61 protein-coding genes and 1 pseudogene (2 of these 62 running past the window's edge) are annotated in these 57671 nt (G+C 51.0%); 43 read left to right on the top strand and 19 right to left on the bottom strand.

Translation table 11 applies throughout. From position 1 onward, the window contains the following. Both ymdB and clsC read left to right on the top strand, forming a co-directional pair. A protein-coding gene (ymdB, locus tag BEA93_RS04355) for an O-acetyl-ADP-ribose deacetylase (protein ID WP_105224280.1) crosses the window boundary here: on the top strand, positions 1–219 show its 3' end. It extends 315 nt beyond the left edge of the window; 219 of the gene's 534 nt are visible here — the last part of the coding sequence; its start codon lies off the left edge, out of view; it ends in the stop codon at positions 217–219. Beyond that, complete coding sequence (gene clsC / locus BEA93_RS04350) at positions 161–1642, top strand: cardiolipin synthase ClsC (RefSeq protein WP_016261899.1); 1482 nt, start codon at positions 161–163, stop codon at positions 1640–1642. Before ymdB ends, clsC begins: the two co-directional genes overlap by 59 nt. Positions 1643–1649: 7 nt before the next feature. On the opposite strand, the gene mdoC is transcribed toward clsC, so the two are convergent. After that, entirely contained in the window at positions 1650–2807 is a 1158-nt protein-coding gene (gene mdoC, locus BEA93_RS04345) for a glucans biosynthesis protein MdoC (RefSeq protein ID WP_105224281.1), read from the bottom strand. A 393-nt stretch (positions 2808–3200) separates the two neighbouring features. Between mdoC and mdoG the strand changes: the two genes are divergently transcribed. From mdoG to BEA93_RS04320, 3 genes are all read left to right on the top strand, one after another. Continuing rightward, the gene (mdoG, locus tag BEA93_RS04330) at positions 3201–4736 is read left to right on the top strand and encodes a glucans biosynthesis protein MdoG (RefSeq protein ID WP_010377222.1); all 1536 of its coding nucleotides are present in this window, start codon (positions 3201–3203) and stop codon (positions 4734–4736) included. Beyond that, positions 4729–7272 (top strand): glucans biosynthesis glucosyltransferase MdoH, encoded by a 2544-nt coding sequence (mdoH, locus tag BEA93_RS04325; protein WP_010377224.1) that lies wholly within the window; start codon positions 4729–4731, stop codon positions 7270–7272. Before mdoG ends, mdoH begins: the two co-directional genes overlap by 8 nt. A 137-nt stretch (positions 7273–7409) precedes the next feature. Next, complete coding sequence (locus tag BEA93_RS04320) at positions 7410–7637, top strand: YceK/YidQ family lipoprotein (RefSeq protein WP_001211026.1); 228 nt, start codon at positions 7410–7412, stop codon at positions 7635–7637. Here BEA93_RS04320 and BEA93_RS04315 read toward each other — a convergent pair whose 3' ends face one another. The 3 genes from BEA93_RS04315 to lpxL all read right to left on the bottom strand — a co-directional run bounded on the left by BEA93_RS04315 (position 7638) and on the right by lpxL (position 10419). Then, complete coding sequence (locus BEA93_RS04315; RefSeq protein WP_001516169.1) at positions 7638–8012, bottom strand: MysB family protein; 375 nt, start codon at positions 8010–8012, stop codon at positions 7638–7640. An 82-nt stretch (positions 8013–8094) separates the two neighbouring features. Continuing rightward, positions 8095–9321, bottom strand: coding sequence for a multidrug efflux MFS transporter MdtG (mdtG, locus tag BEA93_RS04310; RefSeq protein WP_016248582.1), 1227 nt, complete (start codon positions 9319–9321; stop codon positions 8095–8097). Between the two features lie 177 nt (positions 9322–9498). Then, positions 9499–10419, bottom strand: a complete 921-nt coding sequence (gene lpxL / locus BEA93_RS04305) for a kdo(2)-lipid IV(A) lauroyltransferase (RefSeq protein ID WP_001516170.1) — start codon at positions 10417–10419, stop codon at positions 9499–9501. 223 nt (positions 10420–10642) lie between these two features. Between lpxL and trhO the strand changes: the two genes are divergently transcribed. Then, positions 10643–11695, top strand: coding sequence for an oxygen-dependent tRNA uridine(34) hydroxylase TrhO (gene trhO / locus BEA93_RS04300; protein ID WP_105224282.1), 1053 nt, complete (start codon positions 10643–10645; stop codon positions 11693–11695). A gap of 41 nt (positions 11696–11736) precedes the next feature. Here trhO and BEA93_RS04295 read toward each other — a convergent pair whose 3' ends face one another. From BEA93_RS04295 to mdtH, 9 genes are all read right to left on the bottom strand, one after another. Then, a complete protein-coding gene (locus BEA93_RS04295) occupies positions 11737–12312 on the bottom strand; it encodes a YceI family protein (RefSeq protein WP_000749251.1) in 576 nt (191 codons plus the stop codon). A gap of 3 nt (positions 12313–12315) precedes the next feature. Further along, positions 12316–12882, bottom strand: a complete 567-nt coding sequence (locus BEA93_RS04290; protein ID WP_010377234.1) for a cytochrome b — start codon at positions 12880–12882, stop codon at positions 12316–12318. Between the two features lie 261 nt (positions 12883–13143). Then, positions 13144–13257: a YceO family protein gene (locus BEA93_RS04285; RefSeq protein ID WP_001253738.1), complete on the bottom strand. Its 114-nt coding sequence runs from the start codon at positions 13255–13257 to the stop codon at positions 13144–13146. 48 nt (positions 13258–13305) lie between these two features. Then, entirely contained in the window at positions 13306–14424 is a 1119-nt protein-coding gene (gene solA, locus BEA93_RS04280; protein WP_016261903.1) for an N-methyl-L-tryptophan oxidase, read from the bottom strand. Between the two features lie 114 nt (positions 14425–14538). Next, entirely contained in the window at positions 14539–14793 is a 255-nt protein-coding gene (gene bssS, locus BEA93_RS04275; protein WP_000414435.1) for a biofilm formation regulator BssS, read from the bottom strand. A gap of 275 nt (positions 14794–15068) precedes the next feature. Further along, a complete protein-coding gene (gene dinI / locus BEA93_RS04270) occupies positions 15069–15314 on the bottom strand; it encodes a DNA damage-inducible protein I (RefSeq protein WP_001217758.1) in 246 nt (81 codons plus the stop codon). A gap of 74 nt (positions 15315–15388) precedes the next feature. Then, positions 15389–16435: a dihydroorotase gene (gene pyrC, locus BEA93_RS04265; RefSeq protein ID WP_105224283.1), complete on the bottom strand. Its 1047-nt coding sequence runs from the start codon at positions 16433–16435 to the stop codon at positions 15389–15391. 106 nt (positions 16436–16541) lie between these two features. Next, entirely contained in the window at positions 16542–17102 is a 561-nt protein-coding gene (locus tag BEA93_RS04260) for a lipoprotein (RefSeq protein WP_001516173.1), read from the bottom strand. A 170-nt stretch (positions 17103–17272) separates the two neighbouring features. After that, positions 17273–18481, bottom strand: coding sequence for a multidrug efflux MFS transporter MdtH (gene mdtH, locus BEA93_RS04255; protein WP_000092221.1), 1209 nt, complete (start codon positions 18479–18481; stop codon positions 17273–17275). A gap of 235 nt (positions 18482–18716) precedes the next feature. On the opposite strand from mdtH, the gene rimJ reads away from it, so the two are divergent. The 4 genes from rimJ to murJ all read left to right on the top strand — a co-directional run bounded on the left by rimJ (position 18717) and on the right by murJ (position 22529). Then, a complete protein-coding gene (rimJ, locus tag BEA93_RS04250) occupies positions 18717–19301 on the top strand; it encodes a ribosomal protein S5-alanine N-acetyltransferase (RefSeq protein ID WP_000468210.1) in 585 nt (194 codons plus the stop codon). Positions 19302–19311: 10 nt separating this feature from the next. Further along, positions 19312–19959 carry a YceH family protein gene (locus BEA93_RS04245; protein WP_000877132.1) on the top strand — a complete coding sequence of 216 codons (648 nt, stop codon included), beginning with the start codon at positions 19312–19314 and terminating at the stop codon, positions 19957–19959. 1 nt (position 19960) lies between these two features. Then, positions 19961–20884, top strand: a complete 924-nt coding sequence (locus tag BEA93_RS04240; RefSeq protein ID WP_105224284.1) for a Gfo/Idh/MocA family protein — start codon at positions 19961–19963, stop codon at positions 20882–20884. Between the two features lie 109 nt (positions 20885–20993). Then, complete coding sequence (murJ, locus tag BEA93_RS04235) at positions 20994–22529, top strand: murein biosynthesis integral membrane protein MurJ (protein ID WP_001050690.1); 1536 nt, start codon at positions 20994–20996, stop codon at positions 22527–22529. A gap of 39 nt (positions 22530–22568) precedes the next feature. Here murJ and flgN read toward each other — a convergent pair whose 3' ends face one another. From flgN to flgA, 3 genes are all read right to left on the bottom strand, one after another. Beyond that, positions 22569–22985, bottom strand: a complete 417-nt coding sequence (gene flgN / locus BEA93_RS04230; protein WP_001516175.1) for a flagella biosynthesis chaperone FlgN — start codon at positions 22983–22985, stop codon at positions 22569–22571. 4 nt (positions 22986–22989) lie between these two features. Beyond that, positions 22990–23283, bottom strand: coding sequence for a flagellar biosynthesis anti-sigma factor FlgM (gene flgM, locus BEA93_RS04225; RefSeq protein ID WP_105224285.1), 294 nt, complete (start codon positions 23281–23283; stop codon positions 22990–22992). Positions 23284–23358: 75 nt separating this feature from the next. Continuing rightward, on the bottom strand, positions 23359–24018 hold the full coding sequence (flgA, locus tag BEA93_RS04220) for a flagellar basal body P-ring formation chaperone FlgA (protein ID WP_105224286.1): 660 nt from the start codon (positions 24016–24018) through the stop codon (positions 23359–23361). A 153-nt stretch (positions 24019–24171) separates the two neighbouring features. Here flgA and flgB point away from each other — a divergent pair, with 153 nt between their 5' ends. The 11 genes from flgB to flgL all read left to right on the top strand — a co-directional run bounded on the left by flgB (position 24172) and on the right by flgL (position 34138). After that, positions 24172–24588: a flagellar basal body rod protein FlgB gene (gene flgB / locus BEA93_RS04215; RefSeq protein ID WP_000884689.1), complete on the top strand. Its 417-nt coding sequence runs from the start codon at positions 24172–24174 to the stop codon at positions 24586–24588. A gap of 3 nt (positions 24589–24591) precedes the next feature. Next, entirely contained in the window at positions 24592–24996 is a 405-nt protein-coding gene (gene flgC / locus BEA93_RS04210; RefSeq protein WP_001196470.1) for a flagellar basal body rod protein FlgC, read from the top strand. Between the two features lie 11 nt (positions 24997–25007). After that, positions 25008–25703 (top strand): flagellar hook assembly protein FlgD, encoded by a 696-nt coding sequence (flgD, locus tag BEA93_RS04205; RefSeq protein ID WP_016248588.1) that lies wholly within the window; start codon positions 25008–25010, stop codon positions 25701–25703. Positions 25704–25727: 24 nt separating this feature from the next. Then, positions 25728–26933 (top strand): flagellar hook protein FlgE, encoded by a 1206-nt coding sequence (gene flgE / locus BEA93_RS04200; RefSeq protein WP_000885838.1) that lies wholly within the window; start codon positions 25728–25730, stop codon positions 26931–26933. A gap of 19 nt (positions 26934–26952) precedes the next feature. Beyond that, positions 26953–27708, top strand: coding sequence for a flagellar basal-body rod protein FlgF (gene flgF, locus BEA93_RS04195; RefSeq protein WP_000349270.1), 756 nt, complete (start codon positions 26953–26955; stop codon positions 27706–27708). A 171-nt stretch (positions 27709–27879) separates the two neighbouring features. Further along, complete coding sequence (gene flgG / locus BEA93_RS04190; protein ID WP_000625823.1) at positions 27880–28662, top strand: flagellar basal-body rod protein FlgG; 783 nt, start codon at positions 27880–27882, stop codon at positions 28660–28662. A 52-nt stretch (positions 28663–28714) separates the two neighbouring features. Further along, positions 28715–29413, top strand: coding sequence for a flagellar basal body L-ring protein FlgH (locus tag BEA93_RS04185; protein WP_105224287.1), 699 nt, complete (start codon positions 28715–28717; stop codon positions 29411–29413). A gap of 11 nt (positions 29414–29424) precedes the next feature. Further along, complete coding sequence (flgI, locus tag BEA93_RS04180; RefSeq protein ID WP_001516179.1) at positions 29425–30522, top strand: flagellar basal body P-ring protein FlgI; 1098 nt, start codon at positions 29425–29427, stop codon at positions 30520–30522. Then, positions 30522–31463 (top strand): flagellar assembly peptidoglycan hydrolase FlgJ, encoded by a 942-nt coding sequence (gene flgJ, locus BEA93_RS04175; RefSeq protein ID WP_001516180.1) that lies wholly within the window; start codon positions 30522–30524, stop codon positions 31461–31463. Before flgI ends, flgJ begins: the two co-directional genes overlap by 1 nt. 65 nt (positions 31464–31528) lie before the next feature. Continuing rightward, entirely contained in the window at positions 31529–33172 is a 1644-nt protein-coding gene (gene flgK, locus BEA93_RS04170) for a flagellar hook-associated protein FlgK (protein WP_105224288.1), read from the top strand. 12 nt (positions 33173–33184) lie between these two features. After that, the gene (gene flgL / locus BEA93_RS04165; RefSeq protein ID WP_001212793.1) at positions 33185–34138 is read left to right on the top strand and encodes a flagellar hook-associated protein FlgL; all 954 of its coding nucleotides are present in this window, start codon (positions 33185–33187) and stop codon (positions 34136–34138) included. A 195-nt stretch (positions 34139–34333) separates the two neighbouring features. On the opposite strand, the gene rne is transcribed toward flgL, so the two are convergent. Then, positions 34334–37513 (bottom strand): ribonuclease E, encoded by a 3180-nt coding sequence (gene rne / locus BEA93_RS04160; RefSeq protein WP_001516183.1) that lies wholly within the window; start codon positions 37511–37513, stop codon positions 34334–34336. Between the two features lie 572 nt (positions 37514–38085). Here rne and rluC point away from each other — a divergent pair. After that, positions 38086–39045 (top strand): 23S rRNA pseudouridine(955/2504/2580) synthase RluC, encoded by a 960-nt coding sequence (rluC, locus tag BEA93_RS04150; RefSeq protein WP_024191859.1) that lies wholly within the window; start codon positions 38086–38088, stop codon positions 39043–39045. A gap of 111 nt (positions 39046–39156) precedes the next feature. Here the strand turns inward: rluC and yceF are convergent, their stop codons facing one another. Further along, entirely contained in the window at positions 39157–39741 is a 585-nt protein-coding gene (gene yceF / locus BEA93_RS04145; protein WP_001516185.1) for a 7-methyl-GTP pyrophosphatase, read from the bottom strand. A 198-nt stretch (positions 39742–39939) separates the two neighbouring features. Here yceF and yceD point away from each other — a divergent pair, with 198 nt between their 5' ends. The 14 genes from yceD (at position 39940) to ptsG (ending at position 52449) form a co-directional block, all read left to right on the top strand. Continuing rightward, positions 39940–40461 carry a 23S rRNA accumulation protein YceD gene (gene yceD / locus BEA93_RS04140; RefSeq protein ID WP_001174477.1) on the top strand — a complete coding sequence of 174 codons (522 nt, stop codon included), beginning with the start codon at positions 39940–39942 and terminating at the stop codon, positions 40459–40461. A gap of 51 nt (positions 40462–40512) precedes the next feature. After that, positions 40513–40686 carry a 50S ribosomal protein L32 gene (gene rpmF, locus BEA93_RS04135; RefSeq protein WP_000290727.1) on the top strand — a complete coding sequence of 58 codons (174 nt, stop codon included), beginning with the start codon at positions 40513–40515 and terminating at the stop codon, positions 40684–40686. Positions 40687–40766: 80 nt separating this feature from the next. Then, positions 40767–41837 (top strand): phosphate acyltransferase PlsX, encoded by a 1071-nt coding sequence (gene plsX / locus BEA93_RS04130; protein WP_000197582.1) that lies wholly within the window; start codon positions 40767–40769, stop codon positions 41835–41837. A gap of 67 nt (positions 41838–41904) precedes the next feature. Then, the gene (gene fabH, locus BEA93_RS04125; protein ID WP_000288127.1) at positions 41905–42858 is read left to right on the top strand and encodes a beta-ketoacyl-ACP synthase III; all 954 of its coding nucleotides are present in this window, start codon (positions 41905–41907) and stop codon (positions 42856–42858) included. 15 nt (positions 42859–42873) lie between these two features. After that, positions 42874–43803 (top strand): ACP S-malonyltransferase, encoded by a 930-nt coding sequence (fabD, locus tag BEA93_RS04120; RefSeq protein ID WP_001516187.1) that lies wholly within the window; start codon positions 42874–42876, stop codon positions 43801–43803. Positions 43804–43815: 12 nt separating this feature from the next. After that, positions 43816–44550, top strand: a complete 735-nt coding sequence (gene fabG / locus BEA93_RS04115) for a 3-oxoacyl-ACP reductase FabG (RefSeq protein ID WP_001008542.1) — start codon at positions 43816–43818, stop codon at positions 44548–44550. Positions 44551–44760: 210 nt separating this feature from the next. Next, positions 44761–44997 carry an acyl carrier protein gene (gene acpP, locus BEA93_RS04110; protein ID WP_000103754.1) on the top strand — a complete coding sequence of 79 codons (237 nt, stop codon included), beginning with the start codon at positions 44761–44763 and terminating at the stop codon, positions 44995–44997. An 88-nt stretch (positions 44998–45085) separates the two neighbouring features. Continuing rightward, positions 45086–46327, top strand: a complete 1242-nt coding sequence (gene fabF / locus BEA93_RS04105) for a beta-ketoacyl-ACP synthase II (RefSeq protein WP_105224289.1) — start codon at positions 45086–45088, stop codon at positions 46325–46327. 119 nt (positions 46328–46446) lie between these two features. After that, on the top strand, positions 46447–47256 hold the full coding sequence (gene pabC / locus BEA93_RS04100) for an aminodeoxychorismate lyase (protein WP_016261914.1): 810 nt from the start codon (positions 46447–46449) through the stop codon (positions 47254–47256). Between the two features lie 2 nt (positions 47257–47258). Then, on the top strand, positions 47259–48281 hold the full coding sequence (gene yceG / locus BEA93_RS04095; RefSeq protein WP_000756887.1) for a cell division protein YceG: 1023 nt from the start codon (positions 47259–47261) through the stop codon (positions 48279–48281). Then, positions 48271–48912 (top strand): dTMP kinase, encoded by a 642-nt coding sequence (gene tmk / locus BEA93_RS04090; RefSeq protein ID WP_105224290.1) that lies wholly within the window; start codon positions 48271–48273, stop codon positions 48910–48912. The genes yceG and tmk overlap by 11 nt, the downstream gene beginning before the upstream one ends. Beyond that, on the top strand, positions 48909–49913 hold the full coding sequence (gene holB / locus BEA93_RS04085) for a DNA polymerase III subunit delta' (protein ID WP_001267909.1): 1005 nt from the start codon (positions 48909–48911) through the stop codon (positions 49911–49913). The genes tmk and holB overlap by 4 nt, the downstream gene beginning before the upstream one ends. A gap of 10 nt (positions 49914–49923) precedes the next feature. Continuing rightward, positions 49924–50721: a metal-dependent hydrolase gene (locus tag BEA93_RS04080; RefSeq protein WP_000480281.1), complete on the top strand. Its 798-nt coding sequence runs from the start codon at positions 49924–49926 to the stop codon at positions 50719–50721. A 294-nt stretch (positions 50722–51015) separates the two neighbouring features. Beyond that, complete coding sequence (ptsG, locus tag BEA93_RS04075; RefSeq protein WP_034167088.1) at positions 51016–52449, top strand: PTS glucose transporter subunit IIBC; 1434 nt, start codon at positions 51016–51018, stop codon at positions 52447–52449. A gap of 59 nt (positions 52450–52508) precedes the next feature. Here ptsG and BEA93_RS04070 read toward each other — a convergent pair. Next, positions 52509–52664 (bottom strand): annotated as a pseudogene (locus BEA93_RS04070) (TonB-dependent siderophore receptor); the annotation flags it as partial. Between the two features lie 286 nt (positions 52665–52950). Here BEA93_RS04070 and hinT point away from each other — a divergent pair. The 7 genes from hinT to ndh form a co-directional block, all read left to right on the top strand. Continuing rightward, positions 52951–53310 (top strand): purine nucleoside phosphoramidase, encoded by a 360-nt coding sequence (hinT, locus tag BEA93_RS04065; RefSeq protein ID WP_010377279.1) that lies wholly within the window; start codon positions 52951–52953, stop codon positions 53308–53310. Between the two features lie 2 nt (positions 53311–53312). After that, positions 53313–53690 (top strand): YcfL family protein, encoded by a 378-nt coding sequence (locus BEA93_RS04060; RefSeq protein ID WP_001225274.1) that lies wholly within the window; start codon positions 53313–53315, stop codon positions 53688–53690. Between the two features lie 13 nt (positions 53691–53703). After that, positions 53704–54345 (top strand): penicillin-binding protein activator LpoB, encoded by a 642-nt coding sequence (lpoB, locus tag BEA93_RS04055; RefSeq protein WP_001516192.1) that lies wholly within the window; start codon positions 53704–53706, stop codon positions 54343–54345. Then, entirely contained in the window at positions 54326–55150 is an 825-nt protein-coding gene (gene thiK / locus BEA93_RS04050) for a thiamine kinase (protein WP_016261916.1), read from the top strand. Before lpoB ends, thiK begins: the two co-directional genes overlap by 20 nt. Before the next feature lie 10 nt (positions 55151–55160). After that, positions 55161–56186, top strand: a complete 1026-nt coding sequence (gene nagZ / locus BEA93_RS04045) for a beta-N-acetylhexosaminidase (RefSeq protein ID WP_000529327.1) — start codon at positions 55161–55163, stop codon at positions 56184–56186. Between the two features lie 22 nt (positions 56187–56208). Further along, positions 56209–56751, top strand: coding sequence for an alpha/beta hydrolase YcfP (gene ycfP, locus BEA93_RS04040; protein WP_000587920.1), 543 nt, complete (start codon positions 56209–56211; stop codon positions 56749–56751). A 386-nt stretch (positions 56752–57137) separates the two neighbouring features. Then, on the top strand, positions 57138–57671 hold the start of the coding sequence (gene ndh / locus BEA93_RS04035; protein ID WP_001516194.1) for an NADH-quinone dehydrogenase. 771 nt of this gene lie beyond the right edge of the window; the window shows 534 of its 1305 coding nt (coding positions 1–534); it begins with the start codon at positions 57138–57140; its stop codon lies off the right edge, out of view.

Here is a 57671-nt window from a genome sequence, read left to right as displayed (position 1 = left end):
CGACTGGTGGCTGCGAACGGTTATTCGTCAGTGGCTTTTCCTGCCATTAGCACTGGTGTATATGGTTACCCGCGTGCTGCTGCGGCTGAAATAGCTGTAAAAACCGTTTCGGAATTTATTACCCGTCACGCTTTACCTGAGCAAGTATACTTTGTCTGTTATGATGCAGAAAACACCCACCTCTACGAAAGACTCCTTACCCAACAAGGAGATGAATGATTTGCCCCGGCTGGCGAGCGCGGTGCTGCCGTTGTGCTCGCAACATCCTGGAAAATGCGGCATTTTCCCTCTTGATAAAAGCCTGGATGCGTTTGCCGCAAGATATTATCTGGCGGAAATGGCGGAACATACGCTGGATGTTCAGTACTACATTTGGCAGGACGATATGTCGGGGCGGTTGCTGTTTTCCGCCCTGTTAGCCGCAGCGAAGCGTGGCGTTCGCGTCCGGTTGTTGCTCGATGACAACAATACCCCCGGGCTTGATGACATTTTACGCTTGCTCGATAGTCACCCGCGTATTGAAGTCCGGCTTTTCAATCCTTTCTCGTTTCGTTTGTTGCGCCCGCTTGGCTATATCACCGATTTTTCCCGCCTCAATCGCCGTATGCATAATAAAAGTTTTACCGTTGATGGTGTGGTAACGCTGGTGGGCGGGCGAAACATTGGCGACGCTTATTTTGGTGCGGGGGAAGAGCCGCTTTTTTCTGATTTAGATGTCATGGCAATCGGGCCAGTAGTTGAGGACGTTGCCGATGATTTCGCCCGCTACTGGTATTGCAAATCGGTTTCACCGTTGCAGCAGGTGCTGGATGTTCCCGATGGCGAAATGGCTGACCGCATTGAGCTACCTGCGTCCTGGTACAACGACACCGGGACACATCGCTATTTGCGCCAAATGGAGTTAAGTCCTTTTATAAATCAACTGGTTGACGGGACATTGCCGCTAATCTGGGCAAGAACGCGTTTATTAAGTGATGATCCCGCGAAAGGGGAGGGCAAGGCAAAACGCCATTCACTGCTGCCGCAACGTCTGTTCGATATCATGGGCTCACCCAGCGAACGTATTGATATTATCTCTTCCTATTTTGTGCCAACGCGCGCGGGAGTGGCGCAGCTTTTACGAATGGTGAGAAAAGGGGTCAAGATAGCTATCTTAACCAATTCACTTGCCGCTAACGATGTCGCTGTCGTTCATGCCGGGTATGCCCGCTGGCGCAAAAAATTGCTCCGCTATGGCGTTGAATTATATGAACTGAAGCCGACGCGGGAACAGAGCGGAACGCTGCACGATCGCGGTATAACCGGGAATTCTGGCGCAAGTCTGCATGCCAAAACGTTTAGTGTCGATGGCAAAATTGTGTTTATTGGCTCATTCAATTTCGATCCGCGTTCAACGCTGCTCAATACTGAAATGGGCCTGGTGATAGAGAGTGAAACGCTGGCGCAATTAATCGATAAACGCTTTATGCAGAGTCAGTATGATGCGGCCTGGCAGCTCCGTTTGGATCGTTGGGGAAGGATCAACTGGGTCGATCGTCATGGGAAGGAAGATATTATCCTCAAAAAAGAACCCGCAACCAGTTTCTGGAAGCGGGTTATGGTCAGACTGGCGTCAATATTGCCCGTAGAATGGTTATTATAAACGTGGCTTAACGGGCTGGCGCTTTATCATTCTCACGCTTCACGTTCGGTTTGCCAGAGAATAAAAACTTCAGCAACGGAATGCGTAAATGAATTTCGTACAGAATTATCGCAATCCCTATCACAAATATCAGACCGCAGAGAAAACCAAGCCAATTTGAGGAGATATGCGGGGTGATGTATGCGCCGAAAAAGAGCGTTAACGGGTGGTGAACCAGGTAGATAAACAGCGACGCGTTGACAAAATAAGTTACCCGTGCCGACTGAAAATTAAGCAGGCGGTGGCCGAAGGAGAAGACCACATTAACCATCCACAGTCCGAGCACCATCGTGATCACCGACTCAGTTTCATACATCCATGCATCGCCACTGCCGTAACGTTGATTGAGCAAATAAGCCATAAATGCCAGTGCTGCCGCGAGGGTACAGCCGCGAGATGGGGTGGTAAACAAAGCTTTAAGGTTAGGAAAAATGAAAGCCAGTGCACCGAGAATAAAGAACGGCATATAAAACAGCGTCTGCATGAAAATAAAATTGAACATGCCATCGCTTAAAATGGGCGGATAAATGATAAATAGTGTTCTTCTTATTGCTGCATAGCCAACACCCAGACAGAAAAATAATATCGATAGCTTAACCATCGAGAAAGATTTATTCGCCTTATCTGAATTTTCTAAATTATTTCTGATGCGCTTAAATATCCACACGCACAGTGTCGTCATAACGACCAGCACCAGTAAAAACCACAGATGCGAGACTAATTCCCAGGCCAGAGTATTATATTTGTCATACAATGATAGCCCAGGCCAGCTTTCCGCTTTGCCTTTGACATATTGCAGCATAATGAATTGCGGCAAGGTGAGCAGGGGAATTGCCGTTAACATCGGGATACCTACGCGCTCAACGCGCACTTTCCACCATTTTTTCAATGGGTAGCGCAAAAACAGCATGTAGGAAAAATACCCGGAAATAACGAAAAATACCTGCATACGGAAGGCGTGGATAAAATCGTTAAAAAGCGTCAGCCACCATGATGGTTCTGCGCTATTCACATGCCAGGTGTGGCTTGAATAAATTAAAGAAATATGAAAAGGGATCCCTAACAACATCAACCATGCGCGGATGGAGTCGAGGAAATATTCACGCTGCGCGGGTACTGGATTCATATATGGTTAACTAATCTCGGATTTTTCGTCTTATCCCGACCGGGTAATGCCTTTAGGCTTTTGCCGTAGCGACACCGACCTGGCCACATGTGGCGCAGATTTCAAGTGTGTTTTTATGCGGCATAACCGCTACCACGAACCAAAATGGAAGCGCCTGTAAGACGGTTGATAAATAAATTTGCTGGCAAACCCTACACGAACTCGCTCCTTCTGTCTTTAGGAGAAGCACGGAAAGTGAAAACGGTTGCAATCAGGTGCTTAATCCATGAGCCGGTACGCCGAATAATACCGGGATTCTGTTGTCGGAATGGCTGGTTATCCATTAAAATGGATCGGATCGATATAAGCACACAAAGGGGGAAGTGCTTACTTATTATGAAACATAAACTACAAATGATGAAAATGCGTTGGTTGAGCGCTGCAGTAATGTTAACTCTGTATACATCGCCAGGCTGGGCCTTCAGCATTGACGATGTCGCAAAGCAAGCTCAATCCTTAGCCGGGAAAGGCTATGAGGCACCTAAAAGTAACTTGCCCTCCGTTTTCCGCGACATGAAATACGCGGACTATCAGCAGATCCAGTTTAATCATGACAAAGCCTACTGGAACAATCTGAAGACCCCATTCAAGCTCGAGTTCTACCATCAAGGTATGTACTTCGACACGCCGGTCAAAATCAACGAAGTCACCGCAACGGCAGTAAAAAGAATCAAATACAGTCCGGATTATTTCACTTTCGGTGATGTTCAGCATGACAAAGACACGGTAAAAGACCTTGGCTTCGCCGGTTTTAAAGTGCTTTACCCGATCAACAGCAAAGATAAAAACGATGAAATCGTCAGCATGCTCGGGGCCAGCTATTTTCGCGTGATTGGCGCAGGTCAGGTTTACGGTCTTTCTGCCCGTGGCCTGGCAATTGATACCGCTTTGCCATCCGGTGAAGAATTTCCGCGATTTAAAGAATTCTGGATCGAGCGTCCAAAACCGACTGACAAACGTTTAACGATTTATGCGCTGCTTGATTCGCCGCGTGCGACAGGCGCTTACAAGTTCGTTGTTATGCCGGGACGTGACACGGTTGTTGATGTGCAATCGAAAATTTACCTGCGCGATAAAGTCGGCAAACTGGGCGTTGCACCGTTAACCAGTATGTTCCTGTTCGGGCCGAATCAGCCATCTCCGGCGAATAACTATCGTCCGGAATTGCACGATTCTAACGGCCTTTCTATCCATGCTGGTAACGGTGAGTGGATCTGGCGTCCGCTGAACAACCCGAAACATCTGGCGATCAGCAGTTTCTCGATGGAGAACCCTCAAGGTTTCGGTCTACTGCAACGCGGCCGCGATTTCTCCCGTTTTGAAGATCTCGACGATCGTTATGATTTGCGTCCTAGCGCCTGGGTAACGCCGAAAGGGGAGTGGGGTAAAGGCAGCGTTGAGCTGGTAGAAATTCCAACCAACGATGAAACCAACGATAACATCGTCGCTTACTGGACACCGGATCAGTTGCCGGAGCCGGGCAAAGAGATGAACTTTAAATACACCATCACCTTCAGTCGTGACGAAGACAAACTTCACGCGCCTGATAACGCCTGGGTGCAGCAGACGCGTCGTTCAACGGGCGATGTAAAGCAGTCGAACCTGATTCGCCAGCCTGATGGCACTATTGCCTTTGTGGTCGATTTCACCGGCGCAGAAATGAAAAAACTGCCAGAGGATACGCCGGTCACCGCGCAAACCAGCATTGGCGATAATGGTGAGATTGTCGAAAGCACGGTGCGTTATAACCCGGTTACTAAAGGCTGGCGTCTGGTGATGCGTGTGAAAGTGAAAGATGCCAAGAAAACCACTGAAATGCGTGCTGCGCTGGTGAATGCCGATCAGACGTTGAGTGAAACCTGGAGCTACCAGTTACCTGCCAATGAATAAGACAACCGAGTACATTGACGCAATGCCCATCTCTGCAAGCGAGAAAGCGGCATTGCCGAAGACCGATATCCGCGCTGTTCATCAGGCGCTGGATGCTGAACACCGGATCTATGCGCGGGAGGATGACTCCCCACAAGGCTCGGTAAAGGCACGTCTGGAACAAGCCTGGCCTGATTCGCTTGCTGATGGACAGTTAATTAAAGACGACGAAGGACGCGACCAGCTTCAGGCAATGCCGAAAGCAAAACGCTCCTCTATGTTTCCCGATCCGTGGCGAACTAATCCGGTAGGGCGATTCTGGGATCGTCTGCGTGGGCGCGATGTGACGCCGCGCTATCTGGCCCGGTTGACCAAAGAAGAGCAGGAAAGTGAGCAAAAGTGGCGTACCGTCGGGACAATCCGTCGTTACATCCTGCTTATCCTGACGTTGGCGCAAACTGTTGTCGCCACCTGGTACATGAAGACGATTCTGCCGTATCAGGGATGGGCGTTGATTAATCCGGTTGATATGGTTGGTCAGGATCTGTGGGTTTCCTTCATGCAGCTCCTGCCTTATATGCTGCAAACCGGCATTCTGATCCTCTTCGCTGTTCTTTTCTGTTGGGTGTCTGCCGGGTTCTGGACGGCGCTGATGGGCTTCCTGCAGTTACTTATTGGTCGCGATAAATACAGTATATCTGCGTCAACCGTTGGTGATGAGCCGTTAAATCCGGAGCATCGCACGGCATTGATCATGCCTATTTGTAATGAGGATGTGAACCGCGTCTTTGCAGGCTTGCGCGCAACGTGGGAATCGGTAAAAGCCACCGGCAATGCTCAACACTTTGATGTCTATATTCTGAGTGACAGCTACAACCCAGACATCTGTGTGGCAGAACAAAAAGCGTGGATGGAGCTGATCGCTGAAGTCGGTGGCGAAGGTCAGATTTTCTATCGCCGTCGCCGTCGTCGCGTGAAGCGTAAGAGCGGTAATATCGATGACTTCTGCCGTCGCTGGGGCAGTCAGTACAGCTACATGGTGGTGCTGGATGCCGACTCAGTGATGACCGGTGATTGCTTGTGTGGTCTGGTGCGCCTGATGGAAGCCAATCCGAATGCCGGGATTATCCAGTCTTCACCGAAAGCGTCCGGTATGGATACGTTGTATGCGCGCTGCCAGCAGTTTGCTACCCGTGTCTATGGGCCATTGTTCACTGCCGGTTTGCACTTCTGGCAACTCGGTGAGTCGCACTACTGGGGGCATAACGCGATAATCCGCGTGAAACCGTTTATCGAGCATTGTGCGCTGGCACCGCTGCCTGGTGAAGGATCATTTGCTGGTTCAATTCTTTCGCATGACTTTGTGGAAGCCGCACTGATGCGCCGTGCAGGCTGGGGGGTATGGATTGCTTACGATCTTCCTGGCTCTTATGAAGAGTTGCCGCCTAATCTGCTTGATGAGCTAAAACGTGACCGCCGCTGGTGCCACGGTAACTTGATGAACTTCCGTCTGTTCCTGGTGAAAGGGATGCACCCGGTACACCGCGCGGTGTTCCTGACAGGTGTGATGTCTTATCTTTCCGCACCGCTGTGGTTTATGTTCCTCGCGCTTTCTACCGCATTGCAGGTAGTGCACGCGCTGACCGAGCCGCAATACTTTCTGCAACCACGGCAGTTGTTCCCGGTGTGGCCACAGTGGCGTCCTGAACTGGCTATTGCGCTGTTTGCCTCGACCATGGTGCTGCTGTTCCTGCCGAAGTTGTTGAGTATTTTGCTCATCTGGTGCAAAGGGACGAAAGAGTATGGCGGCTTCTGGCGCGTGACGTTATCGTTGTTGTTAGAAGTGCTGTTCTCCGTGTTGTTGGCACCGGTACGCATGCTGTTTCATACGGTATTCGTGGTCAGCGCCTTCCTCGGTTGGGAAGTGGTGTGGAATTCACCGCAGCGTGATGATGACTCCACTTCCTGGGGCGAAGCGTTTAAACGCCACGGCTCTCAGTTATTGCTGGGGTTAGTGTGGGCGGTCGGTATGGCGTGGCTGGATCTGCGTTTTCTGTTCTGGCTGGCACCGATTGTCTTCTCGTTGATCCTGTCACCGTTTGTTTCGGTGATCTCCAGCCGTACAACCGTTGGTTTGCGCACGAAACGCTGGAAACTGTTCCTGATCCCGGAAGAGTATTCACCGCCGCAGGTACTGGTCGATACCGATCGTTTCCTTGAGATGAACCGTCAACGTTCTCTCGACGATGGCTTTATGCACGCGGTGTTTAATCCGTCGTTTAATGCCCTGGCAATGGCAATGGCCACCGCGCGTCACCGCGCCAGTAAGGTGCTGGAAATCGCCCGCGATCGCCACGTTGAACAGGCGCTGAACGAGACGCCAGAGAAGCTGAATCGCGATCGCCGCCTGGTGCTGTTGAGCGATCCGGTGACCATGGCACGCCTGCATTTCCGTGTGTGGAATTCCCCGGAGAAATATTCTTCATGGGTGAGTTACTACGAAGGGATAAAGCTGAATCCACTGGCATTACGTAAACCGGATGTGGCTTCGCAATAAAGCGTAGTTACCTGCAATATATTGAATTTGCAAGGTTTCGTAGATCGGATAAGGCGTTCACGCCACATCCGGCAAAAACAACGAGCCAATAAAAATACCGGCGTAATGCCGGTATTTTTTTACAGAAGAGGGTACGAATGCGTTTCATTTTGGTAGGCATCATGGTTGCTTTGCTGAGTGGTTGTGGCAGCATCATCAGCCGCACCATACCGGGGCAGGGGCATGGCAATCAATATTATCCAGGTGTGCAATGGGATGTGCGTGACTCCGCATGGCGCTATGTCACGATCCTTGATCTTCCATTCTCTTTAGTCTTTGATACCTTACTGCTGCCGATCGACATTCACCACGGAGCATATGAGTAATTAACGTTCATCCCACTCATCGGCTGCTGTGCGCCCTTCTTCGGTATCCAGCGGAGGCTCAAGCTGGAATTCGCCTTCGTCCCATTCATGCAGAGTATTTTCTTCCTGCCATTCCTGGCGGATTTCAATCTCATCATAATCGCCATCAAATATGCTCTGTGCGGCTTCTCCACTGAACATTGGCAGGCATTCACCTTCTTCGCCTTCATCGGCGTAAAACTCAACCTGCCACATAATGTCGCCATCTTGCAGAATGTATTTTTGGACATTGAACTGTTGCACATTCGCTTCTTCGGCGTCGATGCCGGGATTGTCAGCAAGAAATTCTTCGCGTGCGGCATCAATGGCTTCTTCAAGCGTTGCGTACATAGTCATCACGATTCTCCCTTTGATTTGATGAGGTATTCAGGGAAAGAATAGCTGATTCTCCGCTTTTGCAAGTATGAAAGGCGAAAAATCAGTTCGATACCTGGGGGAATCGACGGCGACGCAGGCTGTTCCAGGAATAGACAGCGTTAAACAGAACGACTCCGGCAGTAACCAGAAATACTGCCCGGAAGCCATAGTTTGCTGAGATAGCGGCCCCCATCAATGGCCCCGTAACGTTGCCAATATCACGAAACGACTGGTTATAACTGAAAATGCGACCGGCGATTTGGTTGGTCGAATTGTAAACCAGCAGCGTCTGTACGGCGGGGAGCAAAGCACCATCTGCAGCACCGAGTAAAAACCGTAAAATCCCCAGTTGCAATGGCGTCTGGACATAAGACATTGGGATCAACAGCAGTACAGAAAAGATCAGCGCAGTTATCAGAATCTTTTCTGGTCCGATTCGATCGCCAAGTTTGCCGAGTCGTGGTGCGCTAAGCAGAGCTGCCACGCCGGGGACTGAGGCGATCATCCCGCTGATAAACGCGATATTACTGACGTTGCCGGCCAGTTCGCGGACATACAGCGTCAGGATTGGGGCGATTGAACCGGTGGCAATCTGGATAATTAACGTCGTGACAAACAGGCTGAGTACCAGTTTTGGGTTTTTAAGTGACGTTACGACTTCCCGCATGTGCAGCATCTCTTTTTTGCTGACCGGTTGGAATTTTTCTTTGATACAAAGTAGGGTGACAAAAAAACAGAGTAGCAGCACGCTAGCGGTGATAAAGAACACCGGACGTAAGCCGTAGCTATCCGCGAGCAGACCGCCAGCCATTGGGCCGAGCAACGCGCCACTAACCCCACCGGTAGAGAGTGTCCCCAGCGCCCAGCCGCTTTTGTTGCGTGGGACCTGGGTGGCGATTAAGGCGTTGGCGTTGGGAACAAATCCACCGAGCAGCCCCAGTAGCGCCCGCAGGATCAGGAACTGCCAGATATTTTGCGCCAACCCCATCAACACCATCACGATGCCCATCCCGAGAGCCGAGCGCAATAGCATAATTTTTCGGCCTTTGCGATCGGCAAGCCCGCCCCAAAACGGGGAGGCGATAGCAGAAAATAAAAAGGTAATACTGAAGACAATTCCGGACCACATATTCAGCTCACTGTGACCGGTGACGCCAAGTTGCTCAACGTAGAGGGGTAAGAACGGCATCACCAGACTGAAGGCGGCGCCGGTGAGAAAACAACCTAGCCAGGCAACGATCAGGTTTCGTTTCCAGTTTATGGAGGTGTCATTATCAGAGGGTGACATAGCAATCCGCTGTTGGTGCGCCAGGCGCGGTGAACATAAGAAGAAAAAATAAGCACACTAATTATGCGCCTGACTTATAGGTGGTGCAACGCAGAGAGCTTTTATCGCTAAATCAGGGGATTTGATGCTGACAGGCCGGATGTGATGCAGGCATCTTATCCGGCCTGTGAATATGTATTAATAGCGAGAAGGTACGCCTTGCGGGCGCGTTTTAAAGCGACGATGCAGCCACATGTACTGTTCCGGCGCCATCATGATGCATTTTTCTACCACTTTATTCATCCACGCAGCGGTGGTTTCAGCGTTATCCAGCGGAGGTGAACACTCTGGCGGCAGCATGATCAATTGATACCCTTTGCCATCTGGCTTACGACGCGGAACAAACGGCACCAGACACGCACCAGACATTCTGGCCAGCATCCAGGTGCCGCTGGTGGTCGCCGCCTGTTCAACGGCAAACAGCGGCACAAAAACGCTTGAGCGTGGACCGTAATCGTGATCTGGTGCATACCAGACCACTTCGCCTTTCTTCAGTGCTTTAATCATTCCTTTTAAATCTTTGCGATCGAGCATCGATTTATTCGAACGCAGACGCCCCCAGGTTTGCAGCCAGTCGATCAATGGATTATCGTTCGGGCGATAGACACCGATACCCGGTTCCTGCATACCAAATTGCCTTGCGCCCAGTTCCAGAGTCAGAAAATGGATGCCAACTAACAGGATGCCGCGCTTTTGTGCCTGCACGTCACGGATATGTTCCATGCCGATCACTTCTGTCCAACGGGCAACCCGACGGTCCGGCCAGAACCATGCCATGCCAGTCTCCATCAGCCCCATGCCAACGGATTCGAAATTCTTCACCACCATTTCACGGCGTTCCTGTTCACTCATCTCCGGGAAGCACAGTTCCAGGTTGCGGTGCACAATTTTGGCGCGTCGTTTCATAAAACGTAACGCCAGTCGTCCCGCCGCGATGCCGAGGCGGTAGATAATTGGGTAGGGTAACTGAACGACCAACCAAAGTACGCCAATACCCAACCAGGTTAACCAATAACGCGGATGAAGCAGTGCGGTGGAGAACTTGGGTAGATTCGTCATATCAATCCTGTCTTTCAACCTATACGGGCAATTGTATGTATTGTCGCATTTTTTCGTCCGCAACCAAAATTTGTGACCGGGGATTGGGTGAAATTGCCGCGCATGTAAACCATTATTAATTTTTAATGTGCAAATGTAGCGTAAAATGTGTGGATGTTAATTATCGATAATTGCTATATGATGCCGCGGATTTTTACTTACCCACCCGCAGGAACCGTACACCATGCCAGTGTTACACAACCGCATTTCTAATGACGCGCTGAAAGCCAAAATGCTGGCCGAGAGCGAACCACGCACCACCATGTCGTTCTATAAATATTTCCAAATTGCCGATCCCAGGGCGACCCGCGATGCTTTATATCAGCTATTTACTGCGTTGAATGTCTTTGGGCGGGTCTATCTGGCACGTGAAGGGATCAACGCACAAATCAGCGTACCGGCGAGCAACGTAGAGACATTTCGCGCACAGCTTTATGCTTTTGACCCTGCTTTAAACGGATTACGTCTGAATATTGCGCTGGATGATGACGGGAAATCCTTCTGGGTGCTGCGCATGAAAGTCCGCGAACGAATTGTTGCCGATGGTATTGACGATCCTCAATTTGACGCCAGTAACGTCGGGGAATATCTACAAGCGGCGGAAGTGAACGCCATGCTTGACGATCCAGATACGCTGTTTATCGACATGCGCAACCACTATGAATACGAAGTGGGGCATTTTGAAAACGCGCTCGAAATTCCGGCTGATACCTTCCGTGAGCAACTGCCGAAAGCGGTTGAGATGATGCAGGCGCATAAAGATAAAAAAATCGTGATGTACTGCACCGGTGGTATTCGTTGCGAAAAGGCCAGTGCCTGGATGAAACATAGCGGATTCAATAAAGTCTGGCATATCGAAGGCGGCATTATTGAATACGCCCGCAAAGCGCGGGAAGAAGGTCTGCCGGTCCGCTTTATTGGTAAAAATTTCGTTTTTGATGAGCGGATGGGAGAGCGCATCTCTGATGAAATTATCGCGCATTGTCATCAATGTGGCACACCGTGCGACAGCCATACCAACTGCAAAAATGATGGTTGCCACCTGCTGTTCATTCAGTGTCCGGCGTGCGCCGAGAAATTCAAAGGCTGTTGTAGTGAGATTTGCTGTGAAGAAAGCGCGTTACCGCCAGAAGAACAGCGACGTCTCCGTGCCGGGCGGGAAAATGGCAATAAGATCTTTAATAAATCACGTGGACGCCTGAACATGACACTGGTTATTCCTGATCCAACAGAATAAACATTCGTGCCGGATGCGTGTCATCCGGCAACATCTCAGCACTACTTCTGTTGTATGCCTTCAACTGAAATAATCAGATCAACTTCCTGCGAAGCCGCGCCTAAATCTGTCTTGATATTGAAGTCTTTTAGCTTAATTTTCCCTTCAGCCTCAAAACCCGCACGTTTACCGCCCCATGGATCGTCGCCCTGGCCAATCAATTTCGCTTCCAGCGTTACTGGTTTGGTCACGCCATTCAGCGTCAGATCACCAGTAATATCCAGCTCGTCACCGTTTTTCTTCACGCTGGTGGAGGAGAAGGTTGCCTGCGGATATTTTGCTGTATTAAGGAAATCCGCGCTGCGGAGATGTTTATCGCGCTCGGCGTGATTGGTATCAACACTGGTGGTGTTAATAGTCACATTCACTTTATCGGCTGCAGGATCCTTTTCATCAAACGTAAATGTACCGTCGAAATCTTTAAATGTGCCGTACAACCAACTGTAACCCAGATGCTGGATGCGGAAATTGACAAAGGCGTGCTGGCCTTCTTTGTCAATTTTATAATCGGCGGCGATAGCTGAACCGGCAGAGAACATCAGTGAAGCGAAGGTTAAACCAAGCAGGCTTTTTTTCATTTTTTAAACTCCATAGTCAGATGACGATTTTCCCAGCATGCGCTTCAGGGTGTCGTCTTTATCGATGAAATGATGCTTCAGAGCCATAAATCCGTGCATAACGGACAGAACGACCACGCTCCACGCCAGCCAAAAATGCAGGGCACCGGCTAAGTCAGCCTGCGCGCCAGTATCGGCAAGGGTTGCGGGAACGTCAAACCAGCCAAAAACGCTGATCGGTTTGCCATCGGCGGTAGAGATCAGATAGCCACTGATGCCAATGGCGAAGAGCAAGAGGTACAGCGCAAGATGTCCAGTCTTTGCACCAAGACGAGTCATAAGCGAATAATTTTGCAACGGACCTGGCGGTGGGGATATGACACGCCACAGAATACGAACAACCAGCCCCATCATTAACAGAATACCGATGCTTTTATGCAGTTCTGGTGCTTTGTGATACCAGCCATCGTAATAACTGAGCGTTACCATCCACAGACCCAAAGCAAACATGCCATAGACAATGATTGCACTTAGCCAATGAAAGGCTGTTGATATAACGCCATAGCGTTCAGGGGTATTTGTAAGTGGCATAAGGGCATCCGAAACATATTTGCGAGAGAATGAAAATGGCGTGTCGGAGAATGAATTGCAACTTAAAAATAACAATTCGAATGATATTTATTTTTATTTCAATAATTTTGATTTAATAATGAAGAGATCTTCATAAGTTTAGTTGTTTCAGGATGAGTGAAATCTGGTGAATGCGGTTATTGCAGGAATAAGCTTATTCAAATTTTCACACCAAATGAAAGAGATATTAAATATTTGTCAATTTATGTCAGTGATTACGGGTTAGAAATAAAATACATAGATGAGATCCATAATCGCCAGCAGTGACCAAAGAACAAGATAAAGCATGAAGTGTTCGCGAATATTATTGATGAGATAGTTCACCAAACGACGCATTAAAAAACTCCTGTAAAAACGGCCTCATTTTGGAGGCCGTAATGATGATTATTGGAAGCGGGAAAGTCTGAATGGCGTCAAATCAAAATTGCTTTTTTTGTCTTGTGCAAAGTCAGCGGCTATTTCCCCTAAAACCGACGCAAATTTAAAGCCGTGCCCACTCAGGCCGGTAATCAGCAGCGTATTATCGTGACCGGGCAGGGTATCGATAATAAAATCTTCGTCAGGCGAATTATCATAGGTGCAGGAAGCGCCGTACAGGCAGCAGCCAATACCTGGCAACACCTGGCGCAAGAATGGGAAGGCTTCAGAACCGTCGCTGGTAATTTCCGCAAATGGAACTCGTTCATCCGCGGAATGAATCACCTGACCACCGTTATGTTTACCAATCTTCAGAGCGTCATTTTCGGCAGGAAAACCGTAATATTGATCGCCATTGGGCAGTTCGCCAGTAAACGCCGGAAATTTATTTTTAATGCTATAACGACCATCTGCCTGATACCAGGCAAATACTTTGCGTACTGGCTGAATCGGGAGTTCTGGTAGCAGGTCTTTTACCCAGGTTCCCGCGCAGACGATCGCTTTCTTTGCCTGATACTCGCCATCAGCCGTTGTAATGGTTACGCCGTTGTCATCATGGTGAATAGCGGTGACCGGGCAATTAAACAGTTGCGCGCAGCCAGCTTCATTCGCCAGTTTGATCCAGGTTTTAATCGCCAGTTCACTGCGCAAAAAGCCGGAATCAGCTTCAAATAAGCCGATGTAGTTGTCCGGGACGCGTATTTCCGGCCAGCGGGCCATAATCGCTTGCGCATCCAGTTTTTCGACGTTGAGTTGCCACTGTTCCGCACTGTGGGCAACGTTGGTGAGGAATTTGGAGTCAGATGGACCAAGGTTGATGACGCCAGAGCGCACAAAAATAGGGTCTTCTTCGTTGTAATGGGAGAGTTCATCCCACAACGTTTGCGCGCGAAGCACTAACGGAACATATTTTTCGCCTTCACCATAAGCATGGCGAATTAATCGCGTATCACCGTGGTGACTGCCGTGTTGATGTGGTGGCATATGGGCGTCGGTCATCAGCACTTTCAAACCGGCCTGGGTGGCATAATACCCGGCTGCAGCACCTACGGAACCGCTGCCAATAATGATGAGATCGTATTTCATTTTTTTCTCTCTGCTCTCATGGTACAAGCAGAGTAATTAAGTGAATGCAGATATACAACCCAGAAATGGTAAAGGCACCGGTCAGGTGCCTTTTGGGTGGATGGTCATGTCATGTTAATGACGCCGATACTCATTTACATGGAAATCACCAGATTCAATTTTGGCGATTCCTGCTTCTAATATCGAAATAAATTGTCTGGCAACATCAGTAGTTAACCAGAGTGTCTGACCAACTTCAGTCCCTTCCTGCTCGGACTTATTTGGGGTCTGGTAGTGCAAACGCAACATCAGCGCATCATAGCTATCAACGGTGCTGATGTCCCACCCTACGAGCGGATGAGTCTGAATGACTTCATTGTTTTTTTCCATCATGGCCCCCTAATTCGTGTTACTAGACAACGTTATTCGAGGTTCAATGCGTTTTTATCTGAAGCAACTTCAGTATACCAATAAGTAAGGGTGTTCACCGAATTTTTAAAGGGGGAAAGAGATATTTTTTTGGTTTTAAGATTTATATGAACAATAAAACAGCATGTCATTCATATTTTTTTAGCATATTGTGCAATTATTTTGAGGAAGTGTAGAAGATTTGTACGCAAAATAAAAAAGCCGGGGCGACCCGGCAAAACAAACATTACTGCATATTATTCGCTAACGAACCAGTCATCTGCGCTTTCCCATGTTTCTTGCAGAATTTCGCTAATACGTTGTTTATCTTCTTTTGTCGCGCCAATAACCGATAAATTATTGGCTGAAGCATAACGAACAGACACATGGCTTTCGTTATCAGGAAACGCATACTGAATACGGCGGGAAAGTTCACCTGCCAGAGCGTCAATAGCCCCGGCAGGTAATGGAGAAGTTTTCGCGATGGTGACTTCAATTCTCATAATAGCCCCCTGTTAAATATACTGGTTATTTATACAGGTAAAATAACCTAATGACAACAGGGTGCTACGTTTTTTTATTGTTTAACTGTCCAGCGAACCGTTTCTCCGGCCAGGAATGGCACCAGCGTGTCGTCGGTCAGAGCGATGCTTTCAGCAACTTGTTGCTCTTCGCGTACCAGTTCAATAAACGATTCGTTGACCGGTAAATCATAGAACTGCGGGCCGTTTAAAGAACAGAACGCTTCAAAGTGCTGCAACGCATCCATTTCTTCAAATACAGTGGCGTAACTGCCCAGCGCCGTTGGTGCATTAAAACAGCCAGCACAACCGCAGCTACTCTCTTTGCGATGACGTGCATGTGGTGCGGAGTCAGTCCCGAGAAAAACGCGATTAAAGCCACTGGCGACCAGCTCACGCAGTGCCTGTTGATGCACATTACGTTTGAGAATGGGCAGGCAGTACAGGTGCGGACGTACACCGCCAACCAGCATATGGTTACGATTAAACATCAGATGCTGGGGGGTAATAGTAGCGGCCAGCAATTCATTACCGTCACGAACATATTCGGCAGCATCTTTAGTGGTGATGTGCTCAAAAACCACTTTCAGCGCAGTCAGGCGCTGGCGCAGTGGCTCCATAACCGTTTCAATAAAGCGGGCTTCACGGTCAAAAATGTCGATATCGGCGTGTGTAACTTCTCCGTGCACCAGCAGCGGCATGCCAATTTTTTCCATTCGCTCAAGTACCGGCATGATAGTGTCAACCGACGTCACACCGTGGCTGGAGTTGGTGGTAGCGTTTGCCGGGTAAAGTTTTGCCGCGGTGAACACGCCTTCGTTAAATCCACGCTCCAATTCATTGGGGGCCAGCGAATCTGTTAAATAACAGGTCATCAGCGGGGTGAAATCGTGTCCGGCAGGTACGGCGTCAAGAATACGCTGGCGATACGCTACGGCAGCTTCGACGGTCGTTATGGGCGGAGCCAGATTGGGCATAACGATGGCCCGGCCATAAGTTTTGCTGGTATACGGCACGACAGTTTTTAACATGTCGCCATCGCGGAGGTGAAGGTGCCAGTCGTCTGGGCGGCGGATCTTTAATACCTGGGATGGTGCAGTCATTAATCTCTATGCTCCGGCTGAAGGGATGTTTTTGCCGGACACAAAGGATAAGCGGAAACGTTTTCCTTTGCACGAAAAATAAAGGGCGCGAATGCGCCCTTCGTGTTTAATCAGTAAACGGAATGACAATTTCGCCAGGTTTCACCTCAATACCTTTCGCCAGTTTTTTCGCCATTGCTTCACCCTGACTACCATCTTCGCGCAGAATGTAAGCCGGTTGCTGGTTGAAGTAATTGCGTAGTGCCTGGTTCAAATAGGGAAGCAATGTTTGCATTACCGTTTGCATTTTTTCTGGCTGCACCGTTGCGTCGACCACTTCCATCTCTTTCAGGAAGATCGCGCCTTTTTCTTTATCAAACACCGGCAGCGCCTTCAGCTTCAGTTTCATGGTTGCTTTCTGGCTGCCGAAAAGAGAGTTCATATCCAGATTGGCATCACCGGTTAAGGTGATCTTATTTGGCTCTTCGCGGCCAATTTGACTGGCCAGATTTGTCAGAACGATATGGGCATCAGCCACACCGGGCAAACCGATATCTTTTGAGAAATTATTATGTTTCGCAAGCGACTGGTTAATTTCTTGTTCGCTAATCGTGTACTGGGTGAGTTGATTACAGCCAACGAGCAGGCCGCTGATGATCAATGCAGCGGCAAATAAAAACTTGTTCATGGTAGTCCTCGACATGAAATCTGCGTCAATATCCTGACACAACGCAGCATGTGTCACCAGCGTTAAACCCGCCAGCAGAAAAAACTGAAAACAGCGGCGACAGGTAATAACAGGTTGCTGCGGCGAGTAGATTGACTGGGCGAACAATGGTAACAGAAAGCATGGCATTTTCAGGCGTCGCGTTCCAGCAACCGACGCGTAGCGCGTTTCTGGCTAAATTGCCACCCCATCGCAACGAAGGTGATAATGCCAATAATGCCCAACATTATCCACGGTAGTTCTGGTTGCTGCGCCGATTTACCCAGGTCAAACAGCCAGCCGCCACCGACATAACCGATAGCACCGCCAATCGCCAGGCCCAGACGACTAAACCCCATATAGCTGCCGCGCGCTCGTGCATCTGCCAGCGAGGCGCTTAGGGTTTCACGCGCAGGTTCGGCAATGATTGAACCGATATAAAATAGACAAATCAGGGTGAAGAGTTGTTGCAGATTGCTGACCATTCCAACCGGTATCATGCTTAACGACATGACCAATAGCCCAGCCATCAATCGGTGTTCCAGACGAAAACGTCTTTCGCTCCAGCGGGCGATAGGGTAAAGCAACGTTAAGGAGAGACACGCTTCAATGGCATACATCCATTTAACGGCAGAGGGCGCTCCGGCGATATCGTTGACCATAATCGGCAGCATCAGCATTACCTGAACGGCCAGCATGTAGTAGCCTGCCAGCGTCAGAACATAGGTGACAAAACGTTTATCGCGCATCACGCGGGCCATGCCTTCGCGGACTGGCGTACGCACGGTAGAAAGTTTCCATGCCGGTAACAACCAGGCATTAAATGCCGCACACAGCACAAACAAAATTGCACCCGTCGCGCAGACCAGGCGGAAATCGTATTGCAACAGCCAGCTACCTAATAATGCGCCAATGACCGCACCAGCACTGTCCTGCATCATCAACAGGGAGAAAAAACGTCCACGCTGTTGCGGGCGGATCAATTTGACCACCAGTGCCGAACGCGGCGGATCGAACAGAGTACCGCCAAGACCTGAGAGAAGGCAGGAAAACCACAGCATCCATGGCTCGTGGGCGATCCCCATAGTGGCAAATCCCGCGGCGCGCATCAGCATTCCGGTGACGATCATCGGTTTTGCGCCAAAGCGGTCGGCAATTGCGCCGCCAAAAATGCCTAAACCTTGCTGAATGAACTGACGCAGACCGAGAGCAATACCGACCATCACGGCTGCCCAGCCCATTTGATCAACGAAGCGGATAGAGATCAGGGGGAAGACAACAAAGAACCCCAGCACGACCAGCATATTATCGATGAGCAGGAAATATTTACCCAGGTTCCTGGCCTGTGAAACGCGCGACATTTCCCCTCCCGGGAAATAAAAGATGAGCACTTTCTATTCTGCATGGTCGCTAATACTTTTCCCATATTTCCCGGGACAATATTTTTTTATCGAAAGTCCTCTTTGATAGAGAGTTTTTATCAAATATGTGAATAATGCAGGAAATGGCATTTTGGACTTTTCACAGGTTCTGGTTGCGCAGGTATAGTAATACTTACAGCGTATTAAAGACGTTACGGGAAGGAGTAGGTATAGAATGTTTGGCTATCGTAGTAACGTGCCAAAAGTGCGCTTAACCACAGACCGACTGGTCGTGCGTCTGGTGCATGAACGTGATGCCTGGCGGCTGGCGGACTATTACGCAGAAAATCGCCATTTCCTCAAGCCCTGGGAACCAGTGCGCGACGAAAGCCACTGCTACCCTTCAGGCTGGCAGGCCAGGTTAAGCATGATTAATGAATTTCATAAACAAGGTTCTGCATTCTATTTTGGGTTGTTCGACCCGGATGAGAAAGAGATTATTGGCGTTGCCAATTTTTCTAATGTGGTGCGAGGATCTTTCCATGCCTGCTATCTCGGTTATTCAATCGGACAAAAATGGCAGGGCAAGGGGCTAATGTTTGAAGCCCTGACCGCCGCTATTCGTTATATGCAGCGTACTCAACACATTCATCGCATTATGGCCAACTATATGCCGCACAATAAACGTAGCGGTGATTTGCTGGCGCGACTGGGTTTTGAAAAAGAAGGTTATGCGAAAGATTATCTGTTGATTGATGGACAATGGCGCGATCACGTGCTGACGGCATTAACCACCCCGGACTGGACGCCCGGCCGCTAAGGAGAATGTTATGAAGTATCAACTTACCGCACTGGAAGCCCGCGTGATTGGCTGTTTACTGGAAAAACAGGTGACGACGCCGGAGCAATACCCGCTCTCCGTGAATAGCGTAGTCACGGCCTGTAATCAGAAAACGAACCGTGAACCGGTAATGAACTTAAGCGAATCTGAAGTGCAGGAGCAGTTGGATAATCTGGTAAAACGTCATTATTTACGCACGGTGAGCGGTTTTGGTAATCGGGTCACCAAATATGAGCAACGCTTTTGTAATTCAGAATTTGGCGATCTGAAACTGAGCGCCGCAGAAGTGGCGTTAATCACCACGTTGTTATTGCGTGGTGCCCAGACGCCGGGTGAACTGCGCAGCCGCGCGGCGCGAATGTATGAATTTAGCGATATGGCGGAAGTGGAGTCGACGCTGGAACAACTGGCGAATCGCGAAGATGGCCCTTTTGTGGTGCGTCTGGCTCGCGAACCGGGTAAACGCGAAAGTCGCTATATGCATCTTTTCAGTGGTGAGATAGATGAGCAACCTGTGGTAACGGAACCGTCGAAGGCGGTTGAAGGTGATTTACAGGCCCGTGTCGAAGCACTGGAAATCGAAGTGGCAGAACTGAAACAGCGTCTTGATTCGTTGCTGGCCCATCTGGGAGATTAAAGTGAAAAAATTACGTATCGGCGTAGTGGGGTTAGGAGGGATCGCGCAAAAAGCGTGGTTACCGGTGCTGGCGGCAGCGTCTGACTGGACGTTACAGGGGGCATGGTCGCCAACGCGCGAGAAAGCTCTACCCATTTGTGAAAGCTGGCGCATTCCTTATGCCGATTCGTTATCTAACCTTGCTGCCAGTTGCGATGCAGTTTTTGTCCACTCCAGCACCGCCAGTCATTTTGAAGTGGTCAGTGCGTTATTAAACGCTGGCGTTCATGTCTGTGTCGATAAACCCCTGGCAGAAAATCTGCGCGATGCCGAGCGGCTGGTGGAACTGGCGGCGCGGAAAAAACTGACGTTGATGGTTGGTTTTAACCGTCGCTTTGCACCGCTCTACAGTGAGCTAAAAACGCAACTTGCCACCGCAGCGTCGCTGAGAATGGATAAACATCGTACTCATAGCGTCGGGCCACACGATCTTTATTTCACGTTGCTGGATGATTATCTGCATGTGGTTGACACTGCACTGTGGCTGTCTGGCGGCAAAGTCTCCCTTGACGGTGGTTCGCTGTTGACTAACGAGTCTGGCGAAATGTTGTTTGCCGAGCACCATTTTTCGGTGGGGCCTTTGCAAATCACCACCTGCATGCATCGCCGTGCTGGTAGCCAGCGTGAAGCGGTGCAGGCCGTGACCGACGGCGCGCTCATCGACATTACGGATATGCGTGAATGGCGCGAGGAGCGCGGGCAGGGCGTGGTGCACAAACCGATTCCCGGCTGGCAAAGTACCCTCGAGCAGCGTGGATTTGTTGGCTGCGCGCATCATTTCATCGAATGCGTGCAAAATCAGACAGTTCCACAAACTGCTGGTGAGCAGGCAGTACTGGCGCAGCGCATCGTTGACAAACTCTGGCGAGACGCGATGAGTGAATAAACCCTGTAACATCTGGCGGTAGCAATTCACCATAATCCAGGTAGACTATTCGCCTCTTTCAGCGCCTGCGTTGCAGGCGTTTTGTTCGTGGGTCTGGATTAGAACACCAATGAATTTATTAAAATCGCTGGCCGCCGTCAGCTCGATGACCATGTTTTCGCGTGTGCTTGGCTTTGCACGTGACGCTATTGTCGCCAGAATTTTTGGCGCAGGGATGGCAACCGACGCTTTTTTCGTCGCTTTCAAACTTCCTAACTTGTTGCGCCGTATCTTTGCCGAAGGGGCATTCTCCCAGGCATTCGTGCCGATTCTGGCGGAATATAAAAGCAAGCAAGGTGAAGATGCAACTCGGGTCTTTGTCTCTTATGTCTCGGGCCTGCTGACGCTGGCACTGGCGGTTGTGACCGTTGCCGGGATGCTCGCCGCACCGTGGGTGATAATGGTGACTGCGCCGGGCTTTGCTGACACCGCCGACAAATTCGCGCTGACCACTCAGCTATTGCAGATCACTTTTCCCTATATTTTGCTGATCTCCCTGGCATCGCTGGTGGGGGCTATTTTGAATACCTGGAACCGTTTCTCGATTCCGGCATTTGCCCCGACGTTACTTAACATCAGCATGATTGGTTTTGCGCTGTTTGCTGCACCGTACTTTAATCCGCCGGTGCTGGCGCTGGCGTGGGCTGTTACGGTGGGCGGTATACTGCAACTGGTGTATCAGCTACCGCACCTGAAGAAGATCGGCATGTTGGTTCTGCCGCGCATTAACTTTCACGATGCAGGAGCAATGCGCGTGGTGAAACAAATGGGCCCGGCGATCCTTGGTGTTTCTGTTAGTCAGATCTCCTTGATCATCAACACCATTTTTGCTTCGTTTCTTGCCTCAGGTTCCGTGTCGTGGATGTACTACGCCGACCGTTTAATGGAGTTTCCGTCTGGCGTACTGGGCGTGGCGCTGGGGACTATTTTGCTGCCGTCGCTGTCGAAAAGTTTTGCCAGCGGTAATCATGATGAATACAACCGCTTGATGGACTGGGGCCTGCGTCTTTGTTTCCTGCTGGCGCTGCCGAGCGCGGTAGCGTTGGGTATTCTCTCTGGTCCATTAACTGTTTCGCTGTTCCAGTACGGTAAATTTACCGCCTTTGATGCGCTGATGACTCAGCGGGCATTGATTGCCTATTCAGTGGGGTTGATCGGCCTGATTGTGGTGAAAGTGCTGGCTCCGGGTTTTTATTCCCGCCAGGATATTAAAACACCGGTGAAAATTGCCATCGTCACGCTGATTTTGACGCAGTTGATGAACCTGGCGTTTATCGGCCCGTTGAAACATGCCGGACTGTCGCTTTCCATTGGTCTGGCAGCTTGCCTGAATGCCTCGCTGCTTTACTGGCAGTTGCGTAAGCAGAAAATCTTTACCCCGCAACCCGGTTGGACTGCGTTTCTGCTGCGTCTGGTGGTAGCAGTGCTGGTGATGTCTGGCGTACTTTTAGGTATGTTGCACATCATGCCGGACTGGTCATTGGGTACTATGCCCTGGCGCTTACTGCGTTTGATGGCGGTAGTTGTCGCGGGAATTGCGGCGTACTTTGCCGCGCTGGCGGTGCTGGGCTTTAAAGTCAAAGAGTTTGCCCGTCGGACGGCTTAATAACCAATCCCGGCCTGCATTGCAGGCCGGAGAAAATCTTCAGATAGATATCTTTTTACCGCCGCGATGGGGCGTTGAGGTTTGACCGTTGGCTCCGTACAGCGTCGGCTCCTGATGTGGTTTCAGCATTTCCAGCGCCTGTTGATTGCGCTCAATCTGTCCTTCCAGTAGCCAGCCGTTATGTTGATTTAACTGACGCAGTTGCTGCGTTTTTACGGTAATTTCCTGCCAGCATTGTGCGATATCGTTGCTGTTTGCGGCATCCGGTATTTGCCGACGTAACTGCTCGAGGTAATCCAGCGTCGCCAGCAGTGAGCTTTTTTGTTCTGTAATCCGTTGTAACTGACTGCCGTTGATCTGCCCCATAGAGAGATGTTGCAGCTCTTGCTCCATCACCGTTTTAAGATCGTTAAGCACTGCGGACATCTGGTCGAGGATCTCTGCAAGACGCGTCATACGTTTATTTACTCAGTAAGTCTTGTTGCACTTCGCTGATCAGTGCATCGGCAATTTTGCCGACATCTATCTTTAGTTCACCGTTACGAATCGCCAGTTTCAACGCTTCTACGCGCTCAAGATTGATATCACTGCTGCCTGGTTGTATCAGCTTTGCTTGTGCATCGCTTAATGTCACACTGGTACTGGCGGCGGCGGTCGTTTTTGTCGAGCGGGTATTGGCTACCGGAGTGTCACTGGTTTCGCGTGGCTGAACGGTGCTTATGGGCTTCAGGGGAGCGGTGCGGTCAATACTCATGGTTTATTCCTCATTGAGGGCGCTTTTATCATTTGTTGCTTATTTATCGGCAATAGTCGGTCAATCTTTAACAGATTACAGGTTTATAAGAATATTCCCATCCGCATCCACCACACCACTGACCACCTGACCCGACACCATGCGGACACGAGCATTTTGCGCAACCGCCGCGTTGTTCAGCGCCTGACCTTCAGCATTAGCGCTGAAACCATCGCCACTGGCGATCACGTTGACACGCTGTCCGGCTTTTACTCGCCAGGCCTGGCGTAGCATGGTTAGTTGTATTGGCTGCCCGGGCGTCAGATCGCGCAGACTGACTGCATCAACCAGTTGATTAACATCCAGTACAGTACGTGGCGGTAAGGTATCCAGCCGTCCGCGTTTCAGTTTGACGCTGGCAGATTCCAGTTTTCCTCCCCGCACAATGGGCATCGCGGCAACGACATAATTCCCGGTGGCCTGCACATTGACTTGCACATATCGTTTGTCGTTGCCGCAGCGTGCCAGCACATTCACATTGCCCCACAGGCGGAAATTACTGGTGATGGAAAGCAATGGCTGTTCACACGCAGGCAGTAAATGGGGGGGCGTGCGAATAGAGATACGAACCTCATCACTCAACCCCGCCAGTTGTACCACAAAAAAGGTTTTCAATTGTGATGTGAAATCGCCAGCCGTACTCAGCGGGCTGAACAGTATCGCGATGAGTACCACGCCATGCTTCATTATTTGCATTTCCGCCCCCAGCCATTTCTACAGGCTAAATTGTACCCGCGCGGCGTGACCATCAACGGCATAAATAGCGACCCATTTTGCGTTTATTCCGCCGATAACGCGCGCCTAAAGCCTTTAAGCTGACGGCAGAATTTTGATATCTGCGGAGGAGATATGCTCGATAAGCTCGACGCCGCCTTACGTTTTCAACAAGAGGCGCTCAATCTGCGCGCCCATCGTCAGGAAGTGCTGGCGGCAAACATCGCCAACGCCGATACCCCTGGTTATCAGGCGCGCGATATAGATTTTGCCAGTGAACTTAAAAAAGTAATGCTGCGTGGACGGGATGAAACCAGTGTGGTGGCCCTGACCATGACCTCAACGCAACACATTCCGGCGCAGGCGCTGACGCCTCCTTCCGCAGAACTGCAATACCGTATTCCGGATCAGCCTTCGCTGGACGGCAATACCGTCGATATGGATCGCGAACGCACCCAGTTTGCCGATAACAGCCTGCAATATCAGATGAGCCTTAGCGCGTTGAGTGGGCAAATCAAAGGCATGATGAACGTTTTACAGAGCGGAAATTAACGGATGGCACTGCTGAATATTTTTGAGATCGCCGGGTCGGCGTTAACTGCCCAGTCCCAGCGTCTGAACGTAGCGGCCAGTAATCTGGCGAATGCCGATAGCGTGACAGGGCCAGACGGACAACCTTATCGGGCAAAACAGGTGGTGTTTCAGGTGAACGCCGCGCCGGGAACCGCGACAGGTGGGGTGAAAGTGGCTGACGTGATTGAAAGCCAGGCGCCAGACAAACTGGTATATGAGCCGGGAAATCCACTGGCGGACGCGAAGGGTTACGTGAAAATGCCAAACGTGGATGTGGTTGGGGAGATGGTTAACACCATGTCGGCATCACGCAGTTATCAGGCCAACGTTGAAGTCCTCAACACGGTGAAAAGCATGATGCTGAAGACCCTCACGCTCGGTCAATAAAGGAGAAAACCATGTCCATTGCGGTAACCACTACCGATCCGACAAACACTGGTGTCAGTACTACCAGCAGTAGTTCGCTCACTGGCAGTAACGCTGCAGATTTGCAAAGCAGTTTTCTGACGTTGCTGGTGGCGCAACTGAAAAATCAGGATCCGACCAATCCGATGGAGAACAACGAGTTGACATCGCAACTGGCGCAAATCAGCACGGTTAGCGGGATTGAAAAACTCAATACTACACTCGGTTCGATTTCCGGACAGATAGACAACAGTCAGTCGCTACAGGCCAGTAACCTGATTGGTCATGGTGTGATGATCCCCGGCACCACCATTCTTGCCGGTACTGGCAGTGAAGAAGGGGCGGTAACCACGACCACGCCGTTTGGTGTTGAACTGCAACAGGCGGCAGACAAAGTCACCGCCACGATCACTGATAAAAATGGCGCGGTTGTACGCTCGATTGATATCGGTGAACTGACCGCCGGAGTCCACAGTTTCACCTGGGACGGCACATTAACTGACGGCACAACCGCACCGAATGGTTCTTATAACGTGGCGATTAGCGCCAGTAACGGTGGTACGCAGTTAGTTGCGCAACCGCTGCAGTTTGCTCTGGTGCAGGGCGTGATCCGCGGTAACAACGGTAATACGCTGGATCTCGGCACTTACGGCACCACCACTCTCGACGAAGTACGGCAGATAATTTAAGCCTTCACATTTCAGGAGTCAGTCATGGCCTTTTCTCAAGCGGTTAGCGGATTAAACGCAGCCGCCACCAACCTCGATGTTATTGGCAACAATATCGCCAACTCCGCCACCTATGGTTTTAAATCCGGTACGGCTTCTTTTGCTGATATGTTCGCGGGTTCTAAAGTGGGGCTGGGGGTAAAAGTTGCCGGCATTACCCAGGATTTTACCGATGGAACGACCACGAATACAGGACGTGGCCTTGACGTTGCCATCAGCCAGAACGGTTTCTTCCGCCTCGTAGACAGTAACGGCTCAGTGTTTTACAGCCGTAACGGGCAATTTAAACTCGATGAAAACCGTAATCTGGTGAATATGCAAGGTTTACAGTTAACGGGTTATCCGGCAACCGGCACACCACCGACTATTCAGCAGGGGGCGAATCCAGGCAATATTTCGATTCCGAATACCCTGATGGCGGCGAAAACGACGACAACGGCGTCAATGCAGATCAACCTTAACTCCAGTGATCCTCTTCCGACAGTCAAAACTTTCGATGCCAGTGATGCGGATAGCTATAACAAAAAAGGTTCGGTAACGGTATTTGACAGCCAGGGGAATGCTCATGACATGAGCGTCTACTTTGTGAAGACCGGGGATAATAACTGGGATGTTTACACCCAGGATAGTAGTGATGCAGCCAGTATCGCTAAGCAAGTAACAACACTGGCGTTTGATGCGAATGGAACTCTGACATCTGGTGCTTCTGCGTTAGTTGCCACCGGTGCAATTAACGGTGCAGATCCCGCCTCATTCTCGTTAAGTTTCCTCAACTCCATGCAACAAAACACCGGTGCGAACAACATCGTGGCAACCACCCAGAACGGCTACAAACCGGGCGATCTGGTGAGTTACCAAATCAACGATGACGGTACGGTAGTCGGCAACTATTCCAACGAACAAACCCAACTGTTGGGGCAGATTGTGCTGGCTAACTTCGCTAACAACGAAGGACTGGCGTCCGAAGGCGATAATGTCTGGTCTGCGACGCAATCTTCTGGCGTGGCGCTGTTGGGGACTGCCGGAACAGGCAATTTTGGCACGCTGACCAATGGTGCGCTGGAAGCGTCCAATGTCGATCTCAGCAAAGAACTGGTCAATATGATTGTCGCCCAGCGTAACTATCAGTCCAACGCCCAGACTATCAAAACCCAGGACCAGATCCTCAACACGCTGGTTAACTTACGCTAATCGCTGACGGGATAGCTCAATGGATCACGCAATCTATACCGCGATGGGGGCCGCCAGCCAGACGCTGAATCAGCAAGCGGTAACTGCCAGTAATCTGGCGAATGCATCTACACCTGGTTTTCGCGCGCAGATAAACGCCTTACGTGCGGTGCCGGTAGAGGGACTTTCGCTGCCTACACGCACGCTGGTGACGGCATCTACGCCAGGGGCAGACATGACGCCCGGCAAGATGGATTACACCTCACGTCCGCTGGATGTTGCGTTACAGCAAGACGGCTGGCTGGCCGTGCAGACCGCTGACGGTAGCGAAGGATATACGCGTAATGGCAGCATTCAGGTTGATCCCACCGGGCAACTGACGATTCAGGGGCATCCGGTGATTGGTGAAGCGGGGCCGATTGCTGTGCCGGAAGGGGCGGAAATCACTATTGCTGCCGATGGTACTATCTCGGCGCTGAATTCTGGCGATCCGGCAAATACCGTCGCTCCAGTCGGGCGGCTGAAACTGGTGAAAGCTACGGGCAGTGAAGTGCAGCGCGGCGATGACGGCATTTTTCGTTTGACTGCTGAAAGTCAGGCCACACGTGGAGCGGAACTTCAGGCAGACCCGACGTTACGGGTGATGTCGGGCGTGCTGGAAGGCAGTAATGTCAATGCTGTTGCGGCGATGAGCGACATGATTGCCAGCGCGCGGCGTTTTGAAATGCAGATGAAGGTTATCAGCAGCGTTGATGATAACGCAGGCCGTGCCAATCAACTGCTTTCGATGAGTTAATTGAAAGGATAAGTGACAAGCATAAGTTACCTGATGCGCAATTTTATCGGGCTTACGAGTTGCATCGCAATGTATTGAATTTGCGAGATCTTGTAGGCCGGATAAGGCGTTTACGCCGCATCCGGTAAAAAGACATATGCACGTGGTCAGCACTCCACTACAGGACATTTTATGATCAGTTCATTATGGATCGCCAAAACCGGCCTCGACGCCCAGCAAACCAATATGGACGTCATTGCCAACAACCTGGCAAACGTCAGTACCAACGGTTTCAAGCGTCAGCGGGCGGTGTTTGAAGATCTGCTTTATCAAACCATTCGCCAGCCTGGTGCGCAGTCTTCCGAACAAACCACCTTGCCGTCCGGGTTACAAATCGGTACTGGTGTGCGTCCGGTTGCCACTGAACGCCTACACAGTCAGGGCAACCTGTCGCAAACCAATAACAGCAAAGATGTGGCGATTAAAGGGCAGGGCTTTTTCCAGATCATGCTGCCGGATGGCTCATCGGCCTACACCCGCGACGGCTCTTTCCAGGTGGATCAGAACGGGCAGTTGGTGACGGCGGGTGGTTTTCAGGTACAGCCTGCGATCACCATTCCAGCGAATGCGTTAAGCATCACCATCGGTCGTGATGGCGTGGTCAGCGTAACCCAGCAAGGCCAGGCGGCTCCGGTTCAGGTTGGGCAGCTTAATCTCACTACCTTTATGAACGACACTGGGCTGGAGAGCATTGGCGAAAACCTCTACACCGAAACGCAATCCTCCGGCGCACCGAACGAAAGTACACCGGGTCTGAACGGCGCGGGGCTGCTGTATCAAGGGTATGTTGAAACATCTAACGTCAACGTGGCGGAAGAACTGGTCAACATGATTCAGGTACAACGTGCCTACGAAATCAACAGTAAAGCGGTATCTACCACCGATCAGATGCTGCAAAAACTGACGCAACTCTAAGGCATAACCGGTGGCTGGTTCACCGGTTTACTGATTTTTGAAGATGATAGCCATGCAAAAAAACGCTGCGCGCATTTACGCCATTTCCAGCTTGTTGGTGTTTTCACTGACCGGCTGTGCCTGGATACCCTCCACGCCGTTGGTACAGGGGGCGACTACTGCACAGCCGGTTCCTGGTCCGACACCCGTCGCCAACGGTTCCATATTCCAGTCTGCTCAGCCGATTAACTATGGCTATCAACCGCTGTTTGAAGATCGCCGCCCACGTAATATTGGCGATACGCTGACCATTGTGTTGCAGGAAAACGTCAGTGCCAGCAAGAGTTCTTCCGCGAATGCCAGCCGCGACGGTAAAACCAATTTTGGCTTTGATACTGTGCCGCGCTATTTGCAGGGGCTGTTTGGTAATGCCCGCGCTGATGTCGATGCCTCTGGCGGCAATAGCTTCAACGGGAAAGGTGGAGCTAATGCCAGCAATACCTTCAGCGGCACGTTGACGGTGACGGTCGATCAAGTGCTGGTAAACGGTAACCTGCATGTGGTGGGTGAAAAACAGATCGCCATTAATCAGGGCACCGAATTTATTCGCTTCTCCGGCGTGGTCAATCCACGCACTATCAGTGGTAGCAGCACCGTACCGTCTACCCAGGTGGCGGATGCGCGCATTGAGTACGTTGGCAATGGCTACATTAACGAAGCACAAAATATGGGCTGGTTACAGCGTTTCTTCCTTAACCTGTCGCCAATGTAAGTGAGGCTGTGGTGATTAAATTTCTCTCTGCATTCATTCTTCTGCTGGTTGCGGTCGTGGCGCAGGCCGACCGTATTCGCGATCTCACCAGCGTTCAGGGCGTACGGCAAAACTCGCTGATTGGTTATGGGTTGGTAGTTGGCCTGGATGGTACGGGTGACCAGACGACCCAGACGCCGTTTACCACGCAAACGCTAAATAACATGCTCTCGCAGTTGGGAATTACCGTTCCGACAGGCACCAATATGCAGTTAAAAAACGTCGCTGCGGTAATGGTGACGGCGTCACTTCCGCCTTTTGGACGCCAGGGGCAAACCATTGATGTCGTGGTGTCGTCGATGGGTAACGCCAAAAGTCTGCGTGGCGGTACGCTGCTGATGACACCGCTTAAGGGTGTCGATAGCCAGGTGTATGCGCTGGCGCAGGGCAATATTCTGGTCGGCGGCGCAGGCGCATCGGCGGGGGGCAGCAGTGTTCAGGTTAACCAATTGAATGGCGGACGGATCACCAATGGTGCAATTATTGAGCGCGAATTGCCCAGCCAGTTTGGTGCTGGCAATACCTTCAATTTGCAGCTAAATGAGGAAGATTTCACCCTGGCGCAGGAAATTGCCGATACCATCAACCGCACACGCGGATACGGCAACGCGACGGCGTTAGATGCGCGAACTATTCAGGTACGCGTGCCGAGTGGCAACAGTTCCCAGGTGCGTTTCCTTGCCGATATCCAGAACATGCAGGTCAATGTCACTCCGCAGGACGCCAAAGTGATTATTAACTCGCGTACCGGTTCAGTGGTGATGAATCGTGAAGTGACCCTCGATAGCTGCGCGGTGGCACAGGGCAACCTCTCGGTTACGGTGAATCGGCAGGTGAATGTCAGCCAGCCAGATACGCCGTTTGGTGGTGGAGAAACCGTGGTAACCCCACAAACGCAGATCGACTTACGTCAGAGCGGTGGTTCGCTGCAAAGCGTGCGTTCAAGCGCCAGCCTCAATAACGTAGTGCGCGCGCTCAATGCATTGGGGGCTACGCCGATGGATCTGATGTCCATACTGCAATCGATGCAAAGCGCGGGATGTCTGCGGGCAAAACTGGAAATCATTTGATGATTAGCGACAGCAAACTGCTGGCCAGTGCCGCCTGGGATGCACAATCGCTTAATGACCTGAAAGCGAAAGTGGGTGAAGATCCGGCGGCAAATATTCGCCCGGTGGCTCGTCAGGTAGAAGGGATGTTCGTGCAGATGATGCTGAAAAGTATGCGTGAAGCCTTACCGAAAGATGGCCTGTTCAGCAGCGAGCATACCCGACTCTACACCAGTATGTATGACCAGCAGATTGCCCAACAGATGACAGCAGGCAAAGGTCTGGGGCTGGCGGAGATGATGGTTAAACAGATGACACCAGAGCAGCCGTTGCCAGATGAAGCAACGCCAGCGGCACCGATGAAATTCCCGCTTGAAACTGTGATGCGTTACCAAAACCAGGCGCTCTCGCAACTGGTGCAAAAAGCCGTACCACGTAACTACGATGATTCGCTACCTGGTGACAGCAAAGCGTTCCTCGCGCAACTCTCGCTTCCCGCCCAACGGGCAAGCCAGCAAAGTGGTGTGCCGCATCATCTGATCCTTGCCCAGGCGGCGCTGGAATCAGGCTGGGGACAACGGCAAATCCGTCGTGAAAATGGTGAGCCAAGCTATAACCTGTTTGGCGTCAAAGCCTCCGGTAATTGGAAAGGGCCGATCACTGAAATTACCACCACCGAATATGAAAATGGCGAAGCGAAGAAAGTAAAGGCGAAGTTCCGGGTTTACAGCTCATATCTTGAAGCGCTTTCAGATTATGTCGGTCTATTAACACGTAATCCGCGTTACGCCGCCGTGACGAATGCCAAAAGCGCTGAGCAGGGGGCGCAGGCATTACAGGACGCGGGATATGCGACCGATCCTCATTATGCCCGCAAACTAACCCATATGATTCAGCAGATGAAATCGGTAAGCGACAAAGTGAGCAAAACTTACAACATGAGTATCGATAATCTGTTCTGAAGAACTCAAGTCCGGCGGGTGTCTGCCGATAATGCTCTGTAATTGAAGGCTTATAAGGAACCTCCATGTCCAGCTTGATCAATAACGCCATGAGCGGACTTAACGCGGCGCAGGCAGCGTTAAATACGGCGAGTAATAATATTTCCAGCTATAACGTTGCCGGATATACCCGCCAAACCACCATTATGGCGCAGGCCAACAGCACTCTGGGTGCAGGTGGTTGGGTTGGCAATGGTGTCTACGTATCCGGTGTGCAACGTGAGTATGATGCGTTTATTACCAACCAGTTACGTGCGGCGCAAACCCAGAGTAGCGGTCTGACTTCCCGCTATGAACAGATGTCGAAAATCGACAATATGCTCTCTGGCAGCACGACCTCGCTGGCAACACAGATGCAGGATTTCTTCACCAGTCTGCAAACACTGGTCAGTAACGCGGAAGATCCGGCGGCACGTCAGGCGCTGATCGGTAAAGCAGAAGGGCTGGTAAACCAGTTTAAAACCACCGATCAGTATCTGCGCGACCAGGATAAACAGGTCAATATCGCGATAGGTGCCAGCGTTGACCAGATCAACAATTATGCTAAACAAATCGCCAGTCTGAACGATCAAATCTCACGCCTGACAGGTGTGGGGGCAGGGGCGTCACCTAACGAGCTGCTGGATCAACGTGATCAACTGGTGAGCGAATTAAACCAGATCGTTGGTGTAGAAGTCAGCGTTCAGGATGGCGGCACTTACAACATCACGATGGCCAATGGTTACTCACTGGTACAGGGCAGCACGGCGCGTCAGTTGGCGGCAGTACCGTCCAGCGCCGATCCTTCCCGCACGACAGTCGCTTATGTTGATAGTACTGTGGGCAATATTGAGATCCCGGAGAAATTACTGAATACCGGGTCGCTGGGCGGCCTTCTGACATTCCGTTCTCAGGATCTCGACCAGACGCGCAATACGCTCGGACAACTGGCGCTGGCATTTGCCGGGGCTTTCAATACTCAACACAAAGACGGGTTTGATGCCAATGGCGATACAGGGAAAGATTTTTTTGCCATCGGGAAACCGGCTGTGCTGGAGAATACTAAAAACCAGGGTAGTAGCGCGATCAGCGCCACGGTGACCGACGGCTCCGCGGTGCTGGCAACAGATTACAAAATCTCTTTCAACAATAATCAGTGGCAGGTCACCCGCCTTGCCAGCAATACTACTTTTACGGTGACGCCAGATGTCGACGGTAAAGTTTCGTTTGACGGTCTGGAGTTGACGTTTACCGGCACACCAGATGCTAATGACAGCTTCACGTTGAAACCGGTAAGCGATGCCATCGTCAACATGGACGTTTTAATCACCGACGAAGCGAAAATCGCCATGGCGAGCGATAAAACCGCTGGTGAGAGCGATAACCGTAATGGTCAGGCGCTGCTGGATTTGCAAAGCAACAGTAAAACGGTGGGCGGGGCGAAATCCTTCAACGACGCCTATGCCTCGTTAGTGAGTGATATCGGCAATAAAACTGCTACGTTGAAAACCAGCAGTACGACGCAAGGTAATGTGGTGACGCAACTCTCTAATCAGCAGCAATCTATTTCCGGCGTCAACCTTGATGAAGAGTACGGCAACTTGCAACGTTTTCAGCAGTACTACCTGGCGAATGCGCAGGTTCTGCAGACGGCGAACGCCATTTTCGATGCGCTTATTAACATTCGCTAAGGGAGAGAAAAAATGCGTTTCAGTACCCAGATGATGTACCAGCAAAATATGCGCGGTATCACCAGTTCCCAGGCGGAATGGATGAAGTATGGCGAACAGATGTCGACGGGTAAGCGAGTTGTTAACCCTTCTGACGATCCCATTGCTGCATCACAAGCTGTCGTGCTCTCACAAGCGCAGGCGCAAAACAGTCAGTACACGCTGGCGCGTACTTTCGCGACGCAAAAAGTGTCGCTGGAAGAGAGTGTGCTTAGCCAGGTTACTACGGCAATCCAGAACGCCCAGGAAAAAATTGTCTACGCCAGCAACGGCACGTTAAGTGACGATGATCGGGCATCGTTAGCCACGGATATTCAGGGACTCCGCGACCAGTTGTTGAATCTGGCGAATACCACTGACGGTAACGGGCGCTACATTTTTGCTGGTTATAAAACCGAATCCGCACCGTTTAGCGAAGCGAAAGGTGAATATGTCGGCGGAACTGAAAGTATTAAGCAACAGGTTGATGCTTCGCGTTCGATGGTGATAGGGCATACCGGCGACAAAATTTTTAATAGCATTACCAGTAATGCGGTAGCGGAACCAGATGGTAGCGATTCTGAAACCAGCCTTTTTGCTATGCTGGATAGCGCCATCGCTGCGCTGAAAACACCGGTTGCAGATAGTGAAGCGGATAAAGAAACCGCTGCTGCGGCATTAGATAAAACTAACCGTGGCCTGAAAAACTCGCTGAATAATGTGCTCACCGTACGTGCGGAATTAGGCACACAGTTGAACGAACTGGAGTCGCTGGATTCATTAGGTAGCGATCGCGCTTTAGGTCAGACGCAGCAGATGAGTGATTTGGTTGATGTGGACTGGAACGCGACGATTTCATCTTACATCATGCAGCAAACAGCGTTACAGGCGTCGTACAAAGCGTTTACTGATATGCAAGGATTATCGCTTTTTCAGCTCAATAAATAAGCACTTTTCAAACATATCATGAAACTGGGTATGTTTTGTCTGCCCGCTCTGGGATCGCCTGAGCGGGCATTTTTTTGCCTTATTTTTGAGTGTGGCTGGCAAGAATACCATTGGGTGAAGTTGAATATATTGATTCATAACTGAAATAAAAAAAGCCCCGGCGGTTGCCAGGGCTTGATCGCTTTGAGTTAATGATTACTCAACAGGTTGCGGACGCGCAGGGGCGGCAGAGGCATGATGCGTCGCCGTATGACCACCTGCGGCACCTTTACCTTCGAAGGCAAAGGCTGGACGCTGCCAATCACTGTGGCGCGGCGCTTCCGGAACATATTCCGGTGCCGGAGCACGTGTCATCGGCGCGGTAGCGTGGTTATGCTCTACGACTACCTCGGCTTCAACAGGGGCTACTGTTTCAACCTCTGCTGCAACTTCAGCGACCACAGGCGCGGCAGGTTGAGCAACGACTTCAGGTTCGGCAATCACAACCTCGGCAGTTTCGGCAACTTCTTCAATATCAGCCGTCTCTTCCTGCGGTTCAACCACTGGTTCTGCGTGCTCTGCAACTTCCTGCGCTACGGCAACATCAGCTTCGGCAATCACCTGCGGCTGTTCAGTTACTGCAGCGGCAATCACTTCAGGATGCGTCGTTTCAACCACTTGCGGTTCGGCAACCTGAACAGGTGCTTCTACGACTTCAGTTACTTCTTCAACAACCGGCGCGGCAATGACTGGCTCCACAGCGGCGGCGACAGGGACTTCAGTCACCATCGGCTGAACCTGTACTTCTTCCTGCTCGCGTTGTTCTTCAACCTGTACATCTTGCGGACGTACAACCGGGTAGCGGATCCAGACTTTGCCAGAGGCCAGTTCCGGAGATGCGCACGCTACAGTTAACGGCATTGGTGACTGAACCGGATAACGCTCGTCACGATAGCGGCGACGACGCTGGCCACTTACGCGCAGGTGACGAGGCGAACGACGAGAACGACGTGGCATGCCACCGTTGTCACGGTTATCGGCATTGTTCTCTTCTTGCTGTTCCGGCGCAGTTTGCGCAACCACAGGCAGCGGAACTTTTACCAGTTCAGTTCGCTGGGCAGGCGTTTCCTGCATAACAGGCTCGGCAGCGACGGTTTCTTCAACCACCGGTGCGACTACAACTTCTTCAGCAACGCTTTGCTCGTAACGCACTTTTTGGTTCAGTTGACGCTGTTTACGACGTGGTTGAACCGGACGTACACGTTCTTCCTGGTCGGTTTCCTGAACAGATGGCTCTTCAACATTCAGCGCTTTAGCTTCTTGTTGCACCTGACGTTTATCGTCGTTACGGCGACGGCTACGTTCACGACGCGGTGCTTGCTGCTCGTCAGTGGTGCGTGCTTTTTCAGTTACATCGGTCTGCTGACGGTTCTCACGAGCCTCGGCAGTCTGCTGCTGTGCCTGGCGACGATTACGACGGTTTTCTTCGCGATTATCGCTGCCCTCTGTACGCTCACTACGTGTATCGCGGCGTTCATTACGGTCACGGCGGTTGTTCTGGCGAGGCTTACGGCGATCCTGTTGGCGCTCCGGTTTTGCTTCTGCTTTCGACGCGGGTTGCTCGGCCGGTTTGGTTTCTTCGCCGCCGCTGAACAACGATTTCAGTGCGTTGAAAAGACGGCTCAACAGGCCTGGTTGTGCTGGAGCAGCAGGCGTTGTCGGCGCAGCTTTCGGTGCTGGGGCTGCTGCCGGTGCTACAGTTTCAGCCGGGGTTGGCGCTGGTGGAACATCCGGCATGGCGAAGGTTGCCAGTGCAGGTTGTTCCGGGCGTTTACGTTCAGGGAATTCTTCCTCAGAAGGTAATGCCATCGCTTCTTCATGCAGTTTTGGCAGCATGTAGCTTAAGGTCGGCGTCTCTTCTCCTTTACGCACGCGCAGCACGTGGTAGTGCGGAGTTTCCATCTGATCGTTTGGTACAATCACGCAGCGCACGCCGTCCTGACGGGTTTCAATTGCATTCACCGCAGAACGTTTTTCGTTCAGCAGGTAAGAAGCAATGGGGACAGGAACAATAGCGTGGACTTCCTGAGTGTTCTCTTTCAGGGCTTCTTCTTCAATCAGACGCAGAATAGAGAGCGACAGGGATTCGTTGTCACGCACGGTGCCAGTACCGGAGCAACGCGGGCAGACGTGATGGCTGGATTCACCCAGCGATGGGCTAAGGCGCTGACGGGACATCTCGAGCAGGCCGAAGCGAGAAATATGGCTGATTTGAATACGCGCACGATCCTGACGCACCGCTTCACGCAGACGGTTTTCTACCGCACGCTGGTGGCGTACTGGCGTCATGTCAATAAAGTCGATAACAATCAGGCCGCCGAGGTCACGCAGACGCAACTGACGAGCAATCTCATCAGCAGCTTCCAGGTTAGTGTTAAACGCGGTTTCTTCGATATCACCGCCGCGGGTTGCGCGTGCGGAGTTGATGTCGATGGCGGTTAACGCTTCGGTGCTGTCGATAACAATAGAACCACCGGACGGCAGACGAACTTCACGCTGGAAAGCGGACTCGATCTGCGATTCAATCTGGTAGTGGCTGAACAGTGGAATTTCACCCGTGTACAGTTTGATTTTGCTGCTGAAATCCGGGCGACCCAACGCGGCGATATGCTGACGCGCCAGTTCGAGCACTTTCGGGTTATCAATAAGGATTTCACCTATGTCCTGACGCAGGTAGTCGCGGAAAGCGCGAACGATAACGTTGCTTTCCTGGTGAATCAGGAACGGAGCAGGGCGGCTTTCAGCGGCTTTTTTGATCGCTTCCCAGTGTTTCAGACGGAAGCTCAGATCCCACTGGAGCGCCTCGGCAGATTTGCCGACGCCAGCAGTACGCACGATAAGCCCCATGCCTTCAGGCAGTTCAAGGCTTGCCAGTGCTTCTTTTAATTCGGTACGGTCGTCGCCTTCGATACGGCGAGAAATGCCACCCGCGCGCGGGTTGTTCGGCATCAGAACCAGATAGCTACCCGCCAGGCTGATAAAGGTGGTCAGTGCTGCGCCTTTGTTACCGCGCTCTTCTTTATCGATCTGAACAATGACCTCCTGACCTTCACGCAACACATCTTTAATGTTGGGGCGGCCATGAGCACTGTAGTTAGCAGGGAAATATTCGCGGGCAATTTCTTTTAGTGGGAGGAAACCGTGACGTTCAGCGCCGTAATCAACAAAAGCAGCTTCCAGACTCGGTTCAATGCGGGTGATTTTACCTTTGTAGATGTTCGCCTTTTTCTGTTCATGCCCTGGACTTTCGATATCCAGATCATACAGACGCTGCCCATCTACAAGGGCAACGCGCAACTCTTCCTGCTGAGTTGCGTTGATTAACATTCTTTTCATCGTAACTTACTCATTATTCTTACATTGACGACTAAGCTGCGGGCAAAGTAACGCCTTTCCGGGTGTGAACCGATGGCCTCGTGTCTAGTCGCGTCGCCAACCTCACGGTTATCGTCAGCTCAAAGAGGCGCAGAGTGTCGGTTGCCCGTTTTTCATGCGGAAAAACAGCGCAATTATCAGAGAAACAGACTGGGTATTACTCTCCAGAAATATTTCCATCTACCGGTAAGGACTGCAACCCGCAGCCCGCTAACTGCCTGAAAGATCAATACGTCTTACGCCATTGCTGCGTTGATGATCGGTCGGGCAAAATGGGTTATTCCGTAAAATTTCTTGTTTTAACAAGGTTGGACACGGAAACGTTCTCATTATTCCACTGCAAGCCTTGTTATAGCAAGATGACTTTTACCATTTATCACCCACTTACTCACAGTTTTTTCACTTCTTGCTGGTGATTGGTTTAATAACCAGCAATTAAGTGATTGCGCTGGGAAGTAATAAGGTGCAGAACTAAATATAAGCATAGAAAAATGAGTGGCGCGAATCCTGCTGGCTATTTAGAATCGCCCACCATGAAAACAGAGACTCCATCCGTAAAAATTGTTGCTATTACCGCTGATGAAGCGGGGCAACGTATCGACAACTTTTTGCGTACCCAATTGAAAGGCGTACCAAAAAGTATGATCTACCGTATTTTGCGTAAAGGCGAAGTACGGGTGAACAAAAAACGTATTAAGCCTGAATATAAACTCGAAGCTGGCGATGAAGTGCGTATTCCGCCGGTTCGCGTTGCTGAACGGGAAGAAGACGCGGTTTCGCCGCATCTGCAAAAAGTCGCTGCGCTGGCGGATGTCATCTTATATGAAGATGATCATATCCTGGTGTTGAATAAACCGTCTGGCACAGCAGTACATGGCGGCAGTGGTTTAAGTTTCGGCGTTATTGAAGGACTGAGGGCGTTGCGCCCCGAAGCGCGGTTCCTTGAACTGGTGCATCGACTCGACCGGGACACCTCTGGTGTACTGCTGGTAGCGAAAAAACGCTCGGCGTTACGTTCTCTACATGAGCAATTACGTGAAAAAGGTATGCAAAAAGATTACCTGGCGCTGGTGCGCGGTCAGTGGCAGTCACACGTGAAAAGCGTGCAAGCGCCGTTGCTGAAAAACATTCTGCAAAGCGGTGAGCGTATTGTGCGTGTGAGCCAGGAGGGTAAGCCGTCAGAAACGCGCTTCAAAGTGGAAGAACGCTATGCGTTTGCCACGCTGGTGCGTTGTAGCCCGGTGACCGGTCGTACACACCAGATCCGTGTGCATACGCAATACGCTGGTCATCCGATTGCCTTTGATGATCGTTACGGCGACCGCGAATTTGATAAACAACTCACTGAAGCGGGAACGGGATTAAATCGTTTATTCCTGCACGCCGCGGCGTTGAAGTTTACCCATCCGGGAACGGGTGAGGTGATGCGTATCGAAGCGCCGATGGATGATGGTTTGAAGCGTTGTTTGCAGAAACTGCGTAATACGCGTTAATGCGAGCATATAAATCAGATAGTAGGCGGTAGGCCTGATAAGGCGTTTACGCCGCATCAGGCAGTCAGCACCAATTGCCGGATGCGGCGTAAACGCGTCCGGCCCATAAAATTATCCCATCAGCGGGTTTTTCCCTTCCCGACGTAACATCTGACAGAGCGCAATAAGCGGCAAACCAACCAGCGTGTTAGGGTCACGCCCTTCTAAACGCTCGAATAGCGTAATGCCAAAGCCTTCACTCTTAAAGCTACCTGCACAGTGCAGGGGATGCTCCTTACGCACGTAATTATCAATCTCCGCCTCGCTCAGATGACGGAAATGGACGTCAAATGGTTCCACTTCTGTTTGCAGATGTCCGTTGGCGGAATTATACAGTGCCAGCCCGGTATAAAAGGTGACAATATTGCCGCTGGCTTTGCGTAATTGCAGGCGCGCATTTTCTTCCGTTAACGGTTTACCGGTGATTTCACCGTCAAGAACACACACCTGATCAGAACCAATAATTAAATGGTCTGGATAACGTGATGCTAAGGATTGCGCTTTTTCTTGCGCCAGTCGAAGCACCAGTTGGCGAGGTGATTCATCGCTATGCGGGGTTTCGTCGACCTCCGGCGCGGCACATTCGAAAGAGATTTGCAGTTTTTCAAGTAGAGCGCGGCGCCAGGGCGAGGTGGAGGCTAAAATAAGTTTAGACATATTTTTTTCCATCAGATATAGCGTATTGATGATAGCCATTTTAAACTATGCGCTTCGTTTTGCAGGTTGATGTTCGTTGTCAGCACTGAACGAAAATAAAGCAGTAACCCGCAATGTGTGCGAATTATTGGCAAAAGGCAACCACAGGCTGCCTTTTTCTTTGACTCTATGACGTTACAAAGTTAATATGCGCGCCCTATGCAAAAGGTAAAATTACCCCTGACTCTCGATCCGGTTCGTACGGCTCAAAAACGCCTTGATTACCAGGGTATTTATACTCCTGATCAGGTTGAGCGCGTCGCTGAATCTGTAGTCAGTGTGGACAGTGATGTGGAATGCTCCATGTCGTTCGCTATCGATAACCAACGTCTCGCAGTGTTAAACGGCGATGCGAAGGTGACGGTAACGCTCGAGTGTCAGCGTTGCGGGAAGCCGTTTTCTCATCAGGTCTACACAACGTATTGTTTTAGTCCTGTGCGTTCAGACGAACAGGCTGAAGCACTGCCGGAAACGTATGAACCGATTGAGGTTAACGAATTCGGTGAAATCGATCTGCTTGCAATGGTTGAAGATGAAATCATCCTCGCCTTGCCGGTAGTTCCGGTGCATGATTCTGAACACTGTGAAGTGTCCGAAGCGGACATGGTCTTTGGTGAATTGCCTGATGAAGCGCAAAAACCAAACCCATTTGCCGTATTAGCCAGCTTAAAGCGTAAGTAATTGGTGCTCCCCGTTGGATCGGGGATAAACCGTAATTGAGGAGTAAGGTCCATGGCCGTACAACAGAATAAACCAACCCGTTCCAAACGTGGCATGCGTCGTTCCCATGACGCGCTGACCGCAGTCACCAGCCTGTCTGTAGACAAAACTTCTGGTGAAAAACACCTGCGTCACCACATCACTGCCGACGGTTACTACCGCGGCCGCAAGGTCATCGCTAAGTAATCACGCGTCTGCGTGATGAAGCTTAGTGAGGATTTTCCCCAGGTAACTGGGGAAAGACCAAACCGGGCGGCGACGATACCTTGACACGTCTAACCCTGGCGTTAGATGTCATGGGGGGCGATTTTGGCCCTTCTGTGACAGTGCCTGCAGCTTTGCAGGCACTGAACTCTAATTCGCAACTCACTCTTCTTTTAGTCGGTAATCCCGACGCCATCACGCCATTACTTGCTAAAGCTGACTTCGAACAGCGTTCGCGTTTGCAGATTATCCCTGCGCAGTCAGTTATCGCCAGTGATGCCCGGCCTTCGCAAGCTATCCGCGGCAGTCGTGGTAGCTCAATGCGCGTGGCTTTGGAACTGGTGAAAGAGGGGCGAGCGCAGGCCTGTGTCAGTGCCGGTAATACCGGGGCGCTGATGGGACTGGCAAAATTATTGCTCAAACCCCTGGAGGGGATTGAGCGTCCGGCGTTGGTGACGGTGTTACCGCATCAGCAAAAGGGCAAAACGGTGGTTCTCGATTTAGGGGCCAACGTCGATTGTGATAGCACAATGTTGGTGCAATTCGCCATTATGGGCTCTGTTTTGGCAGAAGAGGTGGTGGAAATCCCTAACCCTCGCGTGGCGTTGCTCAATATTGGTGAAGAAGAAGTAAAGGGTCTCGACAGTATTCGGGACGCCTCAGCTGTGCTTAAAACAATCCCTTCTGTCAATTATATCGGCTATCTTGAAGCCAATGAGTTATTAACTGGCAAGACAGATGTGTTGGTCTGTGACGGTTTTACAGGAAATGTCACATTAAAGACGATGGAAGGTGTTGTCAGGATGTTCCTTTCTCTGCTGAAATCCCAGGGAGAAGGGAAAAAACGGTCGTGGTGGCTACTGTTATTAAAGCGTTGGCTACAAAAGAGCCTGACGAGGCGATTCAGTCACCTCAACCCCGACCAGTATAACGGCGCCTGTCTGTTAGGATTGCGCGGCACGGTGATAAAAAGTCATGGTGCGGCCAATCAGCGAGCTTTTGCGGTCGCGATTGAACAGGCAGTGCAGGCGGTGCAGCGACAAGTTCCTCAGCGAATTGCCGCTCGCCTGAAATCTGTATACCCAGCTGGTTTTGAGCTGCTGGACGGTGGCAAAAGCGGAACTCTGCGGTAGCAGGACGCTGCCAGCGAACTCGCAGTTTGCAAGTGACGGTATATAACCGAAAAGTGACTGAGCGTACATGTATACGAAGATTATTGGTACTGGCAGCTATCTGCCCGAACAAGTGCGGACAAACGCCGATCTGGAAAAAATGGTGGATACCTCTGACGAGTGGATTGTTACTCGTACTGGTATCCGTGAACGTCATATTGCTGCACCAAACGAAACCGTTTCTACCATGGGCTTCGAAGCGGCGACACGTGCAATTGAAATGGCGGGGATCGACAAAGACCAGATTGGCCTGATTGTTGTGGCAACGACTTCTGCCACGCACGCCTTCCCGAGCGCAGCATGTCAGATTCAAAGCATGTTGGGCATTAAAGGTTGCCCGGCGTTTGACGTTGCCGCAGCCTGTGCAGGTTTCACCTACGCCCTGAGCGTAGCTGATCAATATGTGAAATCTGGTGCGGTGAAGTATGCTCTGGTCGTCGGTTCCGATGTACTGGCGCGCACCTGCGATCCAACAGATCGCGGGACCATTATCATTTTTGGTGATGGTGCGGGCGCTGCGGTGCTGGCCGCCTCTGAAGAGCCAGGAATTATCTCCACCCATCTGCATGCCGACGGCAGCTATGGTGAATTGCTGACGCTGCCTAACGCTGACCGTGTGAATCCAGAGAATTCAATTCATCTGACTATGGCAGGCAACGAAGTCTTCAAGGTCGCGGTAACTGAGCTTGCGCACATCGTTGATGAGACGCTGGCGGCGAATAATCTTGACCGTTCTCAACTGGACTGGCTGGTTCCGCATCAGGCGAACCTGCGTATTATCAGCGCAACGGCGAAAAAACTCGGCATGTCGATGGACAATGTCGTCGTGACTCTGGATCGCCACGGTAATACCTCTGCTGCTTCTGTGCCTTGTGCACTTGATGAAGCGGTACGCGATGGGCGTATTAAGCCTGGTCAGTTGGTCCTGCTTGAAGCCTTTGGCGGTGGGTTTACCTGGGGCTCCGCGCTGGTTCGTTTCTAGGATAAGGATTTAAAGATGACGCAATTTGCATTTGTGTTCCCTGGACAGGGTTCTCAAACCGTTGGAATGCTGGCTGATATGGCGGCGAGCTATCCCATTGTTGAAGAAACGTTTGCTGAAGCTTCTGCAGCGCTGGGCTACGACCTGTGGGCGCTGACCCAGCAGGGGCCAGCCGAAGAACTGAATAAAACCTGGCAAACCCAGCCAGCACTGTTAGCTGCATCTGTTGCGCTGTATCGCGTATGGCAGCAGCAAGGCGGCAAAGCTCCAGCAATGATGGCTGGTCACAGCCTGGGCGAATACTCCGCGCTGGTTTGTGCTGGTGTGATTGATTTTGCTGATGCGGTGCGTCTGGTTGAGATGCGCGGCAAGTTCATGCAGGAAGCCGTACCGGAAGGGACTGGCGCAATGGCGGCAATCATCGGTCTGGATGATGCGTCTATTGCTAAGGCTTGTGAAGAAGCAGCGGAAGGCCAGGTGGTTTCTCCGGTAAACTTCAACTCTCCGGGCCAGGTGGTTATTGCCGGTCATAAAGAAGCGGTTGAGCGTGCAGGTGCTGCCTGTAAAGCTGCTGGCGCAAAACGTGCGTTGCCGTTGCCAGTGAGCGTTCCGTCTCATTGTGCGTTGATGAAACCGGCTGCCGACAAGCTGGCTGTTGAATTAGCAAAAATCACTTTTAACGCCCCAACCGTTCCGGTTGTGAACAACGTTGATGTGAAATGCGAAACCAATGGTGATGCCATCCGTGATGCCCTGGTGCGCCAGCTTTATAACCCAGTTCAGTGGACGAAGTCCGTTGAATACATGGCAACGCAAGGCGTAGAACATCTTTATGAAGTCGGCCCGGGCAAAGTGCTTACTGGCCTGACAAAACGCATTGTCGACACCCTGACCGCCTCGGCGCTGAATGAACCTTCAGCGATGGCAGCGGCGCTCGAGCTTTAAAAGAGGAAAATCATGAATTTTGAAGGAAAAATCGCACTGGTAACCGGTGCAAGCCGTGGGATTGGCCGCGCAATTGCTGAAACGCTCGCAGCCCGTGGTGCGAAAGTTATCGGCACTGCGACCAGTGAAAGCGGCGCTCAGGCGATCAGTGATTATTTAGGTGCTAACGGTAAAGGTCTGATGTTGAATGTGACCGACCCGGCATCTATCGAATCTGTTCTGGAAAAAATTCGCGCAGAATTTGGTGAAGTCGATATCCTGGTCAATAATGCCGGTATCACTCGTGATAACCTGTTAATGCGAATGAAAGATGATGAGTGGAACGATATTATCGAAACCAACCTTTCATCTGTTTTCCGTCTGTCAAAAGCGGTAATGCGCGCTATGATGAAAAAGCGTCATGGTCGTATTATCACTATCGGTTCTGTGGTTGGTACCATGGGAAATGGCGGTCAGGCCAACTACGCTGCGGCGAAAGCGGGCTTGATCGGCTTCAGTAAATCACTGGCGCGCGAAGTTGCGTCACGCGGTATTACTGTAAACGTTGTTGCTCCGGGCTTTATTGAAACGGACATGACACGTGCGCTGAGCGATGACCAGCGTGCGGGTATCCTGGCGCAGGTTCCTGCGGGTCGCCTTGGCGGCGCACAGGAAATCGCCAACGCGGTTGCATTCCTGGCATCCGACGAAGCAGCTTACATCACGGGTGAAACTTTGCATGTGAACGGCGGGATGTACATGGTCTGACCGCGAATTGCACAAAATGCTCATGTTGCGCGCAGTCTGCGTGGTTATGAGTAATAATTAGTGCAAAATGATTTGCGTTGTTGGGGGGTATGGCCTCAAAATAGCGTAAAATCGTGGTAAGACCTGCCGGGATTTAGTTGCAAATTTTTCAACATTTTATACACTACGAAAACCATCGCGAAAGCGAGTTTTGATAGGAAATTTAAGAGTATGAGCACTATCGAAGAACGCGTTAAGAAAATTATCGGCGAACAGCTGGGCGTTAAGCAGGAAGAAGTTACCAACAATGCTTCTTTCGTTGAAGACCTGGGCGCGGATTCTCTTGACACCGTTGAGCTGGTAATGGCTCTGGAAGAAGAGTTTGATACTGAGATTCCGGACGAAGAAGCTGAGAAAATCACCACCGTTCAGGCTGCCATTGATTACATCAACGGCCACCAGGCGTAAGTGAACATCTCCAGGCGGTCGTTCGACCGCCTGAGTTTTATCTTTTTGTCCCACTAGAATCATTTTTTTCCCTCCCTGGAGGACAAACGTGTCTAAGCGTCGTGTAGTTGTGACCGGACTGGGCATGTTGTCTCCTGTCGGCAATACCGTAGAGTCTACCTGGAAAGCTCTGCTTGCCGGTCAGAGTGGCATCAGCCTAATCGACCATTTCGATACTAGCGCCTATGCAACGAAATTTGCTGGCTTAGTAAAGGATTTTAACTGTGAGGACATTATCTCGCGCAAAGAACAGCGCAAGATGGATGCCTTCATTCAATATGGAATTGTCGCTGGCGTTCAGGCCATGCAGGATTCTGGCCTTGAAATAACGGAAGAGAACGCAACCCGCATTGGTGTCGCAATTGGCTCCGGGATTGGCGGCCTCGGACTGATCGAAGAAAACCACACATCTCTGATGAACGGTGGTCCACGTAAGATCAGCCCATTCTTCGTTCCGTCAACGATTGTGAACATGGTGGCAGGTCACCTGACTATCATGTATGGCCTGCGTGGCCCAAGCATCTCTATCGCGACCGCCTGTACGTCTGGCGTGCATAACATTGGCCATGCTGCGCGTATTATCGCGTATGGCGATGCTGACGTGATGGTTGCAGGTGGCGCAGAGAAAGCCAGTACGCCGCTGGGCGTTGGTGGTTTCGGCGCGGCACGTGCATTATCTACCCGCAATGATAACCCGCAAGCGGCCAGCCGCCCGTGGGATAAAGAGCGTGATGGTTTCGTACTGGGCGATGGCGCCGGTATGCTGGTGCTCGAAGAGTACGAACACGCAAAAAAACGCGGTGCGAAAATTTACGCTGAACTTGTCGGCTTTGGTATGAGCAGCGATGCCTACCATATGACGTCGCCGCCGGAAAATGGCGCAGGCGCAGCACTGGCAATGGCGAATGCTTTGCGTGATGCAGGCATTGAAGCGAGCCAGATTGGCTACGTTAACGCGCACGGTACTTCAACGCCAGCAGGCGATAAGGCCGAAGCGCAGGCAGTGAAAACCATCTTCGGTGAAGCTGCAAGCCGTGTGCTGGTAAGTTCCACGAAATCCATGACTGGTCACCTGTTAGGTGCAGCGGGTGCAGTAGAGTCTATCTACTCCATCCTGGCCCTGCGCGATCAGGCTGTTCCGCCGACCATCAACCTGGATAACCCGGATGAAGGCTGCGACCTGGATTTTGTGCCGCATGAAGCGCGCCAGGTAAGCGGAATGGAGTACACCTTGTGTAACTCCTTCGGCTTCGGTGGCACCAATGGCTCTTTGATCTTTAAAAAGATCTAATCTGCCGTTTTTCACCATTATAAAAGGTCCGCTTGCGGGCCTTTTTTCTTAGGTTTTATTCAGACTTGTTCCGTAGAGAACATGCTGCCACACTAACAATCCTCTGATAAGGAGCCGGTATGTTCTTAATTAACGGTCATAAACAGGATTCGCTGGCAGCGAGCGATCGGGCTACGCAATTTGGCGATGGCTGTTTCACCACAGCCAGAATTATCGACGGAAAAGTCAGCTTATTATCCGCTCACATCACGAGGCTACAGGAAGCCTGTCAGCGCTTAATGATCACCTGTGACTTCTGGTGCCAGCTTGAGCAAGAGATGAAAATTCTGGCGGCAGAGCAGCAGAATGGTGTGCTGAAAGTGGTGATCAGTCGCGGCAGTGGCGGGCGAGGGTACAGCGCATTGAACAGTGGCCCGGCAACGCGGATGCTTTCAGTTACGGCTTATCCAGCACATTACGACCGTTTGCGTAACGAGGGGATGACGCTGGCGCTAAGCCCGGTGCGGCTGGGGCGCAATCCTCATCTTGCAGGTATTAAACATCTGAATCGCCTTGAGCAAGTACTGATCCGCTCTCATCTTGAGCAGACAAACGCTGATGAGGCGCTGGTTCTTGACAGCGAAGGGTGGGTTACGGAATGCTGTGCGGCTAATTTGTTCTGGCGCAAGAACAACGTAGTTTATACGCCGCGTCTGGATCAGGCTGGTGTCAACGGCATTATGCGACAATTCTGTATTCGTTTACTGGCACAATCCTCTTATCAGGTTGTCGAAGTGCAAGCCACACTGGAAGAAGTGATGCAGGCGGATGAGATGATAGTTTGTAATGCGCTAATGCCGATTATCCCTGTACGCGCTTGTGACGATGTCTCCTTTTCGTCAACAACGCTATATGAATATTTAGCCCCACTTTGTGAGCACCCGAATTAGTCATGAAAAAAGTGTTATTGATTGTCTTGTTATTGCTGGTGGTACTGGGTATCGCCGCTGGTGTGGGCGTCTGGAAAGTTCGCCACCTTGCTGACAGCAAATTACTTATTAAAGAAGAGACTATATTTACCTTGAAACCGGGGACCGGGCGACGGGGGCTCGGTGAACAACTTTATGCCGATAAGATCATCAATCGCCCACGTGTATTTCAATGGTTGCTGCGTATCGAGCCGGATCTTTCTCATTTCAAAGCCGGTACTTACCGTTTTACACCACAGATGACCGTGCGCGAGATGCTGAAATTGCTGGAAAGCGGTAAAGAAGCGCAGTTCCCGCTACGCCTGGTGGAAGGGATGCGTCTGAGCGATTACCTCAAACAATTGCGTGAGGCACCGTATGTTAAGCACACGCTGAGCGACGATAAATACGCCACCGTGGCACAGGCGCTGGAGCTGGAAAACCCGGAGTGGATTGAAGGCTGGTTCTGGCCAGATACCTGGATGTATACCGCCAATACCACTGATGTCGCGTTACTCAAACGAGCGCACAAGAAAATGGTGAAAGCGGTCGATAGCGCCTGGGAAGGTCGTGCAGATGGGCTGCCCTATAAAGATAAAAACCAACTGGTGACCATGGCGTCGATTATCGAAAAAGAAACGGCCGTTGCCAGTGAACGCGATCAGGTTGCCTCGGTATTTATCAACCGTTTACGTATTGGCATGCGTCTGCAGACCGACCCGACGGTGATTTACGGGATGGGAGAGCGTTATAATGGCAAGCTTTCCCGTGCAGATCTGGAAGCACCAACAGCGTATAACACTTATACCATTACCGGTCTGCCGCCAGGCGCAATTGCAACACCGGGGGCGGATTCGCTGAAGGCTGCTGCGCATCCGGCAAAAACGCCGTATCTCTATTTTGTGGCCGATGGTAAAGGCGGTCACACGTTTAATACCAATCTTGCCAGTCATAACAAGTCTGTGCAGGATTATCTGAAAGTGCTTAAGGAAAAAAATGCGCAGTAAGTATATCGTCATTGAAGGGCTGGAAGGTGCAGGCAAAACTACCGCGCGTAACGTGGTGGTCGAGACGCTTGAGCAACTGGGTATCCGTGACATGGTTTTCACTCGGGAACCTGGCGGCACGCAACTTGCCGAAAAGTTAAGAAGCCTGGTGCTGGATATCAAATCGGTAGGCGATGAAGTCATTACCGATAAAGCCGAAGTGCTGATGTTTTATGCCGCGCGCGTTCAGTTGGTCGAGACTGTCATCAAACCCGCGCTGGCTAATGGAACCTGGGTGATTGGCGATCGCCACGATCTCTCCACTCAGGCGTATCAGGGCGGTGGCCGTGGTATTGACCAGCATATGCTGGCAACGTTACGTGATGCCGTTCTTGGGGATTTTCGCCCTGACTTAACGCTCTATCTCGATGTTACCCCAGAAGTCGGCCTTAAGCGCGCACGTGCGCGTGGCGAGCTGGATCGCATTGAGCAAGAGTCTTTTGATTTCTTTAATCGTACCCGCGCCCGCTACCTGGAACTGGCCGCACAAGATAAAAGCATTCATACCATTGATGCTACCCAGCCGCAGGAAGCCGTTATGGACGCGATTCGCACCACCGTGACTCACTGGGTTAAGGAGCAGGACGCATGAGATGGTATCCATGGTTACGACCTGATTTCGAAAAACTGGTAGCCAGCTATCAGGCCGGAAGGGGTCACCATGCGCTACTGATTCAGGCGTTACCCGGTATGGGCGATGATGCCTTAATCTATGCTCTGAGCCGTTATTTACTTTGCCAACAACCGCAGGGCCACAAAAGCTGTGGTCACTGTCGTGGATGCCAGTTGATGCAGGCGGGGACACATCCCGATTATTACACTCTTGCACCTGAAAAAGGAAAGAACGCGCTGGGCATTGATGCTGTGCGTGAAGTCACTGAAAAATTGAATGAGCACGCACGCTTAGGCGGTGCAAAAGTTGTCTGGGTCACCGATGCCGCCTTGCTGACCGATGCTGCTGCTAATGCCTTGCTGAAAACTCTGGAAGAGCCGCCAGCGGAAACCTGGTTTTTCCTCGCTACACGAGAAATTGAACGCTTACTGGCCACACTGCGCAGCCGTTGTCGCTTGCATTACCTTGCACCACCGCCAGAACAGTACGCGGTGAGCTGGCTTGCGCGTGAAGTGACAATGTCACCAGAGGCCATACTCACCGCATTGCGCCTGAGCGCCGGTTCGCCTGGTGCGGCGTTGGTGTTGTTTCAGGGAGATACCTGGCAGGCACGTGAGACTCTTTGTCAGGCGTTGGCACATAGCGTGCAATCTGGCGACTGGTATTCGATGTTGTCGGCACTTAATCACGAACAAGCTCCGGCGCGTTTACATTGGCTGGCAACTTTGTTGATGGATGCGCTCAAACGCCATTATGACGCCTCACATGTCACCAATGTTGATGTTCCTGGCGTTGTCGCCGCGCTGGCAAACCAGCTTTCTCCCTCTCGCCTGCAGGCTATACTGGGGGATGTTTGCCAAAGTCGTGAACAATTAATTTCTGTCACAGGCGTAAACCGCGAGCTTCTCATCACCGATCTTTTACTGCGTATTGAGCATTACCTGCAACCGGGCGTTGTGTTACCGGTTCCTCATCTTTAAGAGAGACATTATGTTTTTAGTCGACTCACACTGCCATCTTGATGGTCTGAATTATGAATCTTTGCATAAGGACGTGGATGACGTTCTGGCGAAAGCCGCCGCGCGCGATGTGAAATTTTGTCTGGCGGTTGCCACGACATTACCGGGTTACTTGCATATGCGAGATCTGGTAGGCGAACGTGACAACGTTGCATTTTCTTGCGGTGTACATCCGCTCAACCAGAACGATCCCTACGATGTGGAAGATTTACGCCGCCTGGCGGCAGAAGAGGGGGTTGTTGCGCTGGGTGAAACCGGGCTGGATTATTATTACACGCCGGAAACTAAAGTGCGTCAGCAAGAGTCCTTTATTCACCATATCCAGATTGGCCGCGAACTGAACAAACCGGTTATCGTTCATACGCGCGATGCCCGTGCCGATACGCTGGCAATTCTGCGCGAAGAAAGAGTGACGGATTGCGGTGGCGTACTACACTGTTTTACAGAGGACAGAGAAACAGCGGGCAAGTTACTGGATCTCGGATTTTACATCTCCTTCTCCGGCATTGTGACCTTCCGAAATGCGGAACAGCTACGCGATGCCGCGCGCTATGTGCCTCTGGATCGGTTGTTGGTCGAAACTGACTCACCTTATCTGGCACCCGTACCGCATCGAGGAAAAGAGAATCAACCTGCGATGGTTCGTGACGTTGCAGAATACATGGCTGTGTTGAAAGGTGTTGCCGTTGAAGAACTGGCGCAGGTAACCACCGATAACTTCGCCCGTCTGTTTCACATCGACGCTTCCCGCCTTCAATCCATCTGTTGAATGAATTTTTTTTAAGCTCGTAATTAATGGGTAAAACGAGTAAAGTTCACCGCCGCAAATTGGGCGGTGGATAACCACGTTTGAAATATCTTGACATATGTTTTGTCAAAATGTGCAACTTCTCTCATGACCAGAAGTTGAAACGTGATAACCGTCAAACAAATCAACATTGAATTATTTTACTCTGTGTAATAAATAAGGGGCGCTTAGATGCCCTGTATACGGTAAGGCTCTCCCCCCTTGCCACGCGTGAGAACGTTAAAAAAGCACCCATACTCAGGAGCACTCTCAATTATGTTTAAGAATGCATTTGCTAACCTGCAAAAGGTCGGTAAATCGCTGATGCTGCCGGTATCCGTACTGCCTATCGCAGGTATTCTGCTGGGCGTCGGTTCCGCGAATTTCAGCTGGCTACCCGCCGTTGTATCGCATGTTATGGCAGAAGCAGGCGGTTCCGTCTTTGCAAACATGCCACTGATTTTTGCGATTGGTGTTGCCCTCGGCTTTACCAATAACGATGGCGTATCTGCGCTGGCCGCAGTTGTTGCCTATGGCATCATGGTAAAAACCATGGCCGTGGTTGCGCCGCTGGTACTGCATTTACCTGCTGAAGAAATTGCCGCTAAACATCTGGCGGATACAGGCGTACTCGGGGGGATCATCTCCGGTGCGATTGCAGCGTACATGTTTAACCGTTTCTACCGTATTAAGCTGCCTGAGTATCTTGGCTTCTTTGCCGGTAAACGCTTTGTGCCGATCATTTCTGGCCTGGCTGCCATCTTTACTGGCGTTGTGCTGTCCTTCATTTGGCCGCCAATTGGTTCCGCAATTCAGACCTTCTCCCAGTGGGCTGCTTACCAGAACCCGGTAGTTGCGTTTGGTATCTACGGCTTCATCGAACGCTGCCTGGTACCGTTTGGTCTGCACCACATCTGGAACGTACCTTTCCAGATGCAGATTGGTGAATACACCAATGCCGCAGGTCAGGTGTTCCACGGCGATATTCCGCGTTATATGGCGGGTGACCCGACTGCGGGTAAACTGTCTGGCGGCTTCCTGTTCAAAATGTACGGTCTGCCGGCTGCCGCGATTGCTATCTGGCACTCTGCTAAACCAGAAAACCGCGCTAAAGTGGGCGGTATCATGATCTCCGCGGCACTGACCTCGTTCCTGACCGGTATCACCGAACCGATCGAGTTCTCCTTCATGTTCGTTGCGCCGATCCTGTACATCATCCACGCGATTTTGGCAGGTCTGGCATTCCCAATCTGTATTCTGCTGGGGATGCGTGACGGTACTTCGTTCTCGCACGGTCTGATTGACTTTATCGTACTGTCTGGTAACAGCAGCAAGCTGTGGCTGTTCCCGATTGTCGGTATCGGTTATGCGATTGTTTACTACACTATCTTCCGCGTGCTGATTAAAGCTCTGGATCTGAAAACGCCGGGCCGTGAAGACGCAACTGAAGATGCGAAAGCAACCGGTACTAGCGAAATGGCACCGGCTCTGGTTGCCGCATTTGGCGGTAAAGAAAACATCACTAACCTCGACGCATGTATTACCCGTTTGCGCGTCAGCGTTGCTGATGTGTCCAAAGTGGATCAGGCTGGCCTGAAAAAACTGGGCGCAGCGGGCGTAGTGGTTGCTGGTTCTGGTGTTCAGGCGATTTTCGGTACTAAATCCGATAACCTGAAAACTGAAATGGATGAGTACATCCGTAACCACTAATCCGTAAGATGTTGGGGAGACTAAGGCAGCCGAATGGCTGCCTTTTTTACTGGCGTCAATCAGAACGGGTACGTTCCGGTAATGCTGAAATTACGCGGTGCACTGTAGACGATAGAACCTTCTACGTTGGTATCATAGGTTTTATCGAACAGGTTATTGACGTTCCCCTGTAACGAGAAGTTTTTTGTCACCTGATAACGGGTGAACAGATCAACTGTCGTTTTCGGCGCGAAAGAATAATGCCAACGCAATACAGGCGGGTAACAATGGCGGCTGTGTATCCCTGTTTAATATATAAACTAAAGAGAAATCATGTTTTCGGTTCATTAGCAGGCGGAAATGGGAATAATAGCGATGTATGCGGCAGTAAAGCGATTTTTTGCTTAATAAATCGTGAGTTAAGGTTGAAAGAGCGGGTTTAACTCGACCATACTCTATACTCGCAGTGTGGCGCGGCGTAGCATGGCGCAACGCATGGCTATTATGAAAAAGGAAAATGTCGTGGCAGAAGAAACTATTTTCAGCAAAATTATTCGTCGTGAGATCCCCTCCGATATCGTTTACCAGGATGATCTGGTAACGGCGTTTCGCGATATTTCGCCGCAAGCGCCAACACATATTCTGATCATTCCTAATATCCTCATTCCTACCGTGAATGACGTGTCAACCGAGCATGAGCAGGCGCTTGGGCGCATGATCACCGTGGCGGCAAAAATCGCTGAGCAGGAAGGGATTGCCGAAGATGGTTACCGTTTGATCATGAATACCAACCGTCATGGTGGACAAGAGGTGTACCACATCCATATGCACCTGCTGGGTGGCCGTCCGTTGGGGCCAATGCTGGCTCATAAAGGTCTGTAACGATGAGAAAAGGATGCTTTGGGCTGGTGTCTCTGGCGCTGTTATTGCTGGTGGGTTGTCGCTCACATCCGGAAATTCCGGTGAATGATGAACAATCTCTGGTGATGGAGTCATCACTTCTGGCTGCTGGTATCAGCGCAGAAAAGCCTGTTTTTTCAATGTCTGACATTCAGTCTTCAGCATCCTCGACGCTCTATAACGAAAGGCAAGAACCCGTTACCGTTCATTATCGTTTTTATTGGTATGACGCCAGAGGGCTGGAGATGCATCCTCTGGAAACGCCACGCAGTGTCACGATTCCCGCGCGTTCAGCGGTGACTCTGTACGGCAGCGCCAATTATCTTGGGGCGCACAAAGTCAGACTTTATATTTATTTGTAAGGGGTGAATCTTGATGACAAAAATGAGTCGCTACGCCTTAATCACCGCGCTGGCGATGTTTCTCGCCGGGTGTGTGGGGCCACGTGAACCCGCACCGGTAGAAGAGGTGAAACCTGCGCCGGAGCAACCTGCCGAGCCGCAACAGCCAGTACCCACGGTGCCATCGGTGCCGACGATCCCGCAGCAGCCAGGGCCAATTGAGCACGAAGATCAAACCGCGCCTCCTGCACCGCATATTCGTCATTATGACTGGAATGGCGCAATGCAACCAATGGTCAGTAAGATGCTTGGGGCTGATGGCGTGACTGCGGGGAGCGTTCTGCTGGTTGATAGCGTTAACAACCGTACTAACGGTTCGCTGAATACCGGAGAAGCGACTGAAACGCTGCGTAATGCGCTGGCCAATAACGGTAAATTTACCCTTGTTTCCGCCCAGCAGCTTTCTATGGCTAAGCAGCAGCTAGGTTTGTCGCCGCAGGACAGCTTAGGCACGCGTAGTAAAGCCATAGGCATTGCTCGCAATGTCGGAGCTCATTACGTGCTTTACTCCAGTGCCTCTGGCAACGTCAATGCACCGACCCTACAAATGCAACTGATGTTGGTGCAGACGGGCGAAATTATTTGGTCAGGTAAAGGTGCCGTTCAGCAGCAATAATCCCATCACGCGCGACGAATTACTGTCGCGCTATTTTCCGCAGTATCATCCCGTCGCGACGTTTAATCATGGGCTTAGCGGCGGGAGTTTTCTCATTGAATATAAGGATCAGCGTTTTGTTGTGCGTCAGCCGCACGATCCTGATGCGTCGCAGTCCGCGTTTTTACGTCAGTATCGGGTGTTATCACAATTACCTGCATACCTTGCGCCAAAGCCGCATTTATATCTTCGTGGCTGGATGGTGGTTGACTATTTACCCGGCGAGGTAAAAACGCAATTGCCAGATACCGACGAACTGGCTGGCTTGCTGTATTATTTGCATCAACAACCGCGTTTTGGCTGGCGAGTAACGTTGTTGCCGCTACTGGAACTGTACTGGCAGCAAAGCGATCCTGCGCGGCGAACAACGGGGTGGCTGCGAATGTTGAAACGTCTGCGCAAAGCGCGGGAACCACAGCCACTACGCCTGAGTCCGTTGCATATGGATGTTCATGCCGGAAACCTGGTGCATAGCGCGTCAGGGTTAAAACTCATCGACTGGGAGTATGCCGGTGATGGCGATATCGCGCTGGAACTGGCGGCGGTGTGGGTGGAAAATACTGACCAGCACCGACGGTTGGTTAATGATTATGCCGTGCGGGCGAAGATTAATCCGGAGCAATTGTGGCGTCAGGTCAGGCGCTGGTTTCCCTGGTTGCTGATGCTGAAAGCAGGGTGGTTTGAGTACCGCTGGCAACAAACCGGCGATCAACAATTTATCAGGCTGGCCAATGACACCTGGCGGCAGCTATCAATAAAACAATAAGGAGAGCAGTGTGGGTCCAGTAATGTTGGATGTTGAAGGTTACGAACTGGACGCGGAAGAGCGTGAGATTCTCGCGCATCCGCTGGTCGGAGGGCTGATTCTCTTTACGCGTAACTATCACGATCCAGAGCAGTTACGCGAACTGGTGCGTCAGATCCGAGCAGCTTCGCGCAATCACCTGGTGGTGGCGGTGGATCAGGAAGGTGGGCGTGTGCAGCGTTTTCGTGAGGGTTTTACCTGCTTACCGGCGGCGCAATCATTCGCTGCACTGCTGGGAATGGAAGAGGGTGGCAAACTGGCGCAAGAGGCGGGTTGGTTAATGGCCAGCGAAATGATCGCTATGGATATTGATATCAGCTTTGCGCCAGTGCTGGACGTAGGGCATATCAGCGCGGCGATTGGTGAGCGTTCTTATCATGCTGATCCAGAAAAAGCCCTCGCAATCGCCAGCCGATTTATTGATGGTATGCATGAAGCCGGAATGAAAACCACCGGTAAACACTTTCCTGGTCACGGCGCAGTAACTGCTGACTCACATAAAGAGACGCCGTGTGATCCGCGTCCGCAAGCGGAAATTCGTGCCAAAGATATGTCAGTCTTCAGCACGTTAATTCGCGAAAATAAACTCGACGCCATTATGCCTGCGCATGTGATCTACAGTGATGTTGATCCGCGTCCGGCGAGCGGATCTCCCCACTGGCTTAAGACCGTTTTACGTCAGGAACTGGGTTTTGACGGTGTGATTTTCTCTGACGATTTATCGATGGAAGGCGCAGCGATTATGGGCAGTTATGCTGAACGTGGGCAGGCATCACTGGATGCGGGTTGCGATATGATCCTGGTCTGCAATAATCGTAAAGGGGCCGTCAGCGTGTTAGATAATCTGTCACCGATCAAGGCAGAACGTGTTACACGTTTGTATCATAAAGGTTCATTTTCGCGACAGGAACTGATGGACTTGGCTCGCTGGAAAGAGATCAGCGCCCGTCTGAATCAGTTACATGAACGCTGGCAGGAAGAGAAAGCAAGTCACTAACCCTGGCTTATGTGAGGAAGCGATGATTATCTATTTACACGGTTTTGACTCTAACAGTCCGGGTAACCACGAAAAAGTCTTACAATTGCAGTTTATTGATCCCGATGTACGGCTGATAAGCTACAGCACTCTGCACCCGAAACACGATATGCAGCATCTGCTCAAAGAAGTGGACAAAATGCTGCAACTGAATGTTGACGAGCGCCCGTTAATTTGCGGTGTTGGGCTGGGTGGTTACTGGGCGGAGCGGATTGGTTTTCTCTGTGATATCCGCCAGGTGATCTTCAACCCTAATCTGTTCCCTTATGAAAACATGGAAGGGAAGATTGATCGCCCGGAAGAGTACGCTGATATTGCTACTAAGTGTGTGACCAACTTCCGCGAGAAGAATCGCGATCGTTGCCTGGTGATCTTGTCGCGTCACGATGAAGCGCTTAATAGCCAGCGGACATCTGAAGAGTTGCATCATTATTACGAGATTGTCTGGGACGAAGAGCAGACGCACAAGTTCAAAAACATCTCCCCGCATTTGCAGCGTATTAAAGCGTTCAAAACCCTCGGTTAAAAGCTATCATCGGTCGCATCAGGTAACCTTGCCGCTATCTGATGCGCCCCGGATTCTGTAGGTCGGATAAGGCGTCCACGCCGCATCCGACAGCCGTGCACCAATGTCTGATGTGCATCTTATCAGGCCTAACACCTCACCCTGTTTCACTCTCCCGAAGCTGCTTGAACAATAAACAAAGCACTGTGTTTTTTGATCTCATCCGGTAAATCCGATTATCTTTTCAGCAACAAAACTTGATTCACATCAATTTTGGTATGACCAATGCACCATTCATGTTATTCTCAATAGCGAAGAACATTTTCATCACTGTAACCTGCTGTTAATTAAGGGCTATGATCATAACCATTAATTAACAATTGGTTAATAAATTTAAGGGGGTCACGTTGACTACGCCATTGAAAAAGATTGTGATTGTCGGCGGCGGTGCTGGTGGGCTGGAAATGGCGACACAGCTTGGACATAAGTTGGGGCGCAAGAAAAAAGCCAAAATTACGCTGGTAGATCGTAACCACAGCCATCTGTGGAAACCGCTGCTGCACGAAGTGGCGACTGGATCGCTCGATGAAGGCGTTGATGCGCTGAGCTATCTGGCCCATGCACGTAATCATGGTTTCCAGTTCCAGTTGGGTTCTGTGGTTGATATCGATCGTGAAGCGAAAACAATCACCATTGCTGAACTGCGCGACGAAAAAGGCGAACTGCTGGTGCCTGAACGCAAAATTGCCTATGACACGCTGGTAATGGCATTGGGCAGCACCTCCAACGATTTCAATACGCCGGGTGTAAAAGAGAACTGCATTTTCCTCGATAACCCGCACCAGGCGCGTCGTTTCCACCAGGAGATGCTGAATCTGTTCCTGAAGTACTCTGCTAATTTGGGCGCCAATGGCAAAGTGAACATTGCGATTGTCGGCGGC

The sequence above is a fragment of the Escherichia sp. MOD1-EC5950 genome, from assembly GCF_002965345.1.
GTDB classification, from domain to species: Bacteria; Pseudomonadota; Gammaproteobacteria; order Enterobacterales; family Enterobacteriaceae; genus Escherichia; species Escherichia marmotae.
This window is presented reverse-complemented; position numbering and strand designations above follow the sequence as displayed.

Excerpts from the sequence above, each read along its gene's own strand:
- BEA93_RS04080 (WP_000480281.1), top strand. The coding sequence starts at position 49,924 with ATGTTTTTAGTCGACTCACACTGCCATCTTGATGGTCTGAATTATGAA.
- BEA93_RS04185 (WP_105224287.1), top strand. The coding sequence starts at position 28,715 with ATGCAAAAAAACGCTGCGCGCATTTACGCCATTTCCAGCTTGTTGGTG.
- bssS (WP_000414435.1), bottom strand. The coding sequence starts at position 14,793 with ATGGAAAAAAACAATGAAGTCATTCAGACTCATCCGCTCGTAGGGTGG.
- BEA93_RS04060 (WP_001225274.1), top strand. The coding sequence starts at position 53,313 with ATGAGAAAAGGATGCTTTGGGCTGGTGTCTCTGGCGCTGTTATTGCTG.
- fabD (WP_001516187.1), top strand. The coding sequence starts at position 42,874 with ATGACGCAATTTGCATTTGTGTTCCCTGGACAGGGTTCTCAAACCGTT.
- rimJ (WP_000468210.1), top strand. The coding sequence starts at position 18,717 with ATGTTTGGCTATCGTAGTAACGTGCCAAAAGTGCGCTTAACCACAGAC.
- rpmF (WP_000290727.1), top strand. The coding sequence starts at position 40,513 with ATGGCCGTACAACAGAATAAACCAACCCGTTCCAAACGTGGCATGCGT.
- tmk (WP_105224290.1), top strand. The coding sequence starts at position 48,271 with ATGCGCAGTAAGTATATCGTCATTGAAGGGCTGGAAGGTGCAGGCAAA.
- flgD (WP_016248588.1), top strand. The coding sequence starts at position 25,008 with ATGTCCATTGCGGTAACCACTACCGATCCGACAAACACTGGTGTCAGT.
- BEA93_RS04285 (WP_001253738.1), bottom strand. The coding sequence starts at position 13,257 with ATGCGTCGTTTGGTGAACTATCTCATCAATAATATTCGCGAACACTTC.
- mdtH (WP_000092221.1), bottom strand. The coding sequence starts at position 18,481 with ATGTCGCGCGTTTCACAGGCCAGGAACCTGGGTAAATATTTCCTGCTC.
- ycfP (WP_000587920.1), top strand. The coding sequence starts at position 56,209 with ATGATTATCTATTTACACGGTTTTGACTCTAACAGTCCGGGTAACCAC.
- fabH (WP_000288127.1), top strand. The coding sequence starts at position 41,905 with ATGTATACGAAGATTATTGGTACTGGCAGCTATCTGCCCGAACAAGTG.
- lpxL (WP_001516170.1), bottom strand. The coding sequence starts at position 10,419 with ATGACGAATCTACCCAAGTTCTCCACCGCACTGCTTCATCCGCGTTAT.
- flgL (WP_001212793.1), top strand. The coding sequence starts at position 33,185 with ATGCGTTTCAGTACCCAGATGATGTACCAGCAAAATATGCGCGGTATC.
- yceD (WP_001174477.1), top strand. The coding sequence starts at position 39,940 with ATGCAAAAGGTAAAATTACCCCTGACTCTCGATCCGGTTCGTACGGCT.
- BEA93_RS04245 (WP_000877132.1), top strand. The coding sequence starts at position 19,312 with ATGAAGTATCAACTTACCGCACTGGAAGCCCGCGTGATTGGCTGTTTA.
- yceF (WP_001516185.1), bottom strand. The coding sequence starts at position 39,741 with ATGTCTAAACTTATTTTAGCCTCCACCTCGCCCTGGCGCCGCGCTCTA.
- flgB (WP_000884689.1), top strand. The coding sequence starts at position 24,172 with ATGCTCGATAAGCTCGACGCCGCCTTACGTTTTCAACAAGAGGCGCTC.
- flgN (WP_001516175.1), bottom strand. The coding sequence starts at position 22,985 with ATGACGCGTCTTGCAGAGATCCTCGACCAGATGTCCGCAGTGCTTAAC.
- fabG (WP_001008542.1), top strand. The coding sequence starts at position 43,816 with ATGAATTTTGAAGGAAAAATCGCACTGGTAACCGGTGCAAGCCGTGGG.
- mdtG (WP_016248582.1), bottom strand. The coding sequence starts at position 9,321 with ATGTCACCCTCTGATAATGACACCTCCATAAACTGGAAACGAAACCTG.
- flgF (WP_000349270.1), top strand. The coding sequence starts at position 26,953 with ATGGATCACGCAATCTATACCGCGATGGGGGCCGCCAGCCAGACGCTG.
- trhO (WP_105224282.1), top strand. The coding sequence starts at position 10,643 with ATGCCAGTGTTACACAACCGCATTTCTAATGACGCGCTGAAAGCCAAA.
- rluC (WP_024191859.1), top strand. The coding sequence starts at position 38,086 with ATGAAAACAGAGACTCCATCCGTAAAAATTGTTGCTATTACCGCTGAT.
- yceG (WP_000756887.1), top strand. The coding sequence starts at position 47,259 with ATGAAAAAAGTGTTATTGATTGTCTTGTTATTGCTGGTGGTACTGGGT.
- mdoC (WP_105224281.1), bottom strand. The coding sequence starts at position 2,807 with ATGAATCCAGTACCCGCGCAGCGTGAATATTTCCTCGACTCCATCCGC.
- flgG (WP_000625823.1), top strand. The coding sequence starts at position 27,880 with ATGATCAGTTCATTATGGATCGCCAAAACCGGCCTCGACGCCCAGCAA.
- lpoB (WP_001516192.1), top strand. The coding sequence starts at position 53,704 with ATGACAAAAATGAGTCGCTACGCCTTAATCACCGCGCTGGCGATGTTT.
- dinI (WP_001217758.1), bottom strand. The coding sequence starts at position 15,314 with ATGAGAATTGAAGTCACCATCGCGAAAACTTCTCCATTACCTGCCGGG.
- solA (WP_016261903.1), bottom strand. The coding sequence starts at position 14,424 with ATGAAATACGATCTCATCATTATTGGCAGCGGTTCCGTAGGTGCTGCA.
- rne (WP_001516183.1), bottom strand. The coding sequence starts at position 37,513 with ATGAAAAGAATGTTAATCAACGCAACTCAGCAGGAAGAGTTGCGCGTT.
- BEA93_RS04320 (WP_001211026.1), top strand. The coding sequence starts at position 7,410 with ATGCGTTTCATTTTGGTAGGCATCATGGTTGCTTTGCTGAGTGGTTGT.
- flgM (WP_105224285.1), bottom strand. The coding sequence starts at position 23,283 with ATGAGTATTGACCGCACCGCTCCCCTGAAGCCCATAAGCACCGTTCAG.
- flgA (WP_105224286.1), bottom strand. The coding sequence starts at position 24,018 with ATGCAAATAATGAAGCATGGCGTGGTACTCATCGCGATACTGTTCAGC.
- flgK (WP_105224288.1), top strand. The coding sequence starts at position 31,529 with ATGTCCAGCTTGATCAATAACGCCATGAGCGGACTTAACGCGGCGCAG.
- flgE (WP_000885838.1), top strand. The coding sequence starts at position 25,728 with ATGGCCTTTTCTCAAGCGGTTAGCGGATTAAACGCAGCCGCCACCAAC.
- flgJ (WP_001516180.1), top strand. The coding sequence starts at position 30,522 with ATGATTAGCGACAGCAAACTGCTGGCCAGTGCCGCCTGGGATGCACAA.
- pabC (WP_016261914.1), top strand. The coding sequence starts at position 46,447 with ATGTTCTTAATTAACGGTCATAAACAGGATTCGCTGGCAGCGAGCGAT.
- BEA93_RS04260 (WP_001516173.1), bottom strand. The coding sequence starts at position 17,102 with ATGAACAAGTTTTTATTTGCCGCTGCATTGATCATCAGCGGCCTGCTC.
- holB (WP_001267909.1), top strand. The coding sequence starts at position 48,909 with ATGAGATGGTATCCATGGTTACGACCTGATTTCGAAAAACTGGTAGCC.
- murJ (WP_001050690.1), top strand. The coding sequence starts at position 20,994 with ATGAATTTATTAAAATCGCTGGCCGCCGTCAGCTCGATGACCATGTTT.
- pyrC (WP_105224283.1), bottom strand. The coding sequence starts at position 16,435 with ATGACTGCACCATCCCAGGTATTAAAGATCCGCCGCCCAGACGACTGG.
- BEA93_RS04315 (WP_001516169.1), bottom strand. The coding sequence starts at position 8,012 with ATGACTATGTACGCAACGCTTGAAGAAGCCATTGATGCCGCACGCGAA.
- mdoH (WP_010377224.1), top strand. The coding sequence starts at position 4,729 with ATGAATAAGACAACCGAGTACATTGACGCAATGCCCATCTCTGCAAGC.
- flgC (WP_001196470.1), top strand. The coding sequence starts at position 24,592 with ATGGCACTGCTGAATATTTTTGAGATCGCCGGGTCGGCGTTAACTGCC.
- clsC (WP_016261899.1), top strand. The coding sequence starts at position 161 with ATGATGCAGAAAACACCCACCTCTACGAAAGACTCCTTACCCAACAAG.
- mdoG (WP_010377222.1), top strand. The coding sequence starts at position 3,201 with ATGATGAAAATGCGTTGGTTGAGCGCTGCAGTAATGTTAACTCTGTAT.
- BEA93_RS04295 (WP_000749251.1), bottom strand. The coding sequence starts at position 12,312 with ATGAAAAAAAGCCTGCTTGGTTTAACCTTCGCTTCACTGATGTTCTCT.
- BEA93_RS04290 (WP_010377234.1), bottom strand. The coding sequence starts at position 12,882 with ATGCCACTTACAAATACCCCTGAACGCTATGGCGTTATATCAACAGCC.
- ptsG (WP_034167088.1), top strand. The coding sequence starts at position 51,016 with ATGTTTAAGAATGCATTTGCTAACCTGCAAAAGGTCGGTAAATCGCTG.
- acpP (WP_000103754.1), top strand. The coding sequence starts at position 44,761 with ATGAGCACTATCGAAGAACGCGTTAAGAAAATTATCGGCGAACAGCTG.